Below are 57,671 nucleotides of genomic sequence, written 5' to 3'. Positions count from 1 at the left end.
CTGATGTTAATTTTATTTTAATTTCTCCTGTTTGTTCGGGATGTATCAGTCATTTGCTGATTAAGAATTTTTAAAAAGAGCTCCATGGAAGGACTGATCCATTTGTTAGAATGATGGGCAGTAATCATGGTGATGGTACGCTGAAATCCTTTGATATTAATTTCTGCAATTTCTCTTTTTCTCATTTCTTCTTCAACAACAAAATGAGGTAAACATGCGATTCCCAGATTATTCATGACGCTTTTCTTAATAGCTTCAATACTCCAGAGTTCAATATTTTGTCCGGTTTTTATATTTTTTTTCTTAAGATATTCTTCAAAATACTGTTGATAAACCCCATTCGGGTCATTATTAATCACCGAACACGTTTTTATCTGGTCTTTTTTATCAAAATTCTTTTCCCGATCCAGGAATTCCGGGGAGACCATAACTCCCACTGTGAAAGATGAAAGCTCTGTTACTTTAATCTGATCATCATATCCATGTACCTGATAGTGAATCCCAAGATCAATGTCATTACGAATAATCTCTTTCTGAACTTCGTAGCAGTTTCTCACCTTTAATTTGAGCTTTACATCAGGAGCTGTTTCAATAAATTCCTTGAGCACAGGCTGCAGGATATAAGTTAGCAAACTGTCAGAAACTGAAATATTGAGACTTCCCTCTATTTTTCTGTCTTTTGAATTTAGCTGTTTGATCTGCTCTATTTCTTCCTCTATTTTTTTAATGTGGGGAATTAGCTTTAAAGACTGTTCTGTTGGAAGCATTCTTCTTCCTATTTTCTCAAATAAAGGAAATTTTATTTCATTTTCAAGTTGTTGAATCTGATAGCTGATAGCCGATAAAGAATAATTGAGCTCTTGGGCGGCATCCTGAAAATTACCTTTTTCCACAATCGTTTTGAAGCTTCTGAGCTGATGAATATCCATACTTTAATATTTTCGAAGTAAAAGTATAAATATTTCCGATTGTTTGAAGTGTTTTCTCTCTTTAATTTTGTCAAAAAAAATATGTGGTTTTCATTCTTTATTTACAGTGTACTGACGGCACTTCTTCCAGGTCCCAATAATATTCTTGCTCTTAACAGCAGTATGAAATTAGGATATCAAAAGAGTAAAACATTGCTTTTGGGAATTTATTCGGGGTTTACATTGGTCATGGTATTGACGGCTTTTTTCACAGAATTTCTTTTGAATTCCTATGGTTTCTTTCTCAATTACCTGAAATATGTTGGAGCGGGTTATCTTATCTACCTTGCATGGTCTGTAATGTTCTCAAAGCCCTCAGAGATTGGCTTCAAGCAGGATGATCCCTTTTCCAGTTCTACCGAAAATTTCTGGAAAGGGTTTCTATTGCAGCTCGTAAATATTAAAATTATTATTTATGGGATAACAGCATTTAGCAGTTTTATCTTTCCTCAATTCAAACAGTTATGGATCATTCTTGTTTTTGCCTTTGTACTCTCTTTCGTCGGAAATTCTGCTACGTGGATTTGGGCAGTAGCCGGAGAGAAACTTCATAAATTTTTGAAACGGCACTACAAAGTGGTTAATATCATTATGGGGATCCTGTTGCTCTATTGTGCGGTAAGTTTGTTCTTATAAATAATAGATTAAAGCCTTGATTTCAGCCTGCTCAGAGTTTCCTGCGAAATATTGAGATAGGAAGCTACCATTTTATTAGAAAGCCTTCTTACAACAACAGGGTTTTCCTCCAATAACTGGCGGTATTTTTCAAGGGCATCCTGTACAAGGAAAGACATCAGCCTTTTTGTATTATTTACATAAGCTGTTTCCAGATATATCCTGTAAAATTTTTCCCACTGAGGAATAATATCCAGGAGATGATAAAAATTTTTATGGGTAATATAATATACTTCTGAATCCTCCACGGCCTCAATAAACTCTTCGGAGGGTTCAGAAGTAATAAAACTGGTGAGTGCTGTTGCAAACTGATTTTCAAATGCAAAATATCGGGTAGAATCCTGCCCTTCTTCATTAATGAAAAATATACGGAGACAGCCATTCACAACGAAAAATGTGCGCTGGCTGTTTTGTCCGTTAGAAAGAAGCATTTCATTCTTTTTAAACTGAATAAGTTTGAAATAAGAAAGAATGGTTTCCAGATCTTTATCTGTTACGGATATTCTTTTTTTAATATATGAAGCTAAGAGTTCCTGCATGTAAGCAAAAATAATGATAAAAGGCTTTGCTTACTATTTTTATTCTGTATTGCTATCTGTTTTCTGCATGCCCAGCTTTCCAGTATGAACAGGCATACAACCCGTTCGGATCCCAGTTTAAAATTGCTTTAAAATAACTGCGAAGGTCCCGAACCGTAGTATATTCAGCGGCAATATAAACATACCTTTTCAATAGACCCGATGGGATTTCTGCCTGCTGGGCAAGTTCTGCTAATCTACTTCCTCTTTCAGGCTGAGGATTATGAAGCCATTCAACAGAGATATCGGCTGCTGAACAGATCATCACTTCATCTTCTTTTCCATGTACTTCCAATAATACCTTTGCTGTTACATAGGATGGAAGCTGCTCGACGATTGAACAGATCACGGGTAATGCTGTCGCATCTCCCACAAAAAGATAAAAATCTGCATCCGGAACCAAAGGTCTTTTGCCTTCTTTCATTCCTACTTCCAGAGTATCTCCATTATTAACCCGTAGCGCCCACGCTGATGCCGGACCATTCTCTCCGTGAGAGACAAAGTCTATTATTAATTCACGATTTTCAAGGTCTACTTTACGATTGGTATAGGTTCTTACAATGGGTTCACTGCTCTTTTCTGTAACAGTTGGGATGAAGATTTTATTATTGGATCCGGATTGTACGTTTGCTAATAATTCTGCCTGGTTATCATCAATATTCAATACAATACGGATGAGATGAGGAGTAATAAATGTTTTATCTTTAACAGTAAATACAGAACGTATTTTCTTCGTGGTCATTGGATTTGTTATCATAATTTTCAGTGTTTATTTTTGTTAAATAATAAAATAACGATGGAAAGAATACAGCTGATTCCTCCGAATAAGTATACGGCCTGATAGTCTAGCCAGCCTGCTATCAATCCGGCCAAAGGTCCTGCCAATCCTAATGAGAGATCTACAAAGGCTACATATGCCCCCAAGGCTGTCCCTCGCATCTGCGGCTTTACTTTTTGAATGGCCAGTACCCCTAAGGCAGGAAAAACCAGTGAGAATCCTATACCTGTTAATCCACACCCAATGATGGCTATTGTTTTAGATACAGATGTCCAGATCAGCATTTGCCCGATTACTTCGATCATTAAAGAAATGAAGGCAATTTTGAAGCCTCCATATTTGTCAGGAAAAGAAGCGAAAAAGATTCTGGTAAGAACATAGCATATCCCGAAGGTTATGAATGCAAGTGAAGCATCACCCCAGTTTTTTTCAATAAAGAACAAGGCAATAAAAGAAGCGATGCATCCAAAAGCCATTGAGGAGAATGCAAGACTTAATCCCTGACCAGCTATAGCTCTGATAACCTTGTAGAAAGGAGTTCTGATGTGATCTTTATCCACAGGAATTGAAGGAAGCTTTGCTGTAGAGAACCAACTTACAATGGGAAGTAATGCAATAAGGATAAACGCAGGTAATATGCTGTATTCTTTGCTCAGCCAGATGCTCATTGGGGCACCAATTGTAATTCCTGCATACATCGCAATCCCATTCCATGTCATTACTTTTCCTGAGTTTGAATGTCCAACAAGGCCTATTCCCCAGGTTAATGCTCCCGTAACCAGAAAACTCTCTCCTATGCCATGAATTATTCTTGCCAACAGTAGCAAAGCAAGGGCCCAATACCTGTCAACCTGAAATGATATTGCCAAAATATAAATGACTCCGGCAACAACCGCCAATATAACTCCGGACATCTTACTGTTTTTGGCCCCTTTTGTATCGGTTATTTTTCCAGAATAAGCGCGGGTAATAAGGGTAGACAATGATTGAAGACCAATAACCAGCCCTACAATAATACTATCAAATCCTAAATTGCTTTGGACAAACTTCGGAAGTACTCCTAATGCAATTCCTATGGTAAGATATACTCCAAATACTGAAATAATAATGGGAATGATTGCCTTATAGAAATTAATGGTTTGTCTTTTTTCTAATGTTGTACTCATAAATTTGTTTAAAATATTCTGGTGCAAATGTCTTTTTCTACCCAACATCAAACTTTGATATAGATCAAAAAAGAAAACAGTACGATAGTTATTCAGAATATTGATCTATGTTTTCTATTTCGTGATGAATAGTTGTTGTCCAGAAATCAAGTTCCATCTCTTTTTTACGAATGGTTTCAAGGGAAAAATCTCCCATATGGTAGGCTTTTATCAAAGATTGTCTTTGGTATTCAGCTAATTTCAGTTCTACGTCAAAATAGGACTTTTTCCATTCTGTATGATGTGACAATGATTTTTCTGTATTATTATTTGACAATTGAAACTGCTCTCTTTCAAGTTTTTTAATCATACTTTCTAAGGCATTTACAGTAATGTTATTATTTGGAGTGAAATCATGTAAAAAAGAAACAGATTCTTTTAAAAGAAGTTTGTTCAGATCTTTTTCTTCCTGCTTGTCTGATGTAGACGGTTTTATCAGGCTGATTAATCTTGGTAATGTTAACCCCTGAATTAGCAACGTGAAAATAATAACCACAAAAGATATAAATAGGATGGTATCTCTTTGCTCAATAATAGTTCCATGGTCATCCCTGATTGGTAATGCCAGTGCTGCAGCCAGAGAAACAACACCACGCATTCCGGACCAGGACAGGATGATATATTCTTTTTTGGATTGGGTGAGAAAGCCGCTTGTTTTTCCAGTTTCATTATTTGAAAAAACAGGAAATAAGGAAAGTACAGCCAGTCTTATTACAACGAGAATAATGAAAATTAAAAGGCCATAAAGAATAAGAACAGGAATTTCAGTTGCAGGAATATTGGAGATAATGGCCGGAAGCTGCATTCCAAGGATCAAAAAAATGAGACCATTTAGCACAAAGATCATAACATCCCAAAAATGACTCATCTGCATTCTGCTTTCGGTTTTGAACAACGAAATTGAATTCCATGAAAGAAACATTCCTAAAATGACCACTGCCAGTACCCCGGAATATCCTAAATGTTCTGCAAGACTGTAGGCTGCAAAAGGAAGGAGAATGACAGCAAAGGTTTCTACGCTGCTGTTACCATTAAAGAATCTGTGTAATTTTAAGAAGACAAAACCCATGATAAGCCCGATAACTAGTCCGCCAACACTATTACTGATAAACTGTATTCCTGCACTCCAAAAGGAAAATACGCCACTGGTAATGGCTATAACTGCACATTTATAAGCAATCAGGGCAGAGGCATCATTCAGCAGACTTTCTCCTTCAAGTATGGTTGTTAATTTTTGAGGAAGCGGAAGTGTTTTTGTAATGCTGGTAGCTGCCACAGCATCGGGTGGTGAAATAATGGCACCTACAACAAAGGCAAGCGGCCAGGTGAACCCTGGTATTATTGTGTGAACAATCAGAGCAATAATAGTGGTTGTAAGAAAGACCAAGCCTATTGCCAACACGGATATTTTAGGAAGCTCCTTTTTGAAATCGGGAATGGATGTATTCCAGGCTGCATCAAACAGGATTGGAGGCAGTACTACATAGAAGATCATTTCCGGGCTCATATCAATAGAGGGGACAAGCTGGGTTAGACTTAAAATAAGCCCTGCAATCACAAGTAAGATAGGAAGAGCCAGTTTGATCTTGTCCTTAACGGAAATAATAATGATTAAAATAATGGATATCCAGATGATTTTTTCAAGTTCTACCATAGCTTAATAATAAGCCGCGAAATTAAAAAGCTGATATCTTAAGAACTTTGATCTAGGTCAAAAAGCAATTATTATTTTTAATCGAAATCTAAAAAGGATTCTGCAAGCTGTTTCCACTGAATCTTTGCCACTCCTATCATTCCGCCAGCTGCTATAATCATGTTCCTGATGATATCTATAAATGTGGCATTGAAGTTAGGAGATTCATTTCTTCCATATATTGCGGCTTTTAAGTAGTCTGTTCCTTTGCATATTATAAAAGTGGAACTGGCTTTGGAACTATAAAAATGAGCTGTGTGGCTGTTTTTTTTATCAACAGGATTTTGCGAGGGTCTGCAGGTCATCAGAATGCTTTCAGAAACAGAATCCTGATAGAAACAAATATCTGTGACTTCTACCCAATCGAAACCTTTGGCCTCAGTTTCTCCCGGTCCGGGAATATTTATTCTGATGAAATCTCCTTTTTGGGGTTCACGATCTACCGGTATTCCGATAGAGTCATAAAGCTTAAATGCAGCAAAGGCTTCCCCGCAATAGTCTTTCCATTTATTAATAGAAAAAAATCTCTTTTTTAATATCTCAAACTTCAATGAGATCACAGCCTGATCAAATCGTTTTGTACTTTCGGTATCATGGAATCCGCCAGACTTATGCAATGGGACTCCCCTAATTTGTTTTGGCTTCATACAATCTGTTTTTTATGAGTGGAATAACGAAAGAAAATTTAATAATTATTTCTCTCCAAACTTTATGCCTTCATTTTTAAACCAGCAGTGGATATAAGATAAAGTTTAGTTAAATTTTAAAATATTAATAAAAACTACAATATGTTGAAGAATAGCTATTTTTAATTAAAATAAATAATTTTTAAAAAAAATACACATATGATGCGCTGCATAATATAAATTTTGCTTATATTTGTGAATCGAAATAATTTTTTTTCATCATTTGTGTTTTTTTAAGGTCTCCATTCGTGGGGACCTTTTTGCTTTTATGAATAAAGTAATTATTAATTTGATATTAATAATTGAAATATGTTGAATGTGAAATATCTTTGATTTTAAATAATGAAAATGCTTCTCTATAAAGGGATATATGAATTTTTATTATTTAATAAATCCCTTTTGCTGAATTTATATTAATGTTTTTTATAAAATCTGTAGGCCTGAACTGCATAACCGACAGAAAGCTTCTGGTATATGACTGTATACTCTTGTACCCTACTTCATAGGCGATCTCTGAAATGGTAAGAGTTCCTGAACTGAGCAGCTCCAGACTTTTAATGATGCGAAGCATTTGTTGGTATTTACTCAATGTCAGCCCGGTTTCTTTTTTGAAAATACGTTCCAGAGTACGAGAAGACAGCAAAGCCATTTCTCCTAAATTTTCTATTGCAACCTCTCTATTGTAATGATTATGAAGATGTTCAATGATTTTGGTGAGACGCTTGTCCTTTGGGAGGCAAATGTGTAGCTTAAGAGAATGCTCTACAAAATGAGGAAGTTCATTGAATAGAGCCTTTAAAAATATTGTTTCATCCTGATCTTTTTTAAGGAGCTGAGACCATCTTTCCGCATATTTTATCATTTCCCTTAGAACAGGAGGAACAGAAAATACATTCACCTCATCATAAAAGGGATTTTTAGTATCTGTGTCTGCAAACATGATCATCAGCTTGATCTTTTCAGAATGGGAATTGGTTTTATGAATGACATTTGATGGAATCCAAACCGCATGATTTTGGGGAAGAAGATAGATTTTTTCTTCAATGGTAATATACTGAAAACCACTTTCAACATAAACCAATTGGCCTTTTTTGTGCTGATGAAGAACATCATCGTGGATCCAGTTTTCCTCAAACCATACAAAATAAGGTTTGTTCAGTTCATCTACTTTTATGCTGTCGTTGGCATTCATGTCGTTTTAGGTTAAAACTTTGGCAAAATTAAACAAAATTACTGTACTAATTTTGCATAAAAGTTATTATCATGATGAAGAGCGAAGTAAGAAAAAATGCTTCTTATGTTTTAATGATCCTGAATGTATTGGTGGTTATCCTGATCTCCAGTAATCTTCGGTCACCTATTGTTGCTGTTTCTCCAGTTCTTGGAGACGTAAGAGAGGCTTTGAAGCTGGATAATTTTCAGGTTAGCCTGCTTACCTCTATTCCACTTTTTATGTTTGCCGTTTGTTCTGTTCTGGTTAGCAGATTTTCGAATAAACTTGGAATCAGTAAACTCTTGATGTATTCACTGATTATTTTAAGTTTTGGATTGTTCCTAAGGATTTCGGGATCTCTTTTCCTTTTATTCATTGGATCTGTGTTTATCGGATTGGGAATATGTATTGGAAATGTGGTAACTCCGGGATATGTTAAGAATAATTTTCCAAAGCAGATTGGCTTGATGACTGGGATATTTGCAGTTGCTATGAATCTTACGGCAGCACTGGCTTCGGGATTTAGTGTTAGGATTGGAGAATGGACCGGATTTGGATGGCGTGGTTCCCTGGGAATCTGGCTGGTCATTGCAGCCTTGGGATTTTTTGTACTAATGCTGGAAATGATATTTAATAAAAAGAATTCGGGACAGCCAAGGCCTGCAATGGGAACTTCTGATTTTAATATGTTTAAGTCTGCACAAGCATGGAATATCAGTATCTTTATGGGTCTACAGTCATTGTTCTATTATTGTATGGTAGCCTGGCTGCCTTCATTTCTTGCAGATTATAATATGCCGGGTGAAAGCGCAGGATGGGTTTTGTTTGTTATTCAGATTACCATGATTCCAATAACGTTCTGCTGTCCTATCATTGCAAGTAAAATGAAGGATCAAAGAATTTTGATTCTGTTTATATGTGTATTGATGTTCACCAGTACCCTGATGTTTGTTTTCCTGAAATCACAGTGGATCTATGTAAATGCAGTGATTATAGGGATTTCCAATGGCTTGTCTTTCAGCTTGTCAATCTTGTTCTTTTCTACAAGAACGAAAAGCAGTATCAATGCCATTAAGATTTCGGGAATGGCTCAGTCTGTAGGCTATCTGATTGCAGCATTTGGTCCTCCAATCTTTGGAAAGCTTCATGACTGGGATGTGTCCTGGAATATTTCATTCTATTTTTTAAGTATTGCAGTACTCATTATGCTTTATTTTGGAATGAGAGCTGCCAGAAATAAGTATGTGGAGGATTAATGAAACAATAAACCTTATAGATATCAAAGTCTGTAAGGTTTATTTATTTTAATGAAAAGATAATTCAGCTTCTTCTCCATCTTTCAGGATGAAACATTGGGATTCATATCCTTTTTCTATAACTTTTCCTTTAATAAACGCTCTGTTTTCTTTACAGTGGCTTACAGCTTCCAGATGGGTAACCCAGACTCTTGCTTTAGGAGCATGCTCACAAACTTGCAGGATATCTTCACAGGTCATGATAATAGGATTCCCTACTGAAAAAGTGGCTGCTCCACCTGCTACCACAATATGTTGTGGCTCATGTTTATCAATTTCTTTTGCTATGTCATCATACCAAATACTGTCTCCTGCAATATAAACAGATTGATGCTCTTTTTTAAAGACAAATCCGTTGACTGTTCCCATCTTTTCTCCGATTTCTCCGGTTCCGTGCTGTCCTTTGGTGATTGAAATATTAATGTCTTTCCATAGGATTTGATCTTTTATTGAAATAACATTCTTGAAACCCTGTTGAATAATCTGATCTGAAATGCTTTCAGGACAAAGAATGGGTGTGGTTTTATCAAGAAGTTGTACAGCTTGTATGTCCCAATGATCCGGATGTAAATGGGTAATGGCTACCGCATCTATCTTCTCTAGTTTTTCAATCAGTTCTTCTCTGCTGAAAGGCAAATCCACCAAAGGGTTCAGTAATTCATTATCTGTCATAGGAAGTTTTCCTAACGATCCTTTTTCTCCAAGCATTGGGTCAATTAAGATAGAGGTTCCGTCAATATTCAATAGCAATGTTGCATTGCGCCATAATTGTAATTTCATTTGTTTAAGTTTGTAATACAAATCTATTGGTGAGCTGCATGAAAACAATCGAAGGTTACCAAAAGGTTACCAATATAACTTTAAAGTAAGCTATGAATTTTGAGGAGTTTAAAAATTGTGGTCTCAGACGGAGTTTGGATATTCTTTCCGGTAAATGGAAACCATTGATTCTACACAACCTTTTTGAAGAAGATACGGTGCGCTTTGTGGAGCTTTGGCGGAATATGCCCAGGGTCTCCAAAAAGGTGCTTGCAGAACAGCTTAAACAATTGGAGGTTGATCATATTGTGGAACGAATTGAGGTCTATAATTTTCCTCCGGAGGTTTATTATAAACTGACTGAGAAAGGAAAAAAGCTCGGCCCTATCCTTTCTGAACTTCATTCATGGGGAAACGAGCTGAGCTTATAATGTGCTTTTTAGGTTCTTTTATTGTAATTATGATAGGCCTTTTTAGTCTCTGAACTGATCTAATACTTCTATAATATTCTCATATACAAAATCTAATTCTTCGGAAGTAATACAGTAAGGTGGCACCAGATAGATAACATTTCCTAAAGGCCTCATAATGATTCCTCTCTGTAAAAACTCATTGTAAAGCCTTTTCCCGATTTCATTGAAATAGGATGTTCCATACTCTGTTTTAAAATCAAAGGCTAAAATGGTTCCAACCTGGCGGGCATGTTCTACCTGCGGATGTGTGGCCAGTGATTTTGCAAATTCAGAATGCTGATGAGTGATCCGTTTGATATTCATTTGGGTATCTTCTTTAAGTAATATTTCCATGCTTGCCAAGGCAGCAGTACATGCTAAAGGGTTTGCTGTAAAGGAATGCCCATGAAACAAGGTTTTATGCTTATCATCAGACCAAAAGGCATTATAGACTTCATCAGAACATGTTGTGATTCCCATTGGCATGGTTCCTCCTGTTAGTCCTTTTGAAAAACACATGATATCCGGCTGTTCGGTAAGATAATTGGCGGCAAACAGCTTTCCGGTTCTTCCAAAGCCTGTGAAAACCTCATCCTGAACCATAAGAATGCCTAGTTCTCTACAGGATTTCATCAAACTGCTTAGGTCTTCCGCATTATACATTAGCATTCCTGCGGCTCCCTGAACCAGCGGTTCATAAATAAAGCAAGCAACCTCATCTTTCAAACTTCTGATCTGTGATTGTAGATCTTTCAGGTTTTCAGCATTGGGAGTATCGATGAAAACAACTTCAAACAACATGCTTTCAAACGGTTTTGTCCAAAAGCTTTTTCCGCTTACCGACATGGCCCCAAAGGTATCGCCATGATAGGCGTTTTTAAAAGCCAGAATCTTGGTCTTTTTCTTCCCTTGGTTATGGGCGTACTGAATGCACATCTTTAATGCAACCTCAACAGCGGTGGATCCGTTATCAGAATAGAAAACCTTCTTCTGGTTGACCGGTAAAAGCTTTAATAGGTTTTCCGAAAGCTGTATGGCGGGTTCATGGGTAAAGCCTGCAAAAATAACCTGTTCAAGAGTGGTAAGCTGTTCAAATATACGTTGTGCAATATAAGGATGAGAATGCCCATGCAACGTTACCCACCATGATGAAACCACGTCCATGTATTTCTTGCCTTCATTGTCAAAAAGATAGATGCCTTCTCCTTTTACAATGGGGATGATCGTATCTGCAGTCTTCATCTGTGTGTAGGGATGCCAGTTGACGGCTTTGTCTCTCTGTGTAAGACCTACCTGTTGTGTTATTGTATTCATGTATTGATGTAAAATGTATTAATGATTCAAAAAATCAGACACAAGAGCCAGGATGAATACAAGAATACTCATGATTAAAATCCAAAAACTCATAACTCATCATTTATAATTTTTTAACAGCAGGTTTCTTTTTTAAGCATAGGTCGAAGTCCAAGCTTTTCCAGCATCTGCATATCTTCAGATACTCCGGGGTTAGGCGTTACCAATAGGGTTTCTCTTTCCCCCGTGAAAATAGAATTTGCACCTGCCATGAAGCACCATGCTTGTTCTGTTTCCGTCATTTCTATACGGCCTGCACTTAGTCTTACCATTGATGCTGGCATTACAATTCTGGCTGTAGCAATCATTCTTACCATTTCCCAAGTGTCTACCTTTTCATTATTTTCCAATGGAGTTCCTTCTACCCTTGCTAATGCATTAATGGGAACTGATTCCGGATGCTTTGGCATTGTAGCTAAGGTGAGCAACATTGATATTCTGTCTCTATGGGTCTCTCCTAATCCTATAATTCCTCCGGAACATACGGTAATTCCTGCCTTTCTGACATTATTGATGGTATTGATTCTGTTATCAAATGTTCTGGTAGAGATAATCTCTTCATAATATTGTTCAGAAGTATCAAGGTTGTGATTGTAAGCGTATAGTCCTGCTTCCTGAAGCCTGATTGCCTGCTCTTCAGTAAGCATCCCCAGCGTACAGCATACTTCCAATCCTAATTCATTTACTCCCTTTACCATATCTATCACTCTGTCGAAGTCACGGTTGTTACGGACTTCGCGCCATGCAGCAGCCATGCAGAATCTTGAAGAACCGTTGTCTTTTGCTTTTTGAGCGTGAGCGATAACGGTTTCCGTAGGTAATAAGGCTTGCACTTTGATATTGGTGTGGTAACGTGCCGCCTGTCCACAATATGAGCAGTCTTCAGGACAACCACCTGTTTTAATTGACAGCAAAGTAGATATCTGCACTTCGGATGGATCATGCCTTTCACGGTGTATCGTTGCTGCCTTATAGATTAGCTCCATTAAGGGAAGGTTGTAAATGTTCTCAATTTCTTCCTTGGTCCAGTTATTTCTAATCTCTGTTTTTCTATCCATTATCATAATTTTGTTATTGTTAATTGTTTTGCCGTAGCAGTAATATTTTCTTTGTGAGGGTTAATTTCAGGGATTCTGATAATTTTTGTATCGCTGCCAATGAAGGAGCAGATTACCCTTTTTGTATCTTCAGGAAATTCTCCATTCAGGATAAGGTATTCAAGTTTAATTTTCCTTTGTTGTAATGCCATGACCGAAAGCAAGGTATGGTTGATGCAGCCTAGGTAATTCCTCACAACAAGTGCAGTTGGAATCTGTAACTTCTCTATCAGATCAATCATGAAACTATGATCCGAAAGAGGTACCATAAGACCTCCGGCTCCTTCTACAATCAATGAATTTTGAGTTTCCGGTAATTGAAACTCATCAAGGGTAATGGTTGTGTTTTCTGCTCTTGCAGATTGATGCGGAGATGCCGCCAGTTGCAGACGATAGGTTTCCGGATGACATACTGTATTGTCTGTCCAGTCTTCAATTTTTTTACTGTCCGTATAGTGGAGATCTCCTGATTGTACAGGTTTCCAATAATCAGTGTTGAAATACTGTACTAAAATAGCAGAACAAACGGTTTTTCCTATTTCAGTTCCTATTCCTGTTATAAATAGTTTCATATTGCTGTTTCAGCTCTTTTGTTTTAATTAAATTCTTTGATAATTCCTGTAAGCCTGATAATTTCTTCCTCTGTATTGAAGCTGTGAAGACATATTCGGAGTCGTTCCGTTCCCTCTTTTACTGTGGGACTGTATATGGCATAAGTTGTAAATCCCTCATTAGATAAAGCTTTCTGCAGCATACTTAATTTTTGATTGTCAGGAATTATAATAGCCTGAATAGGGCTTTTTTCAGAAGAAGGAGAATTTAGTCCCTGTTCTCGGAAAGTTTTGATGTTATTCTGAAGTTTCTCTGTTGTTTTATGATTGCTTTCCAGAAATTCATATCCCGTTTTTATACTCATCCATTGAAAATCCTGTGCTGAAGTAGTATAAATAAAGGGAGACGCAAAATTGATGAGATAAGATTTCATAGTATCATTACAAAGAATAGCTGCTCCATGCGCCCCCAATGCTTTGCCGTAGGTGATGACGCTTGCTGTAATCTGATCCTGTAGATTGTACTTTTCGATCAATCCATGCCCGAACACCCCAAAAGCATGCGCTTCATCCACCAATAAATCGGCCTTATAATGCCTTGCCATTTCAGAAATCTTCTGAATGGATGCAAAATCGCCTTCCATTGAGTAAAGACTTTCTATGGCGATATAACAATGCCCCTCCTGTCTTTTTAATACATTTTCAAGGTCATTCAGATCATTATGTTTAAACTTCATCTTTCTGGCATTCGACATTTTGCAGGCATCATGTACAGAACGATGAATCTGTTCATCTACAATAATGGTGTCATGCCGATTAGGAAGTGTGGAAAACAATGCTAGATTGGCATTATATCCAGATGGGAAAAGCAAAGCAGATGAAAATTGATGCTTTTTTGCAATAAAGCCTTCTGCTGCTGTTACAATATCGCTGTTTCCGCTAATCAGCCTTGATCCGGTACTCCCCGATAATAAGGCCGGATTATCATTGATCTTTTGTAATAAAATACTCTGTAACTCCTTATTTCTTGCAAACCCCAGATAATCATTGGAGTAAAAATCAATTCCCTCAGAGCGGGATTGAAGCTTCCTTAAGGTACCCTCCTCTTTTCTTTTGTCGAGAGATTCTTGAAAATAGTCAATGTTTTTAAGCATAACTTAATTGCTCTACGTCTTCTGTAACAGCATTGATCCATGCTTCATGAAGCACTTTTTCAATAGTAAGAATGTGTTCAGCATGAAGCTTCCAGTCTGCGGAAAATTCGTTTAGCTGATTGATCATTTCTTCCAAATGGCCCTCTTCTTCCAAAATAATGGATTTTACCATAATTCTTGAAGACTCTTCGGTAAGTGCTTGCTGGTAGACCGGATAAAGTTCGTCTGCCCTTACTTCAATGGCATAGGTTACAAAAAGATAAGCCGCATATTTAAGATCTTCCTTACTCAGTTGAAATGCCTCCTGAAGATATCTGCATGCTTTAATGTCTAAGGAATGGAGATATTGTCGTGTTGCTATCGGAGCCAGAAGTTCACTATTCTCATAGGTTTTGCAGAGTTCAGGATTTATTTTTCCAATCTGCTTTTTTAGATAATAGGCATGACGGTGTTCTTCAGCAGCATGCTTCAGTTGAATCTCACTTACAAGAATGGGGTGTTCGCATTTTGAGATTTTCCTTGCACCGGCATTTTCCATAAAGGATAATGTATTGAGCCATTTTGCATGGGCTTTGCCATCCTGTACAATCTTTTTTAACAGATGATGAAATTCCATAGATTTTTATTTTGATGTCAAAAGTAGTATATTGCCGGATGGTTGTATGGTGCCAGTTTTGATATTATGGATAGTCCGGTTAAGATCCCTTATGAAAGTTTTATAAAAATAGATAGAAAATCAGAGACTTCTATCTATTTGCAGATTGCCAATCAATTGGTAAATTCTATTCAACGGGGATATTTGCCTTTTGGAACAAAGCTTCCCGGTACAAGGGCCTTCAGTGAAATACTGGATATTCATCGAAATACGGCGGTAGCGGTATATGACGAATTGTGTGCTCAGGGTTGGGTAGAAAGTTTTCCCAATAAAGGAACTTTTGTCATTGGCAAGGATCAGGAGAAACCTATAAGAGTAAAGGATTTTGAAGAGAATAATCTTTTAAACTATCCTAAAACAACAGGTTTTTCATTTAAAACATCCAATATACTGGATAACCCTTTTGAACACTCAGATTGTGAATTTGTATTGAATGATGGTGTGCCTGATATCAGACTTACCCAGATTGGCCAGCATTCACGGTTTTACAGTTCTATTCTTAAACGCAAATCCAATCAAAAAGGATTGGGACATTACAACCATGACGGGAGTGAGTTTTTTAAGGAACATTTGTCTCAATATCTTAATTTATCCCGTGGATTGCCCATTTCCAAGAATAATCTACTGATTACCCGAAGTACGGAAATGAGTATTTATATTGTTTCTGAAATTCTTCTTTCTGCTGGAGATACGGTCTTAGTAGGAGCTTTAAGTTATTTTTCGGTGAATATGATCTTCCAGAAAGCAGGGGTAAATATTGTAACTCTTCCTATCGATGAAGACGGGATTATTGTGGAAAGTGTAAGGGAAGCCTGTAAAAGGCAGAAAATAAGAATGCTTTATCTTACCCCGCACCACCACTATCCTACTACAGTTGCCCTCAGTGCCCAGCGAAGACTGGAATTGCTGGAACTGGCCAACGAGTATGGCTTCGTTATTCTTGAGGATGATTATGACTATGAATTTCACTATGATAAAAGCCCAATTCTTCCTTTGGCCAGTGCAGATACAAACGGAATGGTAATCTATATAGGATCATTTGGGAAATCTCTGGCTCCGGGATTCAGAACAGGATTTATTGTGGCGCCCGAAAACCTGATGGTGGAAATGAGAAAGCATCTTGGAATTATCGACAGGCAGGGCGATATTCTTATGGAAAGAACGTTGGGAGAAATGATTGAGGAAGGAGAAATTAACCGATATCTTAAAAAATCTTTAAAGGTATACCAGGAAAGACGGGATTATTGTTCTGCTTTGCTTAGAGAAAACCTAGGCGATTATATCACCTTTGAAAAACCATCAGGCGGATTGGCGATCTGGCTGGAATGGAATATTCCGATTAATCTCATGCAGTTAAGCCGAAAATGTGCTCTGGATAACCTTTTTATTCCGAAAACGTTGCTTTATCAAAACAAAGGACTTACAGCCATGAGGCTTGGCTTCGGAGATCTGAATGTAGATGAAATGAAAAAAAGTATTGATATTCTTTCCCATAATGTAACACTGTTAGTCTGATAAGTATAAGAATACAGTCATAAAAAAGCCTCTACAATAATAGAGGCTTGGTCAATTTTACTTATGCTTTTTTCTTTTTGGGTTTCTTCTTTTTCTTGTTGAGATAAATAATAAAACCTGTAATGGGAAGCGATGCAGCAATGATTCCTGCAAAAAGATACATAATTCTGCCGGGGATCCCGAAGAGGCTTCCTGTGTGTAAATCGTAATTTCTTTCTCTTAGTGCGGTACCATATCCTATATTTTTGTCTTTATAAAATTGATGTTTTAGAGTTTCACCTGAATACTGATCAAAGTTAAAGTTTTCATTCTGGTATTGTTTTTTTCCGAACGTAAGTTCTACATAATAGGTTCCTTCCTCTGTTCTTGGAAAGTTAACAAGCGCAGATTTTTTATTGGTTAAGCCTTTTTCAACCTTACTGTCAATCATATCCAAAATATTGATGGGTACATCAGGTTCTTCTGTAGGGATTTTACTTTTTGCTTTCTTTTCTGTAGGGGTATTGCCATTCAAGGTATTCTTGATCCATTTATCTACATTTTCAAAATTCCATATCAATGCAGAATAAGAAATAAATAATAAAGGAATTACCGCATAAAATCCTAACACATTATGAACATCATAGTTGATTCTTTTCCAGTTGGCAGAAGTTTTAATGAAGAACATACCTTTCAACATAGCCTTGCTCATCTTTCGCGGATACCATATCACTAATCCCGAAAGGAGAATAATGGCAAAAATCAATGTAGAATATCCTGTAATGGTTTTCCCTATTTTTTCTCCCAGTAATAGTCTTCTATGGAGATCCAGTACAATTTCAAAAAAATCCTTTTTGGCATCTTCTACTTCCTGAACCTTCCCGGTGTATGGATCTATATAAACTCTATAATAATAAAGATAAGTTCCCCAATAGGTCAGCGCTTCATTATCCATTTTAAGAGTTCGGAAAACATAAGTACGGGAGGGATCGGATGAAATAACAGCTCTTTTGATCTTTAATCCATCAGGCAGGGCTTTTTCGGCTTTTGCTGTAAGATCAGAAAGAGAAAGTTTTTTGTTTCCAATGTTCTCTACAAAATATCTTTTCGGGTGAACAACATGTTTTAATTCTTCTTCAAATACTAAAATACATCCAGTAGCTGCCATTATAACAACTATAAGCCCGGACGTTAGTCCGAGCCATAGATGTAACTGATATGCTATTTTTCTAAATTTAAGCTTCATTGTTAAAATTTAAGGCTTACCTCAGCAACAAAATTACGAGGCATTTGAGCTACTACAACCCCTTGTCCTGCGAAATATTGTGCATTGCCTAAATTATTCATTTTAAATCCTAGTCTGTATCTTTCTTTTTCAAGGCTGATGGATGCATTGATGAGAGTATAAGCAGGGAAAGTGAATTTTCCTGTAGTTGTTTTATGCTCGGTAATCTGATGCCCTACACGATTGACTCCAAATCCAAAACCTAGTCCTTCCAGACTGCCGGATTGAAGTACGTAGCTCACCCATGAATTAAAGACACTTGCCGGTCCTGCAGATCCTGGACGACGTCCATCTACAGTAGGGTCCGCTTTCACAAACTTACTGTCGTTATATGCATATCCTGCCATAACGTTCAAACCTTGAAGAGGATTTGCAATTACTTCCAATTCAACTCCCTTGCTTCTTTGTTCTCCATCCTGAATGGTGATTCTGTATCCTTTTCCCTCACGCATTACTTCAATTTCTCTCTGCATATTATCAACCAGAATATCATAGTATCCTACTGTAAAATTAATACGGTTTCTCCAAAGATTTCCTTTGAATCCTGCTTCCCATTGGTTGGATTTTTGCGGCTTCATGTTTCCGTCATAATCAGCAAGTCCCTGAGTAACCGGAGCTGTATTGCTGAACCCATTCATATAATTAGCATATACTGAGAAGCGGTCCTTAAAGATCTGGTAAACAACTCCCACTTTAGGAGACCATGCAGTTTGCTTAAATTCACCTAAACGCTCATTTTTGTTTAGATTAAGCTGGCCTTTACTTTCATAATGATCGATACGTAAACTTAATAAAGTGATCAATCTGTCAGTAATGTAAACAGCATCAGAAAGGTAAGCTCCATAAATATTACTTGATGTTGTCGTTCTTGTTAAAGCAGCCTTTGAAACCTGAATTTTCTGCATTGCCAAATCTCTAGAGATAAAACCATACTTGGCAGTAAGATCCTGTCCGTTGATGGTATCAAACTTAATGATAGGCGAATGGTTGTTGTTCAGAGATTGATTTAAATAATCCAAACCAATCAACACCTTATTTTTGATCCTTCCAATGTTAAACTGTCCGTTAAAGTTCTGTTGAACACTTGTAGAAGCAGCTTCTGAGTTTTGCCATTGTACATTACGTTCCAGCATTGCATCACTTTTATCTCCTCTGATGAATTGATATTGGTACAAACCTTCAGTTTTTCTATAGTTTCTCGAAATCAGGGTTTGTGAATTCCAGTTTTTCGAAATTTTATAATTAACCTCCGCTTTTACATTGATGGATGGAGCTTTTAAAGTCATATCATTATTTGAATATGATCTTTTCCAGTCGAATCCAAGTTCATCAGGTGTATGGGCTACAAAAGGCCTTGATCTGGCAAGGAAAATAATAGGAGTATTGGTTCCCTCGTAGTTATAAATCTGAGCTCCTAAGCTAAATTTCAACTTATCATTTACCTGATAACTTAATGTAGGAGCAACAAAGAATGACTTTCTGAATTCAGAATCCCTAAAACCGTTTTGATACTGATAAGCAGCATTAAGACGGAACAATGTTTTTCTGGAATCCGTAACGGGTCCATAAACATCTGCCGTCACACGATTCAGGTTATAGCTTCCCATCAGATATGAAATTTCACCTCCGAAATAATCCTTTGGTTTTTTGGTCACTACATTAATCAGTCCTCCAAAAGAAGTTACTGCTCCTCCGTATAAAGTTCCTGATGGTCCTTTAATCACTTCGATATGTTCAATATCCGCAGGATCAACTTCACCATTGGTATTGGCAGGAACACCGTCTACCATTGATATTTTTGTAGGAAAACCTCTAAGACTGTAATAAAAACTTCCGTCTCCTGAACCTCTTCCCGGGCTTCCCTGCATTTTTACCATACCCGGAACATTTTTCAGTACTTCTGAAACATCATAGGTAAGCTGTTCTTTTAAAATCTGTTGATTGATGATAGTGTAAGCTTGTGGATTTTCTAAGCTTTTAAGCGGCATTTTAGAGATTGAAGTACTGTCTTTAGCCAGAAATTTATTTCTACTAAAAGCATATACTGTAATCCCCTCAATCACATTATTCTGCGCAGGGGCATAAACAGTAGGTATTTCATAGACATCTTGCTTAATGTGGATTTGTTCCCGCATCAATTCAATGTCATTTAAAACCACCTGGAGAGTATATTCTCCAGGGGTTACATTATCAAAGTAAAATTCTCCTAAATTATTGGTTTTTGCCTGATAAGACGTGTTGACAAGCCTTAAGAGTGCGTTTTTTACGGGTGCCTGTTCAGACAACATGACCTTGCCACGAATACGTTCACTCTGCTGTGCAGAAAGAGAACCTGAAAATAAGGCAAGGGTAAAAAGTAATATAAGGGTTTTAAATGTTTTCATGTTGTAAGTTTTGTAACAGGGGATAATTTATTTTACCGTTTTGTGATAATGGAAATGATTCTATAAGCCCAGTGCGCACATATTGTGGGTTAATGCGCAGTTTGTTTTTAATGGTTTCTGTGATGATCTCAGGGTCAATATCCTTATTGTCATAAAGCACAATGATCTTCTTGTCATTGGAATTAAGACAAACAAAAGTATTTCCCGTCAGTTCGTTTTTAAGAATAAATTCTACCTCATCCAGATTAAGACGTATTCCGAAAAGCTTCATGATACGCTTTATTCTGCCTGTGATATAATATATTCCGTTCTCACCTTTTGTGGCCGTATCTCCGGTGTGCAATACCGATGGCTGCTCGTAGGACGCAAGATCCTCAAGCGTATTGGCGTAGCCTCCGAAAATACTAACATGTGAAAAGAGTAATTCATCTGTTTCAGGATGAATACTGAAGCTTCCGCCTTCTACAGGAGTGCCGATGGAGGTTTCTTCTTCCAATAGCCCATCTGTGGTAAGATAAGCCATTCTTCCACCCGCTTCGGTTTGTCCATATTGAGCGAAGAAGTGCTTACTATACTCGCTGCAGTACGAAAAGAGTGTTTTTCTCAATTCTCCATTAATGACTCCGCCGGTATGGGTGAAATACCTCAGGCTTGGACTGTCTTTCCTGAAAAAACCTATTCTGTTCAGGTTTTCATACAAATAAGGAACCCCTCCCAGAGTACTGTATCCATATTCTTCCATGTCATCCCAGAAAGCCTTTTGCATAATGTCTTTGTCAGAACATACTATTCTTCCGGCACGCATGCAGTTGGTGGTGAAAATAGAGAACCCATACACAAAATTAATCGGTACATTTAAAGGAACTACATCAGATTCCAGAATGGGCATGTATTGAAGGATACTGATGGCATTCTGGTAAAGGTTTTCGTCCGATAGCTTCACCAGCTTTGGAATACCTGTCGTTCCTGATGTACTGAGTAAAATTTTAATATCCGGATGAATATTAACCTCACTTTTGTAGTTGTCTCGGGTAAAGATCTTAATGGTGTCCGAGAACTCTTTCAGGCTGTATCCGGGAATGGCTTCCCTTTGCGGATCAAAGATGTATTTGGGACGATATTCAGCTTCAATCCGATCTTTGAACTCCGAATTAAGCTTTTGTCCCAGTAAGGCAATAGCATGAGCTGTCCCGTAAAAATTGAGCAAAACCTCAATACCCGGCAGCTGATTGTCATTGTACAAAAAGAGGAGCCCTTTTTCTACAGGATTTAAGCCTAAGGACCGATACAGCGCTCCAATCGGTATGGTTTTACCGCTTGAAGCCTCTGTAAATACCAGATTCTTGTTGGCAATTACATTTTCTAAAATTTTCATATTCTTAGTTTTCTACGAGTACCTCGTATTTTTTCATTTTTTCACGAATTTTTCCAACGGTACCCATTTCCAGAATATCATTGAAGTCAAATTTGATCTGGTAAAACTGCTCAAGAGCTTCTACAATAAGAAGATGAGACATAGAATCCCATTCCGGGATTTCCTGATACGTAAGGTTTTCATTTACCAATTCTTTTTTTACCGCAATTGCAGATGCGATAATTTCATAAAATTCTTCTGTAGTGTTCATTTTAAATTTTTATAGTTTTCCATTTACCATTTTTAAAGATCATTAAGAATAATAGGGCTAATACGATTTCCGAAGAAACGATAGCTGTAAATATTCCTTTCAGTTCCCATTGAAATCTTACCCCCAGGAGATAAGCCAGGGGAAGCTGAATGACATAGAACATGACGATATACAATAAGGTGACCTGCATGATATTTCCTGCAGCATTCAGGGCACGGCTGATGACCATTGTAAATCCTAATAACAGATAGGCCATAGAAACGACATGAATATATTGCACAGCATATCTTGCTACTTCAGGTTCTGTAGTAAAGAATTTTACTACATATTCTGCGGCAAGCTGCCAGAATAATGCTACGGCAAGCAGATAGCTCATGTTAATGGTCCCTGCTCTCCAGACTGTTTTTTCTGCACGGGCTGCGTCACCGGCTCCTAAATTCTGCCCTGTAAGCACTCCTGCAGCATTTCCTATTCCCCATGCAGGCATAGTAGCTACTGAAGCGATACGTTGAGCAATAATATATCCGGCAAGGGCTGTTGTTCCGAATGTGGATATAATTTTCACCATAATCAGCCAGCTTGATGTAGGAATGATATATTGAACCAATCCTCCAAAAGCGATTTTCAAAATCTTTCTGAGTAATGGTAGATCTAAATGAAAAGGCATAAGGATATTGATACTCGTCTTTCCGGACAGAAAGATAAAACCTTGATACAAGACGGCTAGAAGTCTGGATAAAACCGTTGCATAAGCCAATCCCATCAATCCGAAAGCTGGAATAAACCCTAATCCAAAGACCAGGATTACAGCAAAGATGATATTTGAAATATGGCAGATCCACAATGATTTCATGGCAAGATCTGCATCTCCGGCCCCTCTGAAAAGCCCATTCACCGAAAGACGCAGGATAACAAGCCCGATACTCAGAAACACAAGCCTTGAAAATGATAGCCCTTCGTTTACCGTATTGGTATTAATTCCCAGAAATCCTACAATTTCAGAAGCAAAATAACAGGAGACCCCACCAATAAGTAGGGCGAAAAACAGAGCTAAAAGAATAATGTAATGAGCGGTTCTTCCCATTCCTTCTTTATCCTTTTCACCGGCTCTTCTTGCCGTAAGGGTGGCTGCAGCAATACCAAGTCCTACCGCAATGGCATAGGCAAAATTGATGTAGTTATCCGTAATTCCTACAAGGCCAAGAACCTTATCACCTAATCTGGCAATAATTAAAAGGTTGACACTTACAAAGACGGATTCCATCACAAGCTCCATCACCATTGGAATTGCTAAGCTAAAAATGGAACGGTTAATGCTTCCGGAAGTAAGCTCTACTTTTTTTCCGGCTAAGGCTCCGTAGGCGAAAGCCGTTCCATTTTTTAGGATATGCAGGAGTTTCCTCATAGTACAGCTACAGAATTTTTATTGGCTATCTGATAAAGCGGATTAGGCAATGCACCATCTTTTCTTGGAATGGCAAATGCCTTATTTTCACTATATCCATTATTTTTCAGACGCAGGCTGTTGATGTAAAATCTCTTGAATGTTGGAACATACAGATCATATTTTTCATAACGTTCCTGCAGCTGTTGGTTTTCTGCTTTGTAGCTTTCTATACATTCGTGAACAAGGGTCCAGAATGTTTCTTCCTGAAAGTTGGAATAGGTATGCAGTACATTGGACAGATATCTGAAGAATGCATCAAATACACCCAGTAAAATAAATAATGGGATATTTTCCTTGTTAGAAGACTGTATTAACCCATCTGCAAGGTGTGCAGGAAGTTTTTCTCTTGCTTCTGTGGTAAGAACAATATCATCCACAAAGTCTTTGATGACAATTCTCTGGGGTACACCATTTTTTAACACGACCATAATGTTTTCACCATGCGGAGTTACACATAATGAATGGGTATAATAGATATGAAGTAAAGGGGTAAGATAAGCATCAAGATAAGCGGTTATCCATTCTTTAATGCTCATTCCTGCTTTCTCTGCAAAAGCCTGTACCAAAGGGATTCCATTATCGTCAACATAAAGCAATGAAGCCATGGTAACCATTTGTTCTTCTTCTGTAAGGTAGTTTTCTGCACTTTCACGCCATAAGGCTCCAAGAAATTCATTGTATTGATAAGGTACACTGGCAATAGCTCCATACTGCGGATGCAGATAGGCAATTGAAGCTTCTTCACCCAGAAAAATGGTTCCTTTGTTTTCCAGATAGGTATCATCTTTTATTAAACCTTTCACCCAGTCTGTAATAGATGGGGCAATTTTCATTTGCTTAGGAGACAGCCCTCTGATGTTCCCTGTACTTAGGATAGAAACCGCTGTTTTCAGATATCTCTTTTTAGGATGATCTACATTAAATAAAGTACGGATACTTTGCTGTGGACTATAAACATCTTCTCCCTCTCCCAGCTGGATTAAAAGCCCGTTGGCAATATCTCCAGCAAAATGAATCTGAAGTTTGTGCTCCCATTGCCAAGGATGAACAGGGATAAAATGATAGTCTTCAACAAGTTTTCCCTCTTCTGTCAATTTTTGTTGAAAATCGTTATAAAGCCTATCTCCAATTTCGGAACGGTAAAAGTCCTCTCTGTTGATATGTTCCAATGACTGAAATGCCGATCTGCTCTTATGGGAAGCCAACCAGATTACCTTAAGGTTTTCCTCAGCTTCAGGAGCAAATGTTTTCAGATCACGAGGCGAAAAGCCAAGTCTGCTTTTGTTTACAATTACCCACGGATGTCCGGTCATATTATGTTCCACGGTTTGATAATCAGCTGCTGCAAGGTCCTTTGAGGGCATTACTCCTTTTGCAAGAATCAGGGCATCACAATATAAAGTATGCAGTAATTCTTCTGTGTATCTTGCAATGGTATAAGGATCAAGATCAAATACAGACTGCATTTCCAGGAAAAAGGCCGCTACATCTACAAAAGCTGTTTTTTCACCGTTCTCGGTTTTAGAAATACTGTCTTTATCAATATGCCAATAATCCATCATTCTTTCCTGTCCACGGAAATTGTAAACAACATTTTCAACACCTGTTGCAAGGGTGAATAAGGTATATCCCATTTCATCTTCTAATGATGGGACAGGTTTCAAGAGTTCCTCATGCATTAATTCTGCAATGGTTTTGGCCATTAGATTTCTGTTGGCCTGCTGCCAGTGTTCCTGGCTGATGATATTATTTTTTAAGTTGGTGTTCATTTTTTAGTATTAAATGTTGGCAGTGGGTAAATCAGCGTATTTTTCTACATCAAAGTCCTGGAAGGCTATTTTTCTCTCAATTTTATAATGCTCTCTTCCAAGGATGTCATTAATGATATAGGAGTTTCGGTAGGCAGCCATTCCCAGATCTGTAGAAATATAGCTGTGTGTATGGACTTCTGCATGAAGTATATAGATTTCTCCGTTGTTGTGATCTATCGAGTAATTTCTATTAACATCAAACAATCCGTCAGCATCTCTTTTGATTCTGGATTGAATATTTTTCAGGAATGCAGGCTCATGATAATGATATCCGGTACCAAGGATCAGATAATCAGCCTCCTGTTCATAAGGAACTTCCTGTTCCAATTGAGTAAATTCAAGATTAATAAGGTCCGGTTTACCATTGTCTACCCTATTCAGCTGGCTGTTCGGAATGATTTTAAGCATCGGATCGATATTATCGATATTAAGATCGTAGATGAAATCATAAATGTCATTAATCAGATCATAATTAATTCCTTTAAACTGGCTCTGCTGCTTGCTTAGAATGGTCTTTCTGGCTTCTTTATTTCTGTTATAAAAATATTCTACATAATCAGGAGAAGTAAGTTCCAGTGTCAGTTTAGAATATTCCATAGGGAAAAATCTGTCCGGACGGGAATACCATCCTAATTCCGTATTATCATCCCTGTTTTGGAGAAGATCATAAAAAACTTCCGCAGCACTCTGCCCCGAACCAATAATGGCTATCTTACGGCCTTTAGACAAAAGCTCTTCTTTTCTATACAAATAAGAACTTGTATGAATGATGCGGGAATCATCTTTAGGAATAAAAGAAGGAATATGAGGTTGTGTTCCTGTTCCTAAAACTAATCTTTCCGTTTTTAAAACTGTTTTTTCCTTAGTTTTGGTGTGGATAGTGGTAACCAGATAAAGGCCGTCCACATATTCAATATCTATTACCTGGGTTGAAAAGCGGCATTGTGGAAGCTGCTCAATTACCCATTGGCAATAGCGGTTGTATTCTTTTCTGGGAATGAAGAAATTTTCTCTGATGAAAAACTTATAAAGTCTTCCCGTTACCTTCAAATAATTAAGTAGACTTAAAGGGTTGGTAGGATCAGCCATTGAAACACAGTCACATAAAAATGGAGTCTGTAGCGTTACATGGTCAATCATTAATCCCGGGTGCCAGTCAAAACCATCTCTTTGGTCAAGAAAAAGAGTCTTTAGCTCCGGAATCGGATTAGATAAGGCAGCAAGCCCCAGATTAAAGGGACCTATGCCAATACCTATTACATTATAAATGGTTTCATTATTCATTTTTTGTGATGTTTGTGGTGATTTGTACGTCTTTGTTCAGTGGAAATTTTTCCCAATACCATTCTCTGTAGCAGAAATTAAGATTGGCTTTTTTATGAGGCATTTCAATTACCTTTTCTACCTTGAATCCAACATGAGCTTTATTCATCATAGAAGCAAGAGAATCCACAGAACCTTCACCTACCATTTTCCCAACCTGTGGCTGTGCAAAAACATAGTCAACCATAGACTGTGTAGATGGGGATACAAATTTCTTTTTAGGATCAGTAGGTGCTATAAACTGGTGGGTTCCATAATCTGTAGGCAAGACTTCATAATAATCTCCTACAATGTCTCTGCATGCCCAGTAAACCTCAATATTACAGGTAGGTTCGTCGTTACTTTCAACAATATAACTGTGAGCCTCGTCACTTGGAAGCATCAGTCTGTAATAGGTTTCCAGTTCATCAATAGGCCAGTTCATCTGCCATATCTTAACAGCATGTTCTCTATTGAACCACTCATGGAGCATTTCAAGATCATTTTCAAGATCTATCGGGCGCATGCCTGTTGTTACATCTTCCTTCGGAAAATAACGCTTAAAGAAAGCCTCCTTTCCTTTGGGATGGATCAGTTGTTCTGAAAAGAAATACTTGTGAAGAATATTAGGAACCTTAGCATACGCAATGGCAGAGGCATTTACACCACCGTCTACATCCAGAACAGCCGACTGTAGGTTTGATTTTACAGCCCAATACCTTTGATACAAAGCATAATTGGTGAAATCTGACGGTTCAGATTGATGCACACACTCAAATTCCTGATAAAGAATATGGATTAACTTCTGCTCTTCAATGAGCCCTGTTTTACCGATGGACGAAATTAATGCACTGAAATTACTTACCAAAAGATGATGAGAAACAATATCCAGAAGACGTTCATCTCTTATAAACAGGGTTTCAATTTCAGGGCAATTTTCTATGGATTGCTTATATTTTTCTTTGAAGCTTTCTCTTAAAAGATATCCCTGTCCGTCCCTTACATAGATGGTTTCCGGAAGAAGCTGATCATCTAGTTGTATAAGAAGATTTTGCTGATGAACTTCAGGGGCCATTCCCAATTGATTAAATAACCTGTTCAAAGGAGAAATGAGTAATTGCGTATACTTTTTAAACCAATTGATGATAGCTTGTTCGGTTTCCATTCCTAGATGAGCAGAAACGTCATTAAAGAAATGATTGGTAAAATTAGAGCTGTCCGTAGTTTCATCCTGACAAAGCCTTGCCAGTAGAAGAACTTTATCTTTGGAAGAAAAAGGATTTTCACGGATCAGGATATTGAAACTGTCGATATTTTCTCCATTATAGTCAACGCTTAAAGAAGAAGGCTCTAACAGGAGTTTTAAACTTGGAAAATCTTTTTCAAAAGATGCTTTTTCCTGTTCCCACCATATAGAAGAAGCATATCCTCTTTTGAGATCTTTCAGGCTGTTGGTCCTTACAGATCCGGTCATCAGAACATGCAGTGAGAATTTTAGCATCCAATTGAAGTTCGGGCTATAAAGCGTTCTGATGGATGATGTTGCAAAAAACTCTTCTCCGGATGGTCCAAGATGGATCACTTTTCCGGATCCTAGCAGATCTGCATATTCTTTTGTGGTCTGTAGATATTGGGCTTCCCATGGGTGGCAGGGAACTACATAATAATCATTTGCGGTTTTAGAATCGTAATTTTCCGGTATTGAAGCCAGTTTCCCGAATATTTCTTTTGCAGAGATCCCCGGCAGGGATTTTTCAGAAATACAATCTTTATGAATAAGAAAATACTCCAGCTGAAATCCATTTTTAAATTCCGGTCCGTACAGGATTTGCTCTTCCTCAGAAAATCCCATTCTGGATTTGGTGAAAGGATGCAGATTGTGTCCTGCGGGAAGCATCTGCTCAGACTCTAAAAATGAATAGCTTAAAAGATTTTGTTGTTGTAGACAGGCTTCAGTAGTTAATTCAAGATTTCTTAAACTGCTTTGAATCCTTTTCTCAAAATGTTCTAATCCTGTTTCAGTATATCGATCGGAAAATTCTTTATAAATCAGTTCAATAAGTTTTTGAATGTTAACTTCAAACGTCTTATTATTCTTATGATCCACAGCCCAGACAGGAAAACCATATTCATGAAATGCACTTTCAGAACGGTAAGAAACAGGAGCGAATAAAAACATTCCGCTTTTCTTCATTTCAAACCTAAGGTGCAAGGTATAGTTACTTTTTTTAAGGGCTTGTGCAGTAAGAAGATCATACTTTGGAATTCCCTGATAAAATTTTCCGTTTCCAAGCTCCCTCAGCATTCCGTTAAGAAGAATTCTGTAGGTAATTTCCCGTGCCTGTTCTCCGGTTCTACTTTTCTGTACTAAAGTCTTTTCCATGCATTTTGATTTTAGTGAGGATTTTATGGATATCTTCTGTAGTGGTTATAGGATTCAGGAATGTGAACTTCAGATAGAAATTCCCGTTTACCTTGGTACTTGCCACCAATATTTCTCCGCTGTAGAAAAGCTTCATTTTAATATATTGGTTCATGGCATCCAGATCATTTATTTCAGGTCTTATATATCGGAAAACAAGAACACTTAGATCAGTTTCTGAAAGAAGCTCAAAATCAGGATCTTCAGTGATCATAGAGGCTGCATCCTTTGTAAGATCGATAACAGTGTCCGTATATTCTGCCAGTTGTTCCTTGCCCATCATTCTTAAAGTAAACCATAATTTAAGAGCATCAAATCGTCTGGTACTCTGAGTGATGGATTTATTAATCTGAGCCGGAATTTCCTCCTCATCCATTTCTTTCGGATTCAGATAATCAGCATGGTGCTTAAGGATTAACAGTTCTTTTTTATTTTTAACAATAAAAGCACTACTGCTGATCGGTTGGAAGAATGACTTGTGATAATCAATGGTCACTGAATCTGCTCTTTCAATTCCATTCAGTAGGTGGCGATACTTTTCACTTAACAGCAAAGCACATCCATACGCTGCATCCACATGCATCCAGATATTATAATGTTCTGCTATATTGGCGATGTCCTCCAGTGGATCTACATTTCCAAAGTCGGTGGTTCCGGCTGTAGCTACAATACCAATAGGAATATTTCCCATCTGTTCTTCTCTTTTAATATACTTCTTCAGCAGAGAGATATCCATACGGAATTCATCATCAGTAGGAACCTTAATGATCGATTTCTCTCCAAGCCCCATTATAGATGCATTTTTCAGATTACTGAAGTGAGATTTGTCTGAAACAAAGATTCTGAAACGATCTGCTTCCCTTGGCAGGCCGTCCATTTTAATATTATGATTATATCTTTTCTGGGAGAAGCAGTCACGCATCATAACCAGTCCCATTAAGTTACTTTGTGAGCCTCCTGCTGTGAAAACACCGTCACTTTCATTCGTATTATACCCAATTTCACCGGCAGTCCAGTCAATTAGTTTTCTTTCCATAAAGGTTCCTCCTGCACTTTGATCATACGTATCCTGAGAAGAATTGATAGCGCTTACCAGAACCTCTCCAGCTAAAGCGGGAATCACAATGGGACAATTGAGATGGGCAACGTATTCCGGAAGGTGAAAAGCCGTTGCATGTTTTACATAAATATCATCTACTTCAGAAAGAAGCTCGTTATAGTTTGAAAGTTTTTGATTAAGGTCGATTTGTTCTACCATTCTTTTCATTTCCTTAGCCTCTATGCCGCTGAATGGCTTTTTGTTTCTATCAAGAAACTCCTGTACAAGGTCTAAAGTACTGTTGACAGCATGACGATAATGGTCATAATTGTCAGGGTGAAAAATATTCCCAAAATTCCCCGAATTGTGGGGTGAGGCTACACTTGAAAGCGCTCCTAGGGATATTAAATTGTTGTTCATAAATTATTTGTATGGTGATTTTTTAAATCGTGAATTGTTTTGGTTTTTTTTACACATGTACATATGTAGCTGATTGTCAAGTTTTTAAATTTTACATTTTTTATATATTTTATTTGGTGGTTGAGTAATTATTACTAAATTTGAACTCGCTATTGTTATTTAGAATAATTAAAAACAAAGATAAAAATTATTACTTAACACCAAATTTTTTTTAATGAATTCTATAAAAATTTTAGATAACGAGACGTTAACGCAGGTAAAACTGCTTCCTACCGTCATTGAGATCACCTCTCAGGAACAAAGAATGATAAAAGATGCAGCAATACATCTTCAGAAAAAATATGGGAACTATGAAAACCGGGATTTTATTAGACACGTCCACCAGTTGGCGTCTTATTTTCTACCCGAAAGAATATTAAATATAGCAGCTGATTTTGCAAGTGATTTCTCCAAGAATCAATATGGAGCATTGATCTTTAAGGGATTGATGGAAATAGATCAGGAAAATATAGGATCTACTCCACCCAATTGGCAGTCTGCCGATTATTCAAAATTTTACCTTTATGGATTTGCATGTGCTCTTATTCATGGAGCTTTGCCCTCCAAGCCGGTGCAGTATTATTCTCAGCGTCAGGGAGGTGGGTTAATTCATGCCATTATTCCCGATGAAAAAATGAGGGAAACGCAAACCGGATCAGGATCTTCAACCGATCTTTATGTACATACAGAAGATGCGTTTCTGAAACATCAGGCAGACTTTCTGAGTTTTATGTATGTCCGAAATGAAGAGCAGGTTCCGTCCACTCTTTATTCTATACGCTCTCACGAATCCATTGGAGAAAATTACAGACCTCTTTTTGACCGTATTTACAAGATCCCTAAGGATGCGAATCTTGAAACGGAACAAAATGAAGTAGATACACTGGATTCTGTATTGTATGGAAATTACAAACTTCCGTTTATGAGATTTGATGCTGCAGAACAGCTTTTCAATTCAAGTATAAAACAAACAGAAGAAGCTCATCAGTATTTAACAGAATTCTGGGAAGAAGCAAGGCATTTGATTTATTCAGGTTTTACCCCTCAGGCCGGAGATGTTATTCTTGTCAACAATCATTTATGTGCTCATGGAAGATCAGCTTTTCGTGCAGGAGTAAGAAATATTGATGGCATAGAACATCCTTGTGAGAGAAGAATTATGCTGCGTATGATGAGTAAGGTAAGTCTTATTGATATGAGAGCCCATACGCTTACAGAAGATCCATTTTTTGTGATCGAAGAGCATTTAGGGAAAAACTTTCGGCATCTTTAGAATGTAGCCTTTAAGTTAATCACAAAATGATAAATCCTTTTTAAGTATAATCTTAAAAAGGATTTTTTATTATTCACATGATACATTCTTTACTTTAAGTAGTTTTTTCAATACTAAATAGTTAAAATTCTTAGGGTTGTAAAGGTATTTTAGTTACAACACTGTCTTCCAGGACCTTATAGCCTTTAGATTCCAACTCTTTGATATAAGATTCGCAACCTAAAATGGTTGCATTGTATCTGTTATGAAAAGATTTAACAATTTGCTCATATTTATTAGATTTAGTATATCTATAAACTGCTCGATTGTTTTTATCGAAGATTATTGAATGATGTATTGTTTGAAATGGTTTTAAAATAATCAAATCTTCATGGCAAGATCTATCATTTCTAGAATAATATCCACTTTTAAAATATAAATAGGGATCTAATACTTTTGCATTTTCTAATATAAAAGATTTGCCATAAACCCCCAAAGGATCAATAATATAAGTATTATTAGTGTTATTTTTTATAGTTTCCTCTATAACCTCTGTTGACTGGGTATCAATATGTTTTAACGGAAGTATAATATCAATATCTTTTCCCTTATTCAATTTAATTTGATTCGAGCAAAAAATAAATAAAAGACAAAAAGGTAATAAAACAATTTTTTTCATAATCTAAATTTAATGATTATATAAATACCTATCGCCTTTTTTGATATTTTGAAAAAGCTCCTACAGTTTATAGTAGGAGCTAAAATATAAAGTCAGTTATAGATAGGAAAAGAAAGCTTTATCTATTAAATCTTACAAATTTGATAGATCTATCTTTAACCTGGCTTTTTTTACTGGTTAAAAAAAATAATTTATACCTAGCTGGAAATTTGTGTTTTTTGAAGAGTCTCCAAGTCCATCCTTTACAATTTTAGTTAAACCGGTAATATAGCGGGCGTTAATTCCAATATTAGGAGTAAACTTATATCCAAGTCCAATTCCCAATCCAAAATTAAAGGTTTTTAGTGAATCCTTATTACTTGCCTTAAAAGTTTGACCATTAATATCTCCTTTAGTCTGTGCATTGACAAGGATTCCAAACTCAGGACCCGCTTCCAGATAAAATTTAGGAGTGGCACTGTACTGTAGCATTACTGGAACATTGATATAGCTAAGGGTTTGTTCCATATTCGTCACTTTATAAGTAGCCATTTCATAATCGTCTTTTGCCTTTGCTCCCTGTTGGCTGTACACAACCTCTGGCTGAATAGTAAATGCCTCAGAAATTGGAATATTTACAAATGCTCCTGCATAAAATCCTAATTTTGACTTGGAATCACTTCCAGTTATGCTTGAAAGGTTACCTCCGCCCTTAACACCAAATCTTGGTCCGTCTGTAGATTGAGCAAATGTCATAGTCCCCATAACTATGCATAAGACTAGTAATTGTTTTTTCATATAAAATGTTTTAAAAAAAATTGCTTTTTGTAATATTACAGTTCAATATTTTATAAATAAGGAGAGTTTTTTTATAAAAATTACCATTCTCTCCATTCTTTAGTAATATCTTCATCAGATGAGCTATAACCCATTTGATGACTTGATAAATTTATTATATCAGTAATTTTGGTACCCACATTGCCTACAAGCAATGTATTTTCACATCTTTTATTTAAATTGTTAAGGGCAATAACTGTCATCTTTAGAGCAAAAAGACCTTCATCAGCAGTTTTACTTCGTAAAATAGCTATTATGTATGCATTTAAATAAGTAATACATTCGTCAATGTCAATATTTCTAAGAGTAAGATTATGTTCTCTCTTATTATTTTCAATATTAATTTTAAGATTAAGAATTAGATTATCATAATATTGATTCCCTGTCGAATTGCTGTTAAAAAGATCCTGTTTCTCTTTGTCATAGGGAATTCCATTTATTGCACCGCATAAATAAATGCCAAAATCTGTATCAATTTCTATTTCGCAATCAAAATTCTCAGATTCATCAATGAATTTTTCGAACGATTCTATCACGGGTTTTAATTTTTCAATATTCTTTTTTTCTCCATAGTACCCAGGTCCGGAAGCTCCAAAAGAAACCTCAAAATATAATCCACTTTTTTTATCTCTTAATGTATAAACATATCCCTCAAATAAAATATATTGTGGTTTACCAAAGTGTCCCCACAGTTTGGATAAAAAATCTCCCATGGGGGCAGATTCATTTCTTATTTCAGCATATTGAATTAATGTATATTCTGTATTTCTCGGTGGTTCTTTGCCAACCTCAAACATATTGTTTGTTTTCATAGTGTCTTGTGCTTTAAATTGTATTGAAAACGGCATGAAAAATATTAGTATGTATAATAGAATTAGTAATGTTTTTTTTAAGTTTTTCTGTGTCATTTTATAGGATTAAAATGCTTGATAAAGGTGCTTTTAAATAAACTATATCATCCTTTCCGTAAATCACTTAAAAGTTGATTCATTCTTTCCTCTCTTTCTTTCCTCTCTTCTCTCTCCTTAGCTTCTCCATTTTTATTACCCCAAAAATCAAGATATACCGATTCTCTACTAAATGCAGCTTCTGCCCACTTTTTTACTTCAGATTCAATATGGCCTTCCAAAAACAATTGAGAAAATGCCAATGCAATTACTTCGTTATCAATTGCATTTAAATCAATATATTGGTTTTGCATAGTATTGACTATCCTCCTAAGCCTCTCTGAATCTTTGCCATCCAAATAAAGATCAAATCCGGGATATCCTAAACTAATAAGCTCCTCTTCCATAAATTTTTTTACATTTTCTTTTGGATGCTCTCGCTTCCAATCACAATACAAATAGTATGTATCATTTCCAGTATCGTTTCCAAAAGGTGACCATGCATCTAAAACGTCATAATAAAACTCATTGGTCATTATTTTCTTTGCCGCCTCACTGCCATTCTTCCATTCAATCTCTACATACTTTGGAGAAGATTGTGCCATGCATACCTCACAATATAATAGACAGCTAAAAATAGTTAAGGTGTTAATAAATTTTTTCATAGATGTATATTAAGTTATTTGAAAAGAAACAAAGTAGGAAATCTTCCTACTTTGTTCTCAAAAATTTAAATAATAATTTCTTTTAAACTGAATATAACAGGAGATTCAAACATTGCATTGAAAGGATTCTTGTAGACAAGTTTCAAAGTATCTCCATCCAATTGGAAGCCTTTGAAATTGGCATCAGTCTGAATTTTCGAGGTTTCAAAATCCTTGAGTTTAAACCACTTTTCGTCAGAATCCCTGACTAAAGCCAACTGTGCCCGTTCTGTTGTAACGTCCAACACTGCAGTATAGTTTTCTTTATTATATTTTACCTTCCTTTTGAATGGTGAACTTGTGATCTTCCAATCCTTATTCTTAAGTTCATCTAAAGATGCAATAACCTCAGATTTATCAGTTACGAAATAGTCATCAGACAAGTTGTTAAAAAGAACTTTCCATTTTTCTATTAAAAAATCTTTCCTTTTCTGTTCTGAAAGATTATTCCAATCAATACTTTCTGTTGATACATATAAGCTAACAATCCCATCCCTTACCTTTTTGTCATAATGTAGATCTTTAAAAAGCTTTATGTCATCATTTTCAATATTGTCGGAGAGCATTAACATATATTTCTGTATTTTTTTTTCTCTATTGATCTTATCTTGGACAGAAGATATAAATAGCAATTCAACTAATGTTCGATAATTTGCAATTCTTTCATATTTATCAATAGAACCAGTATAAATCGTAAACCAAATATTTCTCATCATTTTAATTTAAGGTATTTATATAAAAATCGTGTTACGGCATCTTCTTTAGGATACTTTTGAGCATATGGCATTTCTCCTTTATTCTGAAAATATTGCCAAACATAATATTTTTCAAACACAAACGCTTCATTTTCAGATATCCCACTATGCAAATACATCCAGCTATGGGGACCATCTTTTGGATAACGAGTATTAATATCTGAAATCTGCCTAGCTGGTCTACTATCAGGATCCATTGCTCTGGTAATTCCAAATTTTGCTATTCTATCTTTGCTGCCCATAATCGTATAAACATAGGCTTTTGGAGGTCCAGAGCTATCGCCTCTAACAGAAAGTAATAATCCTAGAGCAAATGTTCTTGCCAATATGGTTGTTCCTGTGCTTGCTACCGATGACCAGGTAATACCACCTCCAGCTCCTATAACGCCAGCCCCTGCTACTTCGGCACCAATGGCCCCCATTAATATCCTGGCAGTTACTGCCGATATTATACCCGCAGAAGCTAATTGTCCTAGTTCAGCACTATCAAATGGAGGCTTTATTCCTCCGCCTGCTCCATACTGAGAAAAACCTGCCATTTGAAAATAATGTTCAGTTTCACCTGCCTCATTATAATCAGGAGAGATAATGTATTTATATGCAGTGCTAATCCCATCAGTAGAAGTCACCCTATTGTTAAATACATTAGCCGTATATGATATCCCACCAATGGTACCTCCTAAGAAATTACCCCCGGAAAATGCAGAGTTTAAGCCTCCTGAAACAATTCCTGGCAGGAAGCTTTTAATGGCTCCTGCATTACTGGATATATTTCCCAGCGCCCCTGAAATGGCCGCTCCTCCTATGGCACCGCCTACTACGGCACTCCATGTATTTTGCCAGTCCCATTTGCCAGAATCTTATTCTTTAAGGAAACAAAAGCAGGACTTCCTGCTTTTGTTTTAAGTATTTGAATGACTATTTTTATTTGGCAGAATCTCCTATTTTAATATTAAAATACTTCAGATAATACCCTTCAACTCTTTTATAAATATTTTTAAATGTTATATTCTTACCTTTGAGAAGTTTCTCTTCTAATAAAATATTTAAGTCATAGAATGAATATGAACGATCCTCATAAACTAAAATTGGCTCATTAACCGGATGAAAATACCAATTGGTTTCAAACCTCCAAGCAGCTTCAGGACAAAGCCTATGCAGATCTTCACCAATAAAGTATAATACAGGTACTATAAGTTTCTTCCTATCCTCTTCGGATAAAGTCTTTACCAGTTTTTCTGTATCAGTATAGAAAGTATTTTCATTATAATCCAGTCCAATGACCTTTAAAATATTAACCATATTTTCCTTTGTGAACCTGTCTTTATTCATCATATTCCTATACAAAAAATACGGGATATTATTCTCAGGTAAAACAGGATAGGAATTGTTTTTAAACATTTCTTCATACTTGTCTTTTGATATGACCAGGCAACTCCCCCTGTCTATATTAGGAAATACAAACAGGGTATCATCATCAATATAAAGTGAAGTACTTCCATTATAGTCAGAATAGTCATGATCCTTCATATTTCTTATATCATATCTTTTCGATTCTGTAAAAGTAATGACCTGATAATCTTTGCTTATATTCTCTTGTGCACACATAATATTAAATTTAGTTACTAAGATTAAAAAAAATAATGTTCTCATATTGTACTTTATTTTAGGATGACTGAATCTGTCGTATCTGTCCATTTATATTGAAAACGAATATGCATGGCCCCGGAAATCATCCTGTAGTAAGCCCTGTAATGAACAATGTTTACATTCATCTTAACAGCATGTTTATACAGGCTGGGTGCAATATAGGTATCTGAAGTTGTCCCTATCATAAGATTCCCTCTGCCTGCTTGCATTACAGCATTACTAAAGCCCATGTAATTGAGCATAGAAGCAATTTGTCCTTGATTTGAACTGTTATATAAGGTCCCATCCATCGCTTTGACCTCTGCAAATGATGCCCCACGATAGGTCTTGAATTTAAAACCTCCATCGAACTGCATATCTACCAGATCAAATACGCCATCAGGGATGGTATCTCTGGGTCTATCCTTATAAATTCCTTGAATTTTTTTACTATTATTAGTATAATTTAGCATGGATAATTTGGTTTTCATTATACTATTAAATGCTGCTTCAAACCTTTTACCCGCATCCTGCTGTAATCTTCCATAAGAACAGTCTTCACAAAAATTGGTTTTAACATAGCCTAGTAATATGCTTTTGGTTAAGCCTTCCCAGTCATCTCCAGAATAGTCTTCTGCAGGAGAATTGATATACCTGTACCCAGCACTTATTCCATCTGTAGAAGTTATACTATTCCCAGATAAAGTACCTGTATATGATATTCCACCAATTGCTCCCCCAAGGAAATTTCCTCCAGAAAATGCAGAGTTTAAGCCTCCTGAAACAATTCCTGGCAGGAAGCTTTTAATGGCTCCTGCATTACTGGCTATATTTCCGAATGCCCCTGAAATGGCTGCTCCTCCTGTGGCACCACCTACTACGGCACTCCATGTATTCTACCAGTCACATTTTTAGATATAGTATTCTTTAAGAAAACAAAAGCAGGAAGTCCTGCTTTTGTTTTAATATAAATACATATTAATCACCTTTAATATTTCCAAAGTCCCGCCATAACTCTTTATCTTTTATCAGTTTTTTTTCAATTTTTTGATAAATACTTTTAAATGTTATATTCTTATTATTTAATAGCTTATCTTCTAATAATAAATTTAAATCATAAAATGAAAAATTTCGTTTCTCATAATACAGACCTACTTCATAAAATGGCTGAAAATAATATAAAATATTAAAATTCCATTCTGCATTAGGACAAAGTTTGTGTAAATCTTCACCTATAAAATACAGTACTGGAATGAAAAATTTCTTTCTATCATCTAAAGAGAGCGTTTTTACAAATTTTTCTGCATCTGGATAAAATGTTTCTTCATTATAATTGAAATTTAATTTATTAAATATTTTCAACATTTCTTCTTTTGAAAAACTTTCTTTATTCATCAATTCCCGATATCTATAATAAGGAGTGTCATTTTCTGGGAGTAAAGGAAATTTATTACTATCAAAATCAGTAATACTCATTATTAATGAATGTTCAGCTGCCGGAACATTTGGCTGGACAAGCAAATTGTCTTTCTTAATATAGTAAGCAAGACTCTCGTTATAAGATGACATCTTGTAAAATTTTAAATCTCTTAGATTATAATTTGCTTGTTCCTCTTTTTTTGTTAAGACCTTAAAATTATTTTGGGCTATCATTATATTGGTTTTTAGAATAATAAATATAAAGGCTAATAATATATTCTTCATAACTTAAATTATTTAATGTAAGCTGAACTAGTTGGACTTCCCATCCATCCTTGAATAAACCTTATTTGCATCGCTCCGGAAATCATTCTATACTGACTTGTCATATGAACAATTTTGATTGCACTCTTTTGAAAGCTTGCTCCTAATGTATAAATACTTGGTGATATAACAGTATCAGAAGTAGTACCTATTAAAAATTGACCACCAAAACTATTAACTCCATTATTCATATGCATCGAAGTAATCATAGCGGACAATTGACCTTGATTAGAACTACTATACAATGTGCCATCCATCGCTTTCACTTCTGCATATTGTACACCAGAATATCTTTTTGTATTAAGCCCTGTAGGTATAGGAATTCTGATATTGAAAGGACCAATTTTGAAATTATCCTTTCTATAATTCACTTCGTCTCTAACTAAGTCATACACTCCGTCTGGAATTGTATTTCTTGGCCTACCTTTATACATACCGGCAATTCTTATATCATTACTCATATAATTAAATGAAGCCAAATCTGCCCCCATAATTGCATTAAAAGCATTTTCAAACTTTGTTCCCGCCATTTGTTGTAATGTACCAGTAGAACAATCAGCACAGAAATTAGTTCTAACATAACCCAGTAATGTGCTCTTTGTTAAATCATCCCAGCCACCACCAGAATAATCTTCTTCTGGAGAAGTGATATACCTATATCCGGCACTTATATTATTACCAGATAAATTACCTGTATATGATATCCCACCAATGGCACCTCCAAGGAAATTTCCTCCAGAAAATGCAGAGTTTAAGCCTCCTGAAACAATACCAGGCAGGAAGCTTTTAATGGCTCCTGCATTACTGGCTATATTTCCCAGCGCCCCTGAAATGGCCGCTCCTCCTATGGCACCGCCTAACACGGCACTCCATGATTTCTGCCAATCCCATTTTACTGGATTCCATTGGCCTCCATTGGCCTGTACACCATTGAAATATCCGCCCACCAAGGCTCCTGCCAACCACCACCAGAACTCTCCGTTTGGATCATTGTACATCATCGGGTTATTCATCACATACCCGTACTTATTATAGTTCTGGGTATTGGCAGGGTCCTGTATGTTTTCATCTGCATTCAGAAATCTTCTCAGCAATGGATCATACAATCTCCCATTCATATGGATAATGCCCACGTCCATAAAATGCTCATGACTTGTGTATCCCCTGTCTATAAGCAATGAAGCTGCTGCAATAAGATTTTTATTCGTAATAACATTTCCATTATTACCAAATGCCACAGCTGATAAGCTGCCCCATGCATCATAGTGTCTTTGCTCTACCTTGTTTCCGGCTTCATCACTGATGGCCAAAATGCTTCCCAGGTAATCCTTATGCAAAAACTTGTAGGAGCCTGCTTTCTCACCAAAGTTCTTCAAATATATGATATTACTGTCATACGGGCCACCCTCGATATATAAAATATGCTTTTCCTGCCCGGTGGACTGATCCATTACCACCTCAAAGCTCCCATTTTCATTGTAGAACTTACTCAGGACATTCTGCCATACAGGTGCGTCTCCTGCAATTTTAAATTCAGCAGATCCTCCGGTCTGCTTCAATCTGGCAAGGTTTACACGCTGGCGCATACTGCCCAGGCCATACTCAAAACTTACACGGGCCTTCTCCCCGTTGATCTGTACCGGATCATTGTTCTCATTGTAAAGAATGCTTTGGACCAGGTCGTTTTTGTAGTTCTGAACTCCATTGGCATTAAGGGACATTCCCGATGGCTGATAGATCTTGGCCGTGTTCTTAAACTTAATGGTTCCTACCTGATCGTTTTCCAAAATCCTGCCCTTGGCGTCATACCCATTCCTGTTTACAGTGGGCTTTACTCCCGTTATGGGGTTGGTCCAGTTAATCAGTCGGTTATTGTCATCATAGTCAAAGGACTCTGCAATATTAAAGTCACCTCCTGTGGTTCTGGTCTTCAGCTCATTCCTTATGGCATCAAATGAATAGGAAAGCTGTAGTATACTAGGTTTTACAGCAGACGAATGATTGACATTCGTTAAGAATCCATTGCCATCATAGGTGTTGTTCACGTCTGCTTCTCCTAATTTCTCTTTTAGTACTTGTCCTTTGGCATTGGTTTCTTTCAGCTGCCAAAGAATCTTCCCTGCATTTCTATCCTTAATCTGGTAAAGATCCCCATTCCAGGTATTGTATATGTTTTCTATGGCAACCTTGGTCACGATGCCTGAGGACTTCAGTTCCTTTTCATAGGATGATACCCTTCCCATATTATCGAAGGTGATTCCCTTTTCTGTGTAGGTCTTTCCGTTGCTGTTCTCCGAAGAAGAGATCATTCTTCCCTTGGGATCATAGGTATAGACTGTGGCAAATGCCCGCCCCTTAATGGTACCTGATTTTTTGGTCAACAGCCCTTTGTCACTATATGCAAAGAAAATCGTTTTGTTGGTCGTCTGTCCATTATCTAGGGTAGAAAATTCTTTTTGAGAAATTAACTGCCCAAGATCATTATAGACATATTCCTTGGTTCCCTTGGGGCTTATCGTCCTTTTGGCCTGTCCCAATCCGTTATATTCATATTTATATACGCCATTTGACGGATCATTAAATTCAGATTTTCTTCCCCAGGGATCATACTTAGTGGTCACGATGTTTTCAGCATACTGAGCCTGGGTTTGTTGCCCTGATGCATTATAGGAAAACTGTACTGTTCCACCCGGATCAGTGGAAGAAATCACATTACCAAGAGCATCGGTCGTCTTTGAAGTCGTTCTGCCATAACCGTTAAGTTCCTTTACGCTGGTTGTCAAACCTGAAACATTGGTCTCTGTTTGCTTTCCATTAAATGCAGTGGCAGTAATCCTGACAGGCAATACGGAATCATCATAGGCAATGGTATTCCACTTATCAGCACTTTGTCCTTCAAAATAGGGTTCTGATTCCTTGGTTTTCCTGCCCAGTACATCATACTGGGTTTCCTTGGAAACATACTGCCCCTGTCCAAGGGCCTTGGTAGAAACCTTGTATACCTGCCCCAATTTGTTGGTGTAAGTTTTTGTTACATTATCATCAGAACCAATCTTAGTAAAGACTGTATTGTAGGTACTGTCTTTTTCATAGGTGTAGGAAGTCAGTCCCCCGAAGTTGGTTGTCGTTATTCCCAGTTTCCCCCAATTATCATAAAAATTGTTTATGCTATTTCCTAGCGGGTCTGTCTGGGTCAGTATTTGGCCCCAGTCATTATAGGTGATGAAGGTTTCCAATCCCAGATTGTCGGTTTGCTTAACAATAAATCTACCTGTGGCATCATATTCCGACTTGGTGAGTTGGCTCCCAGAATCAATACTGTTACTTATTATCTTTTGAATGACATTTCCAAAATTGTCATAGTCGTAGGTGTCCAGTATATAACCTGTATTATTACCATTCCATTTCTTTATGGTTTTTAAACGGTTATTTTCATAGGTAAACTCCTGCTTACCGGACTGAGTGTCACTGTAGGCCTGCACAATCTCCGTCTTGGATTTTGGACGTCCTATAAAATAACTAGTCCCCGTTCCTGTTGGATTGCTGCTGTACTCATAGGTAGAGGTGGTCACTGCATATCCCGCATTAATACTTGAAATATTCTTTGTTGGAAGATAATATTCACCATAGGTAACTGTACTTTCAGCCGTGGCTCCTGTTAGGAAATCCTTTCCCTTACTGGTTTTAGGGGCAATTGCCTTAACGACCCTATCCTTGTCAGCATCGGCAACAGTTGTTACTACCTGCCCATTCAGAAGCCTGTCAATTTGATAGGTGGAAGCCTTAAAACTTAATAACTGGGTATTGTTTTCAGAAATATCCACCGGAAATATCTTTGTATCATCGTTGGTTCTGATTGACCACTCCTTAACCGGAATCCCGTCATTTGTGGGATCAATCTCGACGCCCGACCATACCTTTGTGTTTTCAAAACCATCGGCATACCATGAGCTGTGGGCTGTCTTTCTGAAGCCAATCATCCCTCTTCCGAGAATATTGGAGGTAAGTCCCCTATACCTGAAATCCTGCTTCAGCTTTTTATCTGAAGTGGTGGTCTGGGTAATTCCAGCAATCACATACATCCCTGTCGACTGATTGATTTCAACATAGGGATAGGTCTCTGTCTTGGCACCGTCATACAGACCCGGATTCTTGCCTTTATCCAATTGCTTATAGGCAATATCTGTGGTAATTCCCCCCTGTGAAATACTATTAATGCGACCTTCCATTGCAATGTCATAATATTGATGTGATACAAGGCGTTGTATATCCCCAACATCTGTACCCCATCCAATCGCAGAACCCATTGCCGCTTTTCTTAGCATGGCTCCTGTCCATTGATCTACCGATATGCCCATCAGGTCCCTGGCATTGACCGCCAATTCCGCACTAACATTGGCATCGTTAAGGTAAAGAGAATATGCATCAACATTATAAAGATAAACTCCATGGGAATAAGGACTTTCCGTCGTACCATAACCACCAGTGGCTGAATAAACGGCAGTATGTACTTCAGTGCTTGTTTCATATCTTGGGGAGTGATTGTTATCCTGGATGTTGGATAAATAATAAGATCTTATAGATTTAAGAGCCAATAATTCCGTCTTTCCATCATTGTTAATATCATAGGCAACAAAGGATTGTGGATTGTAAATACTAATATTAGCGCCATTCTGATAGATTACTCGTTCCGTAGGTTCTTTAAACTCCACTCTTTCATTAGTGAAACCATTTCCTTTTGAAATATACTTATTCCAAAATTTAGAGGTGCTTGTTTCCGGTATCATAATATCACTTAATCCGTCCCCGTTATAGTCCCCAACGATACTTCTTTCCCAATATCCATCAATGGTTTGATCATTGGTGGGGTTAAAGAGTGAGATGTTGGACTCATACTTGCCCTCAGAATTTTTATTAAAGGTAATAAGAAATGGTTTCTTGTCTGAACCTAGCTTTAGAAAGTCAATGATTCCATCTCCATTGAAGTCCCCAGCTCTGCAATTGGTAAACACATCCCCTTCACCGGCATCAGAATACAGTTCCAATGGATAATACCATTGGTTCCCCTGTATGGATTCATCGGGATCTATCACATAGTATCTTTTGAAGTCATCACAGTCATGTTGTTGCGGACTACCGGAACTTCCCGGAGTAACAGGCCAGCATCCCCTGTCATTGAGTTGTAAGATAATTTCACTTAAACCGTCACCATTGAGGTCTACATTTTTTATCCCAATTATGGTTGTTTTTGTTGTAATTTGGGGACCTGCGTGGGTACGGTCATAATTAGCATTGGGAATAACCTTTTGATAATCCAGATTCAATTGACTGTTTTCAGTAATGCTATAAAATGACAGCTCCAGGTCAGACTTGGAGGTAGCAGGGTTTGTGACTTTTTTGTAGGTAACAAACCCTTGTCTGTTCCCGATAATGTTATTTTTTTTTAAATTTACAGCAATGGCATCCTTCAATCCCTGTAAAGAACTGTTGATTAATACCGGGCTTTCTGTACTGTATGTAATAGAATAAAAATCCTTGTAAAGATATAGACCAGATTGAAGTATCTTAGCCGATACTGATGAATGATATCTTAATAAATCAAGATTACCATCGCCATCAAAATCTCCTATAACGTCATTATCCTTATTATACTTTAATGAGGTACTTATATTGGATGGTATAGCATTACTTGTTCCTGATTGTTCATATTTAAAAACAACTGGGGTTGATTCTTCATTTTGACTGTTTAAAATGGTAATCTTATCGAGGTACCTGTAGGTTGTTCCCTGTAGATCCTCCCTATAGGATATCCTGTACTTTTTGTACGGCTTATTGTTGGTAGAAACCATGATGGAATCAAGAAGCCTTGACTGGGAAAATCCAACCCCCTTTATATAGGCTGTTTCAGACCGCGGTCTTACCCCAAAAATAAATTCAATCTTATTGACATGTGGTGTGTTTTTAGTTTCATTTCCTCCCCACTGGATGTTGGAAATAACCGAAACATTGCCATTCAATATATAGCTGTAGGTAATATAGTTGCCATGTACATCCCTGGACTTTACAATATTATAGTCTAGGGGGGTTCTTGCAGGACTATCTCCAGAGGAGGTTGCGCCATACCATGCCTGTGATCCGTCATCAAGGGTGACCTCCCAGTATTCCGGGCCCTGCCACGCCTGTCCTGTTACTGCACCAACGGATTTAATCCTTATATTGGAATACTTCTCCGTTACATATTCCGCTCCGTCCTTGCCGTATTCTCCTGACTTTAGGATTAATCTTTGCCCGCCAAAGCTGTAATAATCGGTGTAGTCAAGCTGTACACCCCTTGTGGTACCATCCTTTTCAAGGTTTTTACCAACTCTTGAAATGGCAGCAACTCCTGTAATGTTCCAGTTATATCCGGCAAGTCCGTTTCCTGCCCCGCTTACATAGACAAGACTGATATTTGGACTCATATCCTTAACACCGGGAGGCACATCAATGGTCAATGTGTATTGAAGCTGTCCTGCCTTGGTTACTTCAATATTTCCTTTGGTATCGTGAAAGGGTGCACCTGTAATTGTCTGTGATAATCCCAGTATCGAAATACAGGATAGCACCAGGGTTGAAAATAATCTTATTTTCATTTTATAGTTTTTCATATGTGCTTTTTGGGGTTATCTCTTGGTAATGTTTTTGCTGAAGACTCTTCCATCCCTTAGGGTAAATCGGATAACATAGATGCCCCAATCATAGCCGGTCATATTAATCCTTAGCTGCTTGTTAAGTCCGGGTAAATTCTGCTGCTGGAATTTCCAGTGTACTGTACTATGCTGATACAAAGAGACAGATTCTATCAGTCCATCTACATCTTCTGTCCAGTCAATGGTCAATACATCGTTAACAGGAACAGGATACAGACGAATCTGTTTCCAGAATGTTTTTTCATCCATTACATATGAGCTGGTTAATGATGTTGTTTTGGACTCATTAGAAGCTTGTTTAGCTGCTGATTCCGGTCCACGATACTTTTGATTGCCAGCTTCATCATACTTAAAGTAAACTTCGCTTACCTGAGCATATGATAGCCCGAGGGAAGTGCATAAGAATAAAGCACTGAAATAATTTTTTTTCATGTTTTTATTTTTTAAATTAGATTTGATTATCCCTATAAAGCGAGGGAATGACTTTATTAGCAGGTTTTTGAAAATAGGATAGACTTATCCTGAACGATGGAAAGCTTTCATACATTTTTTTTTTTGGAAACGGTGAGATAGCCTGGTTAAAAAATCAGGTTTTGCTACAAATAGTGTTTGGGGATCGTAAGGCTTTAAAGCCCTGTACAAAAGAAATAAGGATGATACCTTATTTTGTACATATAGAAATTTTGTTTTGGAAACTTAATTTCTTTTCTCTCATTTGTTTTTCTTCTACGAACTTATAAGATATCTGCTTTTTATACAATCCGTGAAATCACGGTATTTCACATGGTTTTTTTACGGTAGTTTATTCTATGCTCATAAATAAGGTGTTTTTATAACCAAATACTTATTTTAAAAGTTAATTTTATTCCCATAAATTAAGGTAAGGCCAGAATGGTAAGGGTACAGAACCTGCTATCAATATATTCAAAAACCAGCCACTAAGCAGTAGCTGGTTTTTATATCTTTGGCTCTATTTTTTAAATTATTAAAAAATAGCTTAAGCTTTCTTTAGTACAGAATTACATTTCATTATTTAAAGAACTTATCAAAAAGGGTAAGTTGCTCAGAAAGTGATCTGCTCCAGTATTTGTCATCATGAATTCCTAATGATTCTGTATAAAGATGCTGGATTTTAAGCTCGGTAAGCTTTTTTTGAAAATTTCTGTTCATATCAATCATCTGTGTATCTTCTGTACCACAGTCAAAAATATAGTTTTGTGCGGCTCCTGCCATTAGTTTTAGTTTGCTATCTGTAAGAAAGTTGGGGTTGATGAATTCCAGTGGACCCAATACATTATTAACCATATATTTATTGTAGCCTTCTCCGAAAGATTTAAAATCCAGAGCTCCGCAAGAACTTCCCACTATACCAAATGTATGGTTGTAGGTAACTCCAATATTGGTTGCTCCATAGCCTCCCATACTCCATCCCAAAATTCCACGGAATTTTTTTTCGGCTTTCACCGGATAATTTTTATCTATAAAATCAACCAGTTCCTTTCCGATAAAGGTTTGGTATTGTGAATTTTTAAGGATTGGGCTATCCACATACCACGAACTATAGTTGCCATCGGGCAATACATAAATGGTTTTGTACTCCTCTGCTTTCTGAACCAGATCCGGAATATCCTGTTTGATGGTTCTGTCCGGATTTCCGCTGAAACCATGAAGAATATACACTGACGGATAGGTTATATTGGGTTGAAGATTCGGGGTAATAATGATGGTTTTGATCTTTTTATTCATTTTAGGACTGAAAACTTCCTGATGAATGATTTTTTGTGCTGATAACTGTGCAAAAGTGGTCAGTACAACTACAATGTTGATTAACTTTTTCATGCTTTAAAATATTTAATTAATAAGGAGCATAGTTTGAAAGTACATTAAGTATAAATGTAAGATGTTTTATTTTAATAAGGTACATCCAATCTTATGATAGGGCAAAGATGCAATAGAAAAAAAAGTAAAGCCTCAACATATGTTGAAGCTTTTGTTAATTTATTTTCTTTTATCTGTTGATTTCTTTCTTTATGCGGCTTAGCTGGGTAGGCGTTATTCCAAGGTAGGATGCAATCTGATGCTGCTTTAAACGTTTATATAAAGATTGATTTTCAAGCAGTAGTAAGTAACGCTGCTTTGCATTTTCAAACTTTAAGGAAACTTCCAACGGTTCCTTTTTGACCACCCAGTTTTTCTCTAAATAATGAATATGAAAAAGAGCAAGATCATGGTGTTTTTCGAGTAATTCACGATAGGCTTTCACCGGATATTGTATTACTGAACAATCCTCAAGGGCAATGATATTGAAATCGCTAGGCTCATTTTTAATGATAGCCGCCGTAGAAGCAACAAAGCTGTTTTCTTCAAAGAAAATCTTATAAATACTACTTCCCTCTTCATCAATCGTGTAATACCCTACTAATCCTGATTTTATAAAATAATAATATCTTGCCATGTTTCCTGATTCCAGAAGAAGATCATTTTTGTGATACTTTTCTTCAGTACAGATGTTTAGCAATGCTGTTGTCGATTCCCTTGAGAGTGGATGGTATTGATTGACTTGTTCTAAAAATTTTATACTGTTCATTTTTGAAAGAGAAAGTGACGTGGGTGTTGTAGATGATAGTTTTTGTTTATACAATTTATATGTTGCTAAAAGGCAAGGATTCTATCTTCGATCAATTAAGAGTAGTATTATTTATCTCTCGCAGATTGGACTGATTGAGCAGATTTATTAGATTATTATTCAAAATTGGCAAGAAAATATATCCTAATCTATCATTTTTTTCATCATCAAATCCGTCTGTTCCTCGTCTCCAAGCACGAAGATGTGTTTGTCAAATTCTACAAAACCGTTTTTTCTGTAAAAACTTAAGGCTCTTTCGTTTTGCTCCCAAACACCCAGCCATAAATAGACTTTATGTAAGCTTTTAGCTGTTTCTAAAGCTTGATCGTAAAGTAGCTGACCTACTTTTTTACCATGATGGCTTTTCTTCACGTAGATTCTTTCAATTTCAAGACTGGTTTCATCCTGTAATTCTGTTTGTGCCTTACCAAAGTTTACTTTCAGATACCCCACAGGATTATCCTCTTCCCATGCAATATAAAAAAGGGAATCAGGGGTGCTCAGCTCAGATTTTATCTTCTCGGTATCAAAACTTTCTTCCAGATATTTTTTCATGGCTTCTTCAGAATTACTTTCTGAAAAGGTTTCCGAAAAAGTCTGTATGCCAATATTTTGGAGTATTTCAAGGTCTTTTTCTCCGGCTTTATGGATGATTATTGATGACATAGTATCTATTATTGCTCTAATTTATTAATAAGATTTTTTATTTCAGGTATGGTTAATTCCGTTTTTGTATCTGTGATTAAAATATTTTTTAAAATTTTACTGTGAGCAAGCTTTAAAGCAACTTCACTTTTCACTTCCTGGTCGGGAATTACTCCAATATGTTTCCAGTTCTTCCCATTCATTAAAGATGTTATTTTGCCTGCCGGAACAAGCAGTAAATATTGATTTTGGATTATAAAATGCTCCACAGGGTTGGCTGCACCGCCTGTTCTTTCACCTACCACTTCTGCCAGATTATGTTGTTGTAAAAAAAAGGCAAGCGCTTCTCCTGCTGAAAAAGTCTTTTTGCTGGTAAGGATATAGATTTTTTTATGAAGATATTTCTCCCCGGAAACCTTAGATTGGGTACTGTTTACAACCGTCTTGTTATTATATCTGGAATACGTGGTATAAAGATCTGTTTTCTGATCAAAAAAATAACTGCAGAACAATAGAAGCATTCCATTTTCTCCACCACCATTTTCCCTAAGATCAATAATCAGAGAATTGGTATTAGCCATAAAATTCATTGCAGCAGCTAATGTTTTTTCACTGGATTCAGGTGAAGCAAAACCTTTAAAATTAATGTAACCAATATTACCTGGAAGTCGTTGAACAGTTTCAAAACCAAAGTTTTCAAGACTATTATTATAATTGTTTAATTTCTCTTTTTCTTTCTCATCCACCAGTGTTTCAGGAGTATAGTTGTCGAGATATTTAACAAAAAAATGTTCATCTTTAATATTTGTTCTCAGCTTTTGAGTGAGAAGTGCCGCAAAATCTTTTTGACTAAGATGATTAAAGGCTCCATTTTTAAATTCACTCCGGAATAAAGAATCTACTTTTTTATACGTCTCTTTATCAACGTAGTAGTTTTTTACTTTTTCTGTAATATCAGAAAGTATTGCTGAAGTATCATTTTTCTGTGCATAAGAGAATAAAGAATTTAAAAAGAAAATTCCAACCCATAATTTTTTCATTGAAATAAAGATTTAATATTTCAGCAAATGTATTTCAATGAAATTCGTATTAATTGTAAAAATGGAAACTTAGATAAATAACCAAATATTGTTTTGCTCAGTATCTACATTTTCGAAAAACCTTCCCGGACTTATTTTTGTAAGTTCTTTAAAATCTTTTATAAGATGAGATTGGTCATAAAAAAGATTTTCATAGGAAAGCTCTGTAAGATTTCTGGATTTTTTATTTGAAATCAGTACATTACGAAATCGCTGGATTTTCCTGAATTCTGAAGCCGGTTTGCCCAAATATCGTTGGGAAATCTTATTTACATATTGTCTTGTTATTTTATTTTTGGCCGCAATTTCCTCTATGCTCAGTTCAGTTTCAAAATCATCCAATATAGTATAAGCCAGAATTAATGTTTTTTTTCTGAATTTTGAAAGCCAATAATTTTCGAGCATTTCAATTTGTATCTTTCTGTTGGGCTCCTTTAAAATATTGTCCATCGTTTTTTTAAAATCTGAAAGATGGATTTCTTGTTGTAAATCTTCATTTTTATCAGCATTAAAAAAATGGTAAATGCCTAAGGGTTTAAAGTAAGCTGTAACTTCATTAACAGATTGTTGATACAAAATTTCAGTAGGAACAGCACATCTGAATACAAAATCAATTACTATATTCTTTGATGGTGACCTGTTAATCTTTACCCATCCCTTATCCTGAATAATAGAGATATCCTGACAAGCTGATACAATAAAATAATTATCTGGAAAGGTAAGGTATCTGATGGGTTGATGATTATCGTCTTTATCTACAAAATAATATCCTTCTATATATTTTTTAAGGATAGGATGTATCGGTTGATAAAAAGTAACTTTCATAATATTGAATGATAAGTAAAAGTAAAAATACAAACAGAAAACAAAATCCTGAAATAAGTTTCAGGATTATAGTTATGAGAACAAAATTTTATTAAAAGCTTCCGAAGCAAGATGTACCTGTACACTCCAGTCATCGGCGGCATCACTTCCTGCATCGTCCGAAATATATTTTAAACACAAAAACGGAATATTTTCCTTTTGGGCAATAAGGGCCAATGGATATGCCTCCATGTCTACAATATTATAATCTGTTTCAGAATGGTTCATTTCAAAACTGTCTCCACTTCCGCAGATTCCTTCTTTTAGGACTTCCATTGTAAGACCATATTCCAAGATGGGCGGAACTCCTGATAACGGGGTTTCATACATTTTAAAACCAAGACCTCTTACATCCATATCTCTTTGGATGAATTTCGTACAGCATACCACTTCTCCTTTATGAAAACCCTTGCTTCCTGCCGAACCCAAATTAACAATTAGCTTCGGTCTTCTAAGCTGAATTTCCTTCGTCAGTTCAATGGCTGCATTTACTTTTCCTATCCCTGTTACGAGTTTATTTTTTCCGTCAAATACCGTTCCTGCCTCCGAATCCAGTGCGAAAACAAAAAGTGTATCTGCAATCGGATAATGAAGTTCATTATTAATTTTTATCATTGAAGAATATAGATTTATACTGTACTACAAAGATACGAGAGTTTTGTATTGAAAAACGGCTGTTTAATAAAGTTCCCCAGTTTAATCTAACTTAAAAAATCAAATTAACCCCCAAAAACAATTGTGAGTCGTCTTGGGGGGCATTTTAAATGCTGCATCCGTCTGCATCACATGATGCTCCGTTATTACCGGAAAGATCTTTAAAAGGACTTACCGTTTCTTTATAAGTCTGCTGAAGGGCATTTTCAAAAACCTCTACAGGCTGTGCGCCTGAAACCGCATATTTCCCGTTCAATACAAAGAAAGGAACCCCTGAAACACCGTTGTTTCTTGCTTCCAGAATGTCTTGGTTTACTTCATAATCCAACTGATCTGAAGTGACTGCCTGCCTTGCCTCATCTTTATCAATTCCCAGTTTTTCAGCAAGAGAAACCAAAACCTCTGTATCACCTACATTTTGACCATCAATAAAATGAGCAATAAACAAAGCTTCCTCCATTTCATTTGACTTATTATATTTTTTAGCTAAATGAAGTAATTTGTGGGCATTGAATGTATTAGTAATTAATGCTTTTTCAAAATCAAAATCTATTCCGGCACCTTTTCCCATTTGGGTTACCTGGGTTAACATTTGGGTAGCCTGAGACTCAGGAACTCCTTTTTTCTCTCTGAAATACTGAATGGTATTTTGAGTCTTGTTGGAGTCCAAAGTCGGATCCAGTTGAAAACTCTTCCACTCTACTTCTACTTCACCTTTAAAAGGCAGTTTTTCTAATGCTTGTTCAAAATTATTCTTTCCAATATAGCAAAACGGACACATTACATCCGACCAGATTTCTATTTTCATTGATTCATTTTTTTTAATTAATAAATCAAAGTTACGACATTTATTTAATGTAACAAAATATATTACATTTAGATTTGGCAGCCTGAAAGTTCCCTACTGCGCTTTTTTTCAAGCAGATTTCTTATGATCATCATTAAAAATGCTAAAAGTCCAAAAACAGAACCTATCCAAGGAGTATATTCAACTCCTTTTGTAATGATAATCCAACCTCCTACTGTAGTTCCTAAGGTTACTCCAAGGTTTCCGAATGAAGTAGCCAGACTGTTGGCAAATTCCAATGCATTGGGTGCTGATGAAATCATATATGATGATGCATTCAAAAAACTTGGTGAATATAGAAATCCCCAGATCGCTATGACAAGGATTGTTGCCCATGAACTTCCATCTGAAATATACAGGAGTACAGGAATAAGAATAGTTCCGGATAGAAAAAACGCCATTGTTCCGGCTATATTTTTATTAAGCATTTTACCGGCAATCCAATTGGCCATGATGCCTATTATTCCAAACAAAAGAAGCATATAGCTTACCATGGAAGTATTCATTCCTTTCCCTTTTCCCAAATATTCTGCAAAATAACTATAAGTACAGAACCAGGCAGTCACCATGAAAAAGTTGGCCAAAGTACTGAGAATAAAAGGTGATTGTGTTAAGATCCTAACCTGGCTGCCATAGGATTTCTTTTCTTTAACCGGTATGGATGGCAGGAAAGAATAAATAGCAATTAAAGCAATCAAGCTTACGATGGTCTGAATTATAAATGAATATTCCCAGGACCACAGCCCTGAAATCCAGGTCGCAAAAGGAACCGTTGTCACCATTGCAATAGCTACCCCGTTAAAGACAATGCTCATCAGTTCATTTTTCTTGCTTTCATCTGCATTAGATATTGCAACAGATAATGCAGTGGCAATATATACAGGTTGTAGAAATGCCGGAAGTATTCTTACCAACATCAATAGCCAGAATGGAGGTGAAAAGGACGATACAATTCCGGTGATCAGGAACATAAAAATAGCAGCAAGCATTGTATTTTTACGGTTAATTCCCGAGGTAAGTAAAGTCATAAAAGGACCTGTAAGGGCAATGACCAAGGCAAACCCACTGAGAAGATAGCCCGCCTTGTCGATGCTTATTTTATAATGTTCTGCAACCTGCGGAAGGATCCCGATAATCCCGAATTCCGTTGTAATAACAGCAACGAAGCCCAGACATCCTATGTATGCATATTTTTTCATGATTACTTTTCTTTGATCATTTCAAAATTCTGATTGGCAAAATCAGCCATTTCATCTATTGCTATCTGCACTTCATCCAATATTTCTCCCATATGCATAAATCCGTGTACCATATCCTTATAAAAGCTTGTTGTAACAGAAACTTTAGCATTTTTCATATTTTCGGCAAGTCTTTTCCCATCATCTATTAATGGATCATGTTCTGCAAGGAGTACGAGTGTTCGGGGAGTATTTTTAAAATCATTAATTAAAATCGGAATAGCCAAAGGATTATTTAATTCCTGTTCGGGGAGATAATGTTTCCAGGCTTCAATACCCCCTTGCTTATTGAGAACAGGTCCATTTTCATAGGTTTCCCAAGATGATGTATTGAACTGATTGTCTGCAGCAGGATAAATTAATACCTGAAATTTCAGCAGCTCTCCCATTTGTGTAGAAACAGCAGTAGCAAGTGCTCCGCCTGCACTATCACCAATAATTCCTATTCTATTTTTGTCAATTCCTAACGATTCAGAGTGGTCTATAATCCATTTTACGGCATCCGTGCAGTCATTCAAACCTGCGGGAAAAGGATGTTCAGGAGCCAGACGATAATCAACAAAAATAACGGTTGCCTTTGTTTTATTGGCTAATTTACGCACAACAGCATCATGTGTTTCAAACCCTCCTGCTATAAACCATCCTCCATGAATGTAGATGATAGCAGGTTCTTCCTGATTGGTTTTTCCTTTTGGACGGTAAATACGGATTGGAATCTGATGGTTTTCCTTTGAAATATTCAGCTCCTCAATCATGGCCACTGGCTCTCTCTTTCCGCTTAACTGAAAAGACATGGTTTCAAGATATTTACGGGTGTCATCCATTGGATTCTGAGCATTAAATGACTGTATTTTTTCTAAATGATTTAAAATTTGATTGATTTTAGGTGTTAACTGCATTTTCATTTTTTGTTTAAGTTAATATTGTTTTTTGCAGTGAACAGTAGCGCTATTGTTCTTTTTCTGCTGCATATTTTCTGCTTCTGGGTACAAAATTAAATTTCAAACCTTACATTTGCATTGTATACATCGAATTGTATGGTACTAACAAATTTGTAAGTAATGGGGAAAATAAAAGAAAATTCAACGAATAACATCAACAGACAATACATTCATGAATGTGATCTTACCTATGCTGTATGTAAAATTGGAGGACGATGGAAACTTCTGATTCTGGATAAGCTCAAAGGCGGAAAACTGCGTTTCAGTGAGCTTAGAAAGGCTATTTTAGGGATAACAGAAAGGATGCTGACGCTTCAATTGAGGGAATTGGAGAAAGAGGGCCTGGTCAAAAGGACAGTACATGCAGAAGTTCCACCGCGCGTAGATTATGAACTTACAACTATTGCAAAAGAACTAATCCCAATTTGGAATGTGTTGAGTGATTGGGGAGGAAAACACAGAAAACTTATTCAGGAACAGGAAGGTTCTGAATACTAATTTTATTTTTAGGGTATACAGGTGTAAGACGCAGGAAAATCAAAAATTTTCAGCGATGATTATTCATTCATAAAGTGTATTAGGAAGATAAAATGGTTATATTCTTCTGTCAAAATTAGAACATAATCTCTTTTAAATCAAGCCTTATTTACTTTATTGCAAAACAGAATATGGGCGATGAGTGTTAACACTCCGAAAGCGGTTCCTACAAGGCATACTCCTGTCCATTGTGCTTTCTGCCAAGCCAAAGAAGCAAGCCAGGTTCCCAGTGAGCCCCCAATGAAATAAGAAACCATATAAACCGTGTTTAACCTGTTGACAGCATTGGATTTGATCATAAAATAATTAGTTTGGTTCATGATATGACTTGATTGTACTCCAAGATCAACAAGGATTACACCTATTATTAGTCCCCAATAGGTTTCGCCTGCAAAATAAGTGAATCCCCAGCTTCCTATCAAAATCAATAAAGAATACAATATGATACGGTTGATATCCAAATACTTTTGCAGATTTCCCACTTTCGCTGCTGCCAAAGCACCTACTGCTCCGGCAAGACCAAAGCTGCCTACAACAGAGGAACCTGCATTAAAAGGCGGCTTTTCCATATGAAAAACCAAAGTTGTAAATAAGGCACACATAGATCCAAAAGCCATTGCTCCACGGAATGAAGCCAACTGGAGAATGGGCTGTGTTTTTGCAAGATGAGCTACAGAACGCATTAATTCTCTATAGGTTCCCTTAAAATTCGGTGAAAGTTCAGGAAGCATCGTATAAACGGCGAACCATACCAAAATCATTAATCCTGCTGCAATACCAAACATGGCTCTCCATCCCCAAACCTCCCCTACAATTCCGCCTATAAAACGTGAAAGTAGAATTCCCAATAAAAGTCCGGACATCACGAGTCCTATGTTGGCCGATTTTTCTTTATCAGAAGATAGTTCGGCAGCAATAGGTACAAACAATTGAGGAATTACAGAAGTGGCTCCAATCAATAAACTGGAGGCATACAGCATCCAAAGCTGATTGGCAAAAGTCATCCAAAGTAAAGAACCGAAAACAAGAAACAAGTCAATCAGGATTAATTTTTTTCGGAAAAACTTATCTCCAAGAGGCACAATTAGGAGCAATCCCAAAGCATATCCTATTTGGGTAAGGACTGAAATTTTGCTTACGGCAGCTTCAGAAACATGAAAATCTTCTGAGATAAGGGCCAATAAAGGCTGATTATAATAATTGTTGGCTACAACAAGTCCTGAAATGATGGCCATTAACCAGACTACAGCCCGGGAAATATTGTGGGTAGAGCTTACCTGCATGATGAAATTTTTATTGGATAGGAATATATCCTAAGATTGAGCATTTCGGATATCCATTTTTAATGGATCCAAAGGTAGGCATTTTAATAAAAAACATATAATATCATGATTGATTTAACCTTTGAATATAATAGATTATTTTTCTTAAAAATAGCTTTAATAAAGAGTTTTTATAAGCATTATCCAATTTTATCTTTACATTTGTAACAACACATGTATTTTTATGGATTATATGAATTCCAAGGAACAGATTTTACAAAAGTCTGCTGAAGCAAAAGAAATTTTTCTTCCTCATATTTCGGCCGATCCTGTTATTTTCGGTTTTGATCAAAATGAGCTGAAAGTTTTGCTGGTAAGGATGAATTATCGAAAACAATGGCTTCTTCCTGGTGGTTTTATAAGAAAAGACGAAGACTTGGATGAAGGCGTAATGAGGGTTTTAAAATCCAGGGCTGGTGTTACCAATGTTTTTCTTGAAGAATTTGCCGTTTTTGGAAGAAAAAACAGGAGTGAATTTTATTTTGAGGATTTCGATGAAACCCTATTTCAGAAGCAGCGTTTTATTTCTATTGGGTATTATGCCTTGTACAATTCTGCGGATATTGAACCCGTTATGGATGATGTGAGTGAAGCCTGTGAGTGGGTTTATTTAAGAGATCTTCCTACCATTGAACTGGCGATGGATCATCGCGAGATTATTGAAAAAGCACTTCTTACATTACGGGAAAAAATCTCATACAAACCTATCGGATATAATCTGTTACCGGAAAAATTTACACTTTCTGAACTTCAGAAGTTATACGAAGTGATATTAGGTAAGGAACTCAACCGTGGAAATTTTTATCGGAAAGTTAAAAATTTAGGGGTTTTGAAAAAACTTGATGAACAAAGACGTGGTGGTGCTCATAAGTCGCCGGACCTTTACTCCTTTGATGAAGAAAATTACGTGAAAGCATTGGAAAATGGACTGAGTAACTGGTAGATACCCTTCCAATTGTTTTTTCCAATGGGCTGCATTGATGAAAAAGCTTTTGAATGTTAGAAATATTGAGGAAATTTGCAGCATGAAGATCATTCCACTTAAAGAAGGTAATTTTTCAACCAGCAAAACCAAGGATTTTACTCTTTTAACAGATGAAAATTTTGATACCATTGCCGGAATTAAAATGTCTGTACAGCCTTTCCTTATCATCACAGAAAACGATTGTATTCTTTTGGATGCCGGTATTGGATGGGAAAATGAGGATGGAATTTCTGTTGTATCAACACTTCTTGAAAGAGAAAGTATCCGTCCGGAGCAGATCACCAAGCTCTTTCTTTCCCACCTTCACAAGGATCATATTGAAGGCGCTGTAAAACTTACAGATCATGGCTATGAACCCACTTTTCCTAATGCAGAAATCTATATTCAAAAACGTGAGCT

General features: G+C 36.7%; 53 protein-coding genes (1 of these 53 cut by a window edge). 10 read left to right on the top strand and 43 right to left on the bottom strand.

What is annotated here, in order from left to right:
- Window positions 1–17: 17 nt before the first annotated feature.
- Window positions 18–929 (bottom strand): LysR family transcriptional regulator, encoded by a 912-nt coding sequence (locus SCA31_RS00800; RefSeq protein ID WP_410694878.1) that lies wholly within the window; start codon window positions 927–929, stop codon window positions 18–20.
- Between the two features lie 81 nt (window positions 930–1,010).
- On the opposite strand from SCA31_RS00800, the gene SCA31_RS00795 reads away from it, so the two are divergent.
- The gene (locus SCA31_RS00795; protein ID WP_410694876.1) at window positions 1,011–1,604 is read left to right on the top strand and encodes a LysE family transporter; all 594 of its coding nucleotides are present in this window, start codon (window positions 1,011–1,013) and stop codon (window positions 1,602–1,604) included.
- Between the two features lie 8 nt (window positions 1,605–1,612).
- Here the strand turns inward: SCA31_RS00795 and SCA31_RS00790 are convergent, their stop codons facing one another.
- From SCA31_RS00790 to SCA31_RS00765, 6 genes are all read right to left on the bottom strand, one after another.
- Window positions 1,613–2,182 carry a Crp/Fnr family transcriptional regulator gene (locus SCA31_RS00790; protein ID WP_410694874.1) on the bottom strand — a complete coding sequence of 190 codons (570 nt, stop codon included), beginning with the start codon at window positions 2,180–2,182 and terminating at the stop codon, window positions 1,613–1,615.
- A gap of 52 nt (window positions 2,183–2,234) precedes the next feature.
- The gene (locus tag SCA31_RS00785; RefSeq protein WP_410694872.1) at window positions 2,235–2,978 is read right to left on the bottom strand and encodes a siderophore-interacting protein; all 744 of its coding nucleotides are present in this window, start codon (window positions 2,976–2,978) and stop codon (window positions 2,235–2,237) included.
- Between the two features lie 5 nt (window positions 2,979–2,983).
- Window positions 2,984–4,165: an MFS transporter gene (locus SCA31_RS00780; protein ID WP_410694870.1), complete on the bottom strand. Its 1,182-nt coding sequence runs from the start codon at window positions 4,163–4,165 to the stop codon at window positions 2,984–2,986.
- Window positions 4,166–4,253: 88 nt separating this feature from the next.
- A complete protein-coding gene (locus SCA31_RS00775; protein WP_410694868.1) occupies window positions 4,254–5,858 on the bottom strand; it encodes a Na+/H+ antiporter in 1,605 nt (534 codons plus the stop codon).
- A 77-nt stretch (window positions 5,859–5,935) separates the two neighbouring features.
- Window positions 5,936–6,544: a hypothetical protein gene (locus tag SCA31_RS00770; protein WP_410694866.1), complete on the bottom strand. Its 609-nt coding sequence runs from the start codon at window positions 6,542–6,544 to the stop codon at window positions 5,936–5,938.
- 424 nt (window positions 6,545–6,968) lie between these two features.
- Complete coding sequence (locus tag SCA31_RS00765; protein ID WP_410694864.1) at window positions 6,969–7,775, bottom strand: helix-turn-helix domain-containing protein; 807 nt, start codon at window positions 7,773–7,775, stop codon at window positions 6,969–6,971.
- 71 nt (window positions 7,776–7,846) lie between these two features.
- Here SCA31_RS00765 and SCA31_RS00760 point away from each other — a divergent pair, with 71 nt between their 5' ends.
- Entirely contained in the window at window positions 7,847–9,052 is a 1,206-nt protein-coding gene (locus SCA31_RS00760; RefSeq protein ID WP_410694862.1) for a CynX/NimT family MFS transporter, read from the top strand.
- A gap of 48 nt (window positions 9,053–9,100) precedes the next feature.
- Here the strand turns inward: SCA31_RS00760 and SCA31_RS00755 are convergent, their stop codons facing one another.
- Window positions 9,101–9,871, bottom strand: coding sequence for an MBL fold metallo-hydrolase (locus SCA31_RS00755; RefSeq protein ID WP_410694860.1), 771 nt, complete (start codon window positions 9,869–9,871; stop codon window positions 9,101–9,103).
- Window positions 9,872–9,963: 92 nt separating this feature from the next.
- Here SCA31_RS00755 and SCA31_RS00750 point away from each other — a divergent pair, with 92 nt between their 5' ends.
- Window positions 9,964–10,281: a winged helix-turn-helix transcriptional regulator gene (locus tag SCA31_RS00750; RefSeq protein WP_410694858.1), complete on the top strand. Its 318-nt coding sequence runs from the start codon at window positions 9,964–9,966 to the stop codon at window positions 10,279–10,281.
- A gap of 42 nt (window positions 10,282–10,323) precedes the next feature.
- Here the strand turns inward: SCA31_RS00750 and bioA are convergent, their stop codons facing one another.
- From bioA to SCA31_RS00725, 5 genes are all read right to left on the bottom strand, one after another.
- The gene (bioA, locus tag SCA31_RS00745) at window positions 10,324–11,616 is read right to left on the bottom strand and encodes an adenosylmethionine--8-amino-7-oxononanoate transaminase (protein ID WP_410694856.1); all 1,293 of its coding nucleotides are present in this window, start codon (window positions 11,614–11,616) and stop codon (window positions 10,324–10,326) included.
- A gap of 113 nt (window positions 11,617–11,729) precedes the next feature.
- Window positions 11,730–12,713, bottom strand: coding sequence for a biotin synthase BioB (gene bioB / locus SCA31_RS00740; protein ID WP_410694854.1), 984 nt, complete (start codon window positions 12,711–12,713; stop codon window positions 11,730–11,732).
- A 2-nt stretch (window positions 12,714–12,715) separates the two neighbouring features.
- Complete coding sequence (gene bioD / locus SCA31_RS00735) at window positions 12,716–13,324, bottom strand: dethiobiotin synthase (protein WP_410694852.1); 609 nt, start codon at window positions 13,322–13,324, stop codon at window positions 12,716–12,718.
- A 23-nt stretch (window positions 13,325–13,347) separates the two neighbouring features.
- A complete protein-coding gene (locus SCA31_RS00730) occupies window positions 13,348–14,457 on the bottom strand; it encodes an aminotransferase class I/II-fold pyridoxal phosphate-dependent enzyme (RefSeq protein ID WP_410694850.1) in 1,110 nt (369 codons plus the stop codon).
- Window positions 14,450–15,073, bottom strand: a complete 624-nt coding sequence (locus SCA31_RS00725) for a hypothetical protein (RefSeq protein WP_410694848.1) — start codon at window positions 15,071–15,073, stop codon at window positions 14,450–14,452. Before SCA31_RS00725 ends, SCA31_RS00730 begins: the two co-directional genes overlap by 8 nt.
- A gap of 66 nt (window positions 15,074–15,139) precedes the next feature.
- On the opposite strand from SCA31_RS00725, the gene SCA31_RS00720 reads away from it, so the two are divergent.
- Window positions 15,140–16,627, top strand: coding sequence for a PLP-dependent aminotransferase family protein (locus tag SCA31_RS00720; RefSeq protein ID WP_410694846.1), 1,488 nt, complete (start codon window positions 15,140–15,142; stop codon window positions 16,625–16,627).
- 61 nt (window positions 16,628–16,688) lie between these two features.
- Here SCA31_RS00720 and SCA31_RS00715 read toward each other — a convergent pair whose 3' ends face one another.
- The 9 genes from SCA31_RS00715 to SCA31_RS00675 are packed head-to-tail and all read right to left on the bottom strand — an operon-like array spanning window position 16,689 to window position 30,341.
- Complete coding sequence (locus SCA31_RS00715; protein WP_410694845.1) at window positions 16,689–17,852, bottom strand: PepSY-associated TM helix domain-containing protein; 1,164 nt, start codon at window positions 17,850–17,852, stop codon at window positions 16,689–16,691.
- Window positions 17,853–17,854: 2 nt separating this feature from the next.
- On the bottom strand, window positions 17,855–20,275 hold the full coding sequence (locus tag SCA31_RS00710; protein WP_410694844.1) for a TonB-dependent siderophore receptor: 2,421 nt from the start codon (window positions 20,273–20,275) through the stop codon (window positions 17,855–17,857).
- Window positions 20,262–21,650: an AMP-binding protein gene (locus SCA31_RS00705; protein ID WP_410694843.1), complete on the bottom strand. Its 1,389-nt coding sequence runs from the start codon at window positions 21,648–21,650 to the stop codon at window positions 20,262–20,264. The genes SCA31_RS00710 and SCA31_RS00705 overlap by 14 nt, the downstream gene beginning before the upstream one ends.
- A 4-nt stretch (window positions 21,651–21,654) precedes the next feature.
- On the bottom strand, window positions 21,655–21,900 hold the full coding sequence (locus SCA31_RS00700; RefSeq protein ID WP_106915662.1) for an acyl carrier protein: 246 nt from the start codon (window positions 21,898–21,900) through the stop codon (window positions 21,655–21,657).
- Window position 21,901: 1 nt separating this feature from the next.
- A complete protein-coding gene (locus SCA31_RS00695; RefSeq protein ID WP_410694842.1) occupies window positions 21,902–23,305 on the bottom strand; it encodes an MATE family efflux transporter in 1,404 nt (467 codons plus the stop codon).
- Window positions 23,302–25,116, bottom strand: coding sequence for an IucA/IucC family protein (locus tag SCA31_RS00690; RefSeq protein ID WP_410694841.1), 1,815 nt, complete (start codon window positions 25,114–25,116; stop codon window positions 23,302–23,304). Before SCA31_RS00690 ends, SCA31_RS00695 begins: the two co-directional genes overlap by 4 nt.
- Before the next feature lie 9 nt (window positions 25,117–25,125).
- The gene (locus tag SCA31_RS00685; protein ID WP_410694840.1) at window positions 25,126–26,442 is read right to left on the bottom strand and encodes a lysine N(6)-hydroxylase/L-ornithine N(5)-oxygenase family protein; all 1,317 of its coding nucleotides are present in this window, start codon (window positions 26,440–26,442) and stop codon (window positions 25,126–25,128) included.
- The gene (locus SCA31_RS00680; protein ID WP_410694839.1) at window positions 26,435–28,843 is read right to left on the bottom strand and encodes a GNAT family N-acetyltransferase; all 2,409 of its coding nucleotides are present in this window, start codon (window positions 28,841–28,843) and stop codon (window positions 26,435–26,437) included. Before SCA31_RS00680 ends, SCA31_RS00685 begins: the two co-directional genes overlap by 8 nt.
- Entirely contained in the window at window positions 28,815–30,341 is a 1,527-nt protein-coding gene (locus SCA31_RS00675) for a pyridoxal phosphate-dependent decarboxylase family protein (RefSeq protein WP_410694838.1), read from the bottom strand. The genes SCA31_RS00680 and SCA31_RS00675 overlap by 29 nt, the downstream gene beginning before the upstream one ends.
- Before the next feature lie 214 nt (window positions 30,342–30,555).
- Between SCA31_RS00675 and SCA31_RS00670 the strand changes: the two genes are divergently transcribed.
- The gene (locus SCA31_RS00670) at window positions 30,556–31,653 is read left to right on the top strand and encodes a taurine catabolism dioxygenase TauD (RefSeq protein ID WP_410694837.1); all 1,098 of its coding nucleotides are present in this window, start codon (window positions 30,556–30,558) and stop codon (window positions 31,651–31,653) included.
- Window positions 31,654–31,783: 130 nt separating this feature from the next.
- On the opposite strand, the gene SCA31_RS00665 is transcribed toward SCA31_RS00670, so the two are convergent.
- The 6 genes from SCA31_RS00665 to SCA31_RS00640 all read right to left on the bottom strand — a co-directional run bounded on the left by SCA31_RS00665 (window position 31,784) and on the right by SCA31_RS00640 (window position 36,102).
- Window positions 31,784–32,311 carry a hypothetical protein gene (locus tag SCA31_RS00665; RefSeq protein ID WP_410694836.1) on the bottom strand — a complete coding sequence of 176 codons (528 nt, stop codon included), beginning with the start codon at window positions 32,309–32,311 and terminating at the stop codon, window positions 31,784–31,786.
- Between the two features lie 177 nt (window positions 32,312–32,488).
- A complete protein-coding gene (locus tag SCA31_RS00660; protein WP_410694835.1) occupies window positions 32,489–33,088 on the bottom strand; it encodes a porin family protein in 600 nt (199 codons plus the stop codon).
- A gap of 80 nt (window positions 33,089–33,168) precedes the next feature.
- A complete protein-coding gene (locus tag SCA31_RS00655) occupies window positions 33,169–33,939 on the bottom strand; it encodes a hypothetical protein (RefSeq protein ID WP_410694834.1) in 771 nt (256 codons plus the stop codon).
- Between the two features lie 143 nt (window positions 33,940–34,082).
- A complete protein-coding gene (locus SCA31_RS00650; protein ID WP_410694833.1) occupies window positions 34,083–34,679 on the bottom strand; it encodes a hypothetical protein in 597 nt (198 codons plus the stop codon).
- Window positions 34,680–34,744: 65 nt separating this feature from the next.
- The gene (locus SCA31_RS00645) at window positions 34,745–35,284 is read right to left on the bottom strand and encodes a hypothetical protein (RefSeq protein WP_410694832.1); all 540 of its coding nucleotides are present in this window, start codon (window positions 35,282–35,284) and stop codon (window positions 34,745–34,747) included.
- Between the two features lie 146 nt (window positions 35,285–35,430).
- The gene (locus tag SCA31_RS00640; RefSeq protein ID WP_410694831.1) at window positions 35,431–36,102 is read right to left on the bottom strand and encodes a hypothetical protein; all 672 of its coding nucleotides are present in this window, start codon (window positions 36,100–36,102) and stop codon (window positions 35,431–35,433) included.
- 4 nt (window positions 36,103–36,106) lie between these two features.
- Here SCA31_RS00640 and SCA31_RS00635 point away from each other — a divergent pair, with 4 nt between their 5' ends.
- Window positions 36,107–36,379, top strand: a complete 273-nt coding sequence (locus SCA31_RS00635; RefSeq protein WP_410694830.1) for a hypothetical protein — start codon at window positions 36,107–36,109, stop codon at window positions 36,377–36,379.
- Window positions 36,380–36,397: 18 nt separating this feature from the next.
- Here SCA31_RS00635 and SCA31_RS00630 read toward each other — a convergent pair whose 3' ends face one another.
- Window positions 36,398–37,126: a hypothetical protein gene (locus SCA31_RS00630; RefSeq protein WP_410694829.1), complete on the bottom strand. Its 729-nt coding sequence runs from the start codon at window positions 37,124–37,126 to the stop codon at window positions 36,398–36,400.
- An 8-nt stretch (window positions 37,127–37,134) separates the two neighbouring features.
- Window positions 37,135–37,593 carry a hypothetical protein gene (locus SCA31_RS00625; RefSeq protein WP_410694827.1) on the bottom strand — a complete coding sequence of 153 codons (459 nt, stop codon included), beginning with the start codon at window positions 37,591–37,593 and terminating at the stop codon, window positions 37,135–37,137.
- Window positions 37,594–37,747: 154 nt separating this feature from the next.
- Between SCA31_RS00625 and SCA31_RS00620 the strand changes: the two genes are divergently transcribed.
- A complete protein-coding gene (locus tag SCA31_RS00620; protein WP_410694826.1) occupies window positions 37,748–38,017 on the top strand; it encodes a hypothetical protein in 270 nt (89 codons plus the stop codon).
- Window positions 38,018–38,080: 63 nt separating this feature from the next.
- On the opposite strand, the gene SCA31_RS00615 is transcribed toward SCA31_RS00620, so the two are convergent.
- From SCA31_RS00615 to SCA31_RS00560, 12 genes are all read right to left on the bottom strand, one after another.
- Window positions 38,081–38,806: a hypothetical protein gene (locus SCA31_RS00615; RefSeq protein ID WP_410694825.1), complete on the bottom strand. Its 726-nt coding sequence runs from the start codon at window positions 38,804–38,806 to the stop codon at window positions 38,081–38,083.
- Between the two features lie 8 nt (window positions 38,807–38,814).
- Complete coding sequence (locus SCA31_RS00610; protein WP_410694824.1) at window positions 38,815–45,492, bottom strand: RHS repeat-associated core domain-containing protein; 6,678 nt, start codon at window positions 45,490–45,492, stop codon at window positions 38,815–38,817.
- Window positions 45,493–45,507: 15 nt separating this feature from the next.
- Entirely contained in the window at window positions 45,508–45,966 is a 459-nt protein-coding gene (locus tag SCA31_RS00605; protein ID WP_410694823.1) for a hypothetical protein, read from the bottom strand.
- Between the two features lie 597 nt (window positions 45,967–46,563).
- Complete coding sequence (locus tag SCA31_RS00600; RefSeq protein ID WP_410694822.1) at window positions 46,564–47,373, bottom strand: alpha/beta hydrolase; 810 nt, start codon at window positions 47,371–47,373, stop codon at window positions 46,564–46,566.
- Between the two features lie 169 nt (window positions 47,374–47,542).
- The gene (locus SCA31_RS00595; RefSeq protein WP_410694821.1) at window positions 47,543–48,121 is read right to left on the bottom strand and encodes a Crp/Fnr family transcriptional regulator; all 579 of its coding nucleotides are present in this window, start codon (window positions 48,119–48,121) and stop codon (window positions 47,543–47,545) included.
- 183 nt (window positions 48,122–48,304) lie between these two features.
- On the bottom strand, window positions 48,305–48,826 hold the full coding sequence (locus SCA31_RS00590; RefSeq protein ID WP_410694820.1) for a GNAT family N-acetyltransferase: 522 nt from the start codon (window positions 48,824–48,826) through the stop codon (window positions 48,305–48,307).
- 8 nt (window positions 48,827–48,834) lie between these two features.
- Window positions 48,835–49,845: a S41 family peptidase gene (locus SCA31_RS00585; RefSeq protein ID WP_410694819.1), complete on the bottom strand. Its 1,011-nt coding sequence runs from the start codon at window positions 49,843–49,845 to the stop codon at window positions 48,835–48,837.
- A 69-nt stretch (window positions 49,846–49,914) separates the two neighbouring features.
- A complete protein-coding gene (locus SCA31_RS00580) occupies window positions 49,915–50,709 on the bottom strand; it encodes a helix-turn-helix domain-containing protein (RefSeq protein WP_410694818.1) in 795 nt (264 codons plus the stop codon).
- Window positions 50,710–50,781: 72 nt separating this feature from the next.
- Window positions 50,782–51,363 carry a nucleosidase gene (locus SCA31_RS00575; protein WP_410694816.1) on the bottom strand — a complete coding sequence of 194 codons (582 nt, stop codon included), beginning with the start codon at window positions 51,361–51,363 and terminating at the stop codon, window positions 50,782–50,784.
- Window positions 51,364–51,508: 145 nt separating this feature from the next.
- On the bottom strand, window positions 51,509–52,210 hold the full coding sequence (locus SCA31_RS00570; RefSeq protein ID WP_410694815.1) for a DsbA family protein: 702 nt from the start codon (window positions 52,208–52,210) through the stop codon (window positions 51,509–51,511).
- Between the two features lie 68 nt (window positions 52,211–52,278).
- On the bottom strand, window positions 52,279–53,448 hold the full coding sequence (locus tag SCA31_RS00565; RefSeq protein ID WP_410694814.1) for an MFS transporter: 1,170 nt from the start codon (window positions 53,446–53,448) through the stop codon (window positions 52,279–52,281).
- A 2-nt stretch (window positions 53,449–53,450) separates the two neighbouring features.
- Window positions 53,451–54,392 (bottom strand): alpha/beta hydrolase, encoded by a 942-nt coding sequence (locus SCA31_RS00560; protein WP_410694813.1) that lies wholly within the window; start codon window positions 54,390–54,392, stop codon window positions 53,451–53,453.
- A gap of 156 nt (window positions 54,393–54,548) precedes the next feature.
- On the opposite strand from SCA31_RS00560, the gene SCA31_RS00555 reads away from it, so the two are divergent.
- A complete protein-coding gene (locus tag SCA31_RS00555; protein WP_410694812.1) occupies window positions 54,549–54,926 on the top strand; it encodes a winged helix-turn-helix transcriptional regulator in 378 nt (125 codons plus the stop codon).
- 137 nt (window positions 54,927–55,063) lie between these two features.
- Here the strand turns inward: SCA31_RS00555 and SCA31_RS00550 are convergent, their stop codons facing one another.
- Window positions 55,064–56,248, bottom strand: coding sequence for an MFS transporter (locus SCA31_RS00550; RefSeq protein WP_410694811.1), 1,185 nt, complete (start codon window positions 56,246–56,248; stop codon window positions 55,064–55,066).
- Window positions 56,249–56,471: 223 nt separating this feature from the next.
- Here SCA31_RS00550 and SCA31_RS00545 point away from each other — a divergent pair, with 223 nt between their 5' ends.
- Both SCA31_RS00545 and SCA31_RS00540 read left to right on the top strand, forming a co-directional pair.
- Window positions 56,472–57,230 (top strand): NUDIX hydrolase, encoded by a 759-nt coding sequence (locus SCA31_RS00545; RefSeq protein WP_410694808.1) that lies wholly within the window; start codon window positions 56,472–56,474, stop codon window positions 57,228–57,230.
- An 82-nt stretch (window positions 57,231–57,312) separates the two neighbouring features.
- Window positions 57,313–57,671 carry the 5' end (the start) of an MBL fold metallo-hydrolase gene (locus tag SCA31_RS00540; protein ID WP_410694807.1) on the top strand. Its footprint extends 376 nt past the window's final position, so 359 of the gene's 735 nt are visible here — the first part of the coding sequence; the start codon lies at window positions 57,313–57,315; its stop codon lies off the right edge, out of view.

This window comes from Chryseobacterium sp. SIMBA_028 (genome assembly GCF_046535285.1).
Lineage (GTDB): Bacteria > Bacteroidota > Bacteroidia > Flavobacteriales > Weeksellaceae > Chryseobacterium.
The sequence above is the reverse complement of the archived record's forward strand: the minus strand, read 5'-3'. Positions and strand labels throughout refer to the sequence as shown.

Coding starts and splice junctions, on each gene's coding strand:
- SCA31_RS00800 (WP_410694878.1), bottom strand. CDS start 929: ATGGATATTCATCAGCTCAGAAGCTTCAAAACGATTGTGGAAAAAGGT.
- SCA31_RS00765 (WP_410694864.1), bottom strand. CDS start 7,775: ATGAATGCCAACGACAGCATAAAAGTAGATGAACTGAACAAACCTTAT.
- SCA31_RS00590 (WP_410694820.1), bottom strand. CDS start 48,826: ATGTCATCAATAATCATCCATAAAGCCGGAGAAAAAGACCTTGAAATA.
- SCA31_RS00775 (WP_410694868.1), bottom strand. CDS start 5,858: ATGGTAGAACTTGAAAAAATCATCTGGATATCCATTATTTTAATCATT.
- bioA (WP_410694856.1), bottom strand. CDS start 11,616: ATGAATACAATAACACAACAGGTAGGTCTTACACAGAGAGACAAAGCC.
- bioB (WP_410694854.1), bottom strand. CDS start 12,713: ATGGATAGAAAAACAGAGATTAGAAATAACTGGACCAAGGAAGAAATT.
- SCA31_RS00655 (WP_410694834.1), bottom strand. CDS start 33,939: ATGAAAACAAACAATATGTTTGAGGTTGGCAAAGAACCACCGAGAAAT.
- SCA31_RS00645 (WP_410694832.1), bottom strand. CDS start 35,284: ATGCTCTCCGACAATATTGAAAATGATGACATAAAGCTTTTTAAAGAT.
- SCA31_RS00695 (WP_410694842.1), bottom strand. CDS start 23,305: ATGAGGAAACTCCTGCATATCCTAAAAAATGGAACGGCTTTCGCCTAC.
- SCA31_RS00685 (WP_410694840.1), bottom strand. CDS start 26,442: ATGAATAATGAAACCATTTATAATGTAATAGGTATTGGCATAGGTCCC.
- SCA31_RS00575 (WP_410694816.1), bottom strand. CDS start 51,363: ATGATAAAAATTAATAATGAACTTCATTATCCGATTGCAGATACACTT.
- SCA31_RS00730 (WP_410694850.1), bottom strand. CDS start 14,457: ATGCTTAAAAACATTGACTATTTTCAAGAATCTCTCGACAAAAGAAAA.
- SCA31_RS00790 (WP_410694874.1), bottom strand. CDS start 2,182: ATGCAGGAACTCTTAGCTTCATATATTAAAAAAAGAATATCCGTAACA.
- SCA31_RS00755 (WP_410694860.1), bottom strand. CDS start 9,871: ATGAAATTACAATTATGGCGCAATGCAACATTGCTATTGAATATTGAC.
- SCA31_RS00550 (WP_410694811.1), bottom strand. CDS start 56,248: ATGCAGGTAAGCTCTACCCACAATATTTCCCGGGCTGTAGTCTGGTTA.
- SCA31_RS00570 (WP_410694815.1), bottom strand. CDS start 52,210: ATGAAAATAGAAATCTGGTCGGATGTAATGTGTCCGTTTTGCTATATT.
- SCA31_RS00780 (WP_410694870.1), bottom strand. CDS start 4,165: ATGAGTACAACATTAGAAAAAAGACAAACCATTAATTTCTATAAGGCA.
- SCA31_RS00545 (WP_410694808.1), top strand. CDS start 56,472: ATGGATTATATGAATTCCAAGGAACAGATTTTACAAAAGTCTGCTGAA.
- SCA31_RS00705 (WP_410694843.1), bottom strand. CDS start 21,650: ATGAAAATTTTAGAAAATGTAATTGCCAACAAGAATCTGGTATTTACA.
- SCA31_RS00700 (WP_106915662.1), bottom strand. CDS start 21,900: ATGAACACTACAGAAGAATTTTATGAAATTATCGCATCTGCAATTGCG.
- SCA31_RS00715 (WP_410694845.1), bottom strand. CDS start 17,852: ATGAAGCTTAAATTTAGAAAAATAGCATATCAGTTACATCTATGGCTC.
- SCA31_RS00555 (WP_410694812.1), top strand. CDS start 54,549: ATGGGGAAAATAAAAGAAAATTCAACGAATAACATCAACAGACAATAC.
- SCA31_RS00625 (WP_410694827.1), bottom strand. CDS start 37,593: ATGAAAACCAAATTATCCATGCTAAATTATACTAATAATAGTAAAAAA.
- SCA31_RS00720 (WP_410694846.1), top strand. CDS start 15,140: ATGGATAGTCCGGTTAAGATCCCTTATGAAAGTTTTATAAAAATAGAT.
- SCA31_RS00595 (WP_410694821.1), bottom strand. CDS start 48,121: ATGAACAGTATAAAATTTTTAGAACAAGTCAATCAATACCATCCACTC.
- SCA31_RS00795 (WP_410694876.1), top strand. CDS start 1,011: ATGTGGTTTTCATTCTTTATTTACAGTGTACTGACGGCACTTCTTCCA.
- SCA31_RS00680 (WP_410694839.1), bottom strand. CDS start 28,843: ATGGAAAAGACTTTAGTACAGAAAAGTAGAACCGGAGAACAGGCACGG.
- SCA31_RS00690 (WP_410694841.1), bottom strand. CDS start 25,116: ATGAACACCAACTTAAAAAATAATATCATCAGCCAGGAACACTGGCAG.
- SCA31_RS00710 (WP_410694844.1), bottom strand. CDS start 20,275: ATGAAAACATTTAAAACCCTTATATTACTTTTTACCCTTGCCTTATTT.
- SCA31_RS00580 (WP_410694818.1), bottom strand. CDS start 50,709: ATGAAAGTTACTTTTTATCAACCGATACATCCTATCCTTAAAAAATAT.
- SCA31_RS00610 (WP_410694824.1), bottom strand. CDS start 45,492: ATGAAAAACTATAAAATGAAAATAAGATTATTTTCAACCCTGGTGCTA.
- SCA31_RS00585 (WP_410694819.1), bottom strand. CDS start 49,845: ATGAAAAAATTATGGGTTGGAATTTTCTTTTTAAATTCTTTATTCTCT.
- SCA31_RS00615 (WP_410694825.1), bottom strand. CDS start 38,806: ATGAAGAATATATTATTAGCCTTTATATTTATTATTCTAAAAACCAAT.
- SCA31_RS00760 (WP_410694862.1), top strand. CDS start 7,847: ATGATGAAGAGCGAAGTAAGAAAAAATGCTTCTTATGTTTTAATGATC.
- bioD (WP_410694852.1), bottom strand. CDS start 13,324: ATGAAACTATTTATAACAGGAATAGGAACTGAAATAGGAAAAACCGTT.
- SCA31_RS00560 (WP_410694813.1), bottom strand. CDS start 54,392: ATGAAAATGCAGTTAACACCTAAAATCAATCAAATTTTAAATCATTTA.
- SCA31_RS00675 (WP_410694838.1), bottom strand. CDS start 30,341: ATGAACAACAATTTAATATCCCTAGGAGCGCTTTCAAGTGTAGCCTCA.
- SCA31_RS00785 (WP_410694872.1), bottom strand. CDS start 2,978: ATGATAACAAATCCAATGACCACGAAGAAAATACGTTCTGTATTTACT.
- SCA31_RS00725 (WP_410694848.1), bottom strand. CDS start 15,073: ATGGAATTTCATCATCTGTTAAAAAAGATTGTACAGGATGGCAAAGCC.
- SCA31_RS00770 (WP_410694866.1), bottom strand. CDS start 6,544: ATGAAGCCAAAACAAATTAGGGGAGTCCCATTGCATAAGTCTGGCGGA.
- SCA31_RS00600 (WP_410694822.1), bottom strand. CDS start 47,373: ATGAAAAAGTTAATCAACATTGTAGTTGTACTGACCACTTTTGCACAG.
- SCA31_RS00670 (WP_410694837.1), top strand. CDS start 30,556: ATGAATTCTATAAAAATTTTAGATAACGAGACGTTAACGCAGGTAAAA.
- SCA31_RS00630 (WP_410694829.1), bottom strand. CDS start 37,126: ATGAGAACATTATTTTTTTTAATCTTAGTAACTAAATTTAATATTATG.
- SCA31_RS00565 (WP_410694814.1), bottom strand. CDS start 53,448: ATGAAAAAATATGCATACATAGGATGTCTGGGCTTCGTTGCTGTTATT.
- SCA31_RS00650 (WP_410694833.1), bottom strand. CDS start 34,679: ATGAAAAAATTTATTAACACCTTAACTATTTTTAGCTGTCTATTATAT.
- SCA31_RS00605 (WP_410694823.1), bottom strand. CDS start 45,966: ATGAAAAAAAATTATTTCAGTGCTTTATTCTTATGCACTTCCCTCGGG.
- SCA31_RS00665 (WP_410694836.1), bottom strand. CDS start 32,311: ATGAAAAAAATTGTTTTATTACCTTTTTGTCTTTTATTTATTTTTTGC.
- SCA31_RS00750 (WP_410694858.1), top strand. CDS start 9,964: ATGAATTTTGAGGAGTTTAAAAATTGTGGTCTCAGACGGAGTTTGGAT.
- SCA31_RS00660 (WP_410694835.1), bottom strand. CDS start 33,088: ATGAAAAAACAATTACTAGTCTTATGCATAGTTATGGGGACTATGACA.